Genomic DNA, 57,671 nt, shown 5'->3' on the forward strand with positions numbered 1-57,671 from the left:
TGGTTCAACTAATAATTAGTGGGGGATGCCTCCCCCACTAATTAAAGTTTCACTTTATATTGCCAAGCACTTCCCTTGATTATATGATGAAATTAAGCGTTTGGGAAGGAGGGATAACGTTGGCAAAAGTACAAATTAAAGTAAATGATAATGGCTCTTTTCGCGTTACAGGGGACGTGGAATTAGTCGACTCACAAGGGAATGTATTCCCAGCAAAACCGGCATTTTCTTTATGCCGTTGTGGCTTATCAAAAAATATGCCTTATTGCGACGCTTCGCATAAAGGTAAATTCGAGTCCGTTGTTAGAGCACCAGAGGCAGAATAATTTTACATGTGACATGCACATTTTTTTGTGCATGTTTTTTCTTTTTAGCAACTCCGTTATATCCCTTCTCCTTACAACATTTCTAATACTTTTATTTCCATTCCAGCCTGCATATATTTTCACACAATTCTTCACATTCGAATATTTTTTACTAGCCTTTTATTTTTTTTGTGCTATAATTTGAGCAAACAGCATCCTTCGGGGTCGGGTGAAATTCCCAACCGGCGGTGATGAAGTGAAAACTTCTAAGTCCGTGACCCGTTTTCAACTCGAAAACGGTGGATCTAGTGAAACTCTAGGGCCGACAGTATAGTCTGGATGGGAGAAGGATATGTTTCTAGTTTTTTATATAGTGAATACACTTTTATTTCAGTATGCATATTTTTAAAGATTCATTTTGATTCTTTATATATGTTTAATTTTCTATACTTATTTTTTATACTGAAATAAAAAGAGACAACTAGCGTTTAAAAATTCGATATTTTGCTAGGTTTTTTCCTTATGCAGAAATATCAATTATCGTTAGGTTTCTTTCCTATGCTTTCGTATTCAAACTATATTTCTAGAAATCACGTCTCCCAAACCCCAAGGATATTAAATCCTTGGGGTTTTTTGATTTTTTTAGGAGAGGTGAAGAAAATGACAGATCAAGAATATATGAGGATTGCCCTGCTGTTAGCAGAAGGAACATCAGGACAAACAAGTCCAAATCCTATGGTTGGTGCTGTTGTTGTAAAAGATGGAAACATCGTTGGTATGGGGGCTCATTTACGAGCTGGTGAAGAACACGCAGAAGTTCATGCCCTTCAAATGGCTGGTCAGAACGCCAAAGACGCTACCGTTTATGTAACACTGGAACCGTGTAGCCACTTTGGAAAAACACCACCTTGTTGTGAATTGCTCATCGAAAAAGGAGTTAAGCGTGTTGTAATTGCTACTCTCGATTGTAATCCGCTCGTTTCTGGTAATGGAAAAAGAAGATTAGAGGAAGCTAGAATTGAAGTAACTACCGGTGTTCTTGAAGCAGAAGCAGTTTTATTAAATCGCTACTTTTTTCACTACATGAAAACGAAACGCCCTTTTGTAACAATAAAAACAGCGATGAGCTTAGATGGAAAAACAGCAACTGTAACTGGTGAAAGTAAGTGGATTACAGGTGAAGAAGCACGTGCTGATGTTCACCAATATCGCCATACACATGATGCAATTCTTGTTGGAGTAAATACAGTTATAGCTGATAACCCACATTTAACAACAAGAATTCCAAATGGTGGGAAACACCCTATTCGCGTTGTTTTAGATACCCATTTACGAACACCACCATCTTCTCATGTCATAACAGATGGTTTAGCACCGACATGGATTATTGTCGGTAAGGATGTAAAGAAAGAGAAGATATCTTCTTATGAATCTAAAAATATAGCTATATTCCAAATGGAAACGAAGCATATAGAAATTGAGGACCTTCTTTCCTTTCTTGGAGAAAAACAAATTCTTTCTCTATTCGTTGAAGGTGGCCAATCGATTCATGCAAGTTTCTTAAAAACAAACAATTTTAATGAAATTGTAACCTATATAAGCCCGAAATTAATTGGTGGGAAAGATGCTCCTACTTTATTTGGAGGAAATGGTTTTTCAAAATTACAAGATGCGCTTTCCTTGAAAATTCAAGAGATGAAACAAATTGGTGATGATATAAAAATTGTTGCGAATGCCCGAAACGAGGTGACGGAATGTTTACAGGAATTGTAGACGAATTAGGAACGATAGCAAACATGCAACAAAGCGGAGAAGCGATGAAATTAACGATTCATGCAAAGAAAATTTTATCAGATATTCACTTAGGTGATAGTATCGCGGTGAACGGTATTTGCTTAACTGTAACAAGCTTTACAACTAATTCATTTACAGTTGATGCAATGCCTGAAACGATGCAGTCGACATCACTTCGCATGCTTAAACCCCACTCTAAAGTAAATTTAGAGCGAGCAATGGCTGCAAACGGACGATTCGGTGGACATTTCGTTTCAGGACATATTGATGGCATCGGAACGATTTTAAATAAAAAACAACATTACAATGCCGTCTATTACAAAATAGCAATTTCTGATGAACTGCTGCGCTATTGTTTGCATAAAGGATCCATTGCTGTTGATGGAACGAGTTTAACGATATTTGATATAGACGAATCTTCCATAACGATTTCACTCATCCCGCACACAGTAAGCGAATCTGTCATTGGAGAAAAAAATGCCGGAGATATCGTAAACATTGAGTGTGACATGATTGGTAAATATATCGAACGCTTTATTACTAAACCTACAAAACGAGTAGGTTCAATGACTGAAAGCTTTTTACAAGAAAATGGATTTCTATAAGGGGGAAGCACAATGTTTCATCGTATTGAAGAAGCTCTAGAAGATTTAAAACAAGGTAAAGTCGTTATCGTATGTGATGATGAAAACCGAGAAAATGAAGGCGATTTTATTGCTTTAGCAGAGTACATTACACCAGAAACAATTAATTTTATGATTACACATGGCCGTGGTCTCGTTTGTGTACCGATTACAGCAGGGTACGCAGAACGTCTACAATTAGAACCAATGGTATCTCATAATACAGATTCACATCATACTGCGTTTACAGTGAGCATTGACCATGTTTCTACAACAACAGGGATTAGCGCTCACGAACGTGCAACTACGATACAAGAATTGTTAAACCCCGCATCAAAAGGCGCTGATTTCAATCGACCTGGACATATCTTTCCATTAATTGCGAAAGAAGGCGGTGTCCTGCGTCGTGCAGGTCATACAGAAGCTGCTGTTGATTTAGCGAAGCTATGCGGTGCCGAACCAGCTGGAGTTATTTGCGAGATTATAAATGAGGACGGCACGATGGCACGTGTAACTGATTTAATAGAATGCGCAAAACAATTTGATATAAAAATGATTACAATAGAAGATTTAATTGCTTACCGCCGCCATCATGAAACACTTGTGACGAGAGAGGTGGAAATTACATTACCTACAGATTTCGGTACTTTCCACGCAATTGGCTATTCTAACTCATTAGATACGAAAGAACATATCGCACTTGTAAAAGGTGATATTTCAATAGGTGAACCGGTACTTGTGCGTGTTCATTCTGAATGCTTAACAGGAGATGTATTCGGTTCACATCGCTGCGATTGCGGACCACAACTCCATGCAGCACTTGCTCAAATTGAGCGTGAAGGAAAAGGTGTTCTTCTTTATATGAGACAAGAAGGAAGAGGCATTGGGCTTCTTAATAAGCTTCGTGCTTATAAATTACAAGAAGAAGGATTCGATACTGTAGAAGCAAATGAAGAACTCGGCTTCCCTGCTGATCTTCGTGATTACGGTATCGGTGCACAAATATTAAAAGATTTAGGTTTACAAAGTTTACGATTATTAACGAATAACCCAAGAAAAATTGCTGGCTTACAAGGTTACGATTTAGAAGTAGTCGAGCGTGTACCGTTGCAAATGCCAGCAAAAGAAGAGAATAAATCGTATTTACAAACGAAAGTAAACAAATTAGGACACTTACTAAACTTATAATTAAAGGAGAGATTTATTATGGTATTCGAAGGTCATTTAGTTGGTACAGGATTAAAAGTTGGAGTTGTTGTTGGACGTTTTAACGAATTTATTACAAGTAAGTTACTTGGCGGCGCTTTAGACGGATTAAAGCGTCACGGTGTAGAAGAAAATGATATTGATGTTGCTTGGGTTCCTGGTGCATTTGAAATTCCTTTAATCGCTAAAAAGATGGCTAGTAGCGGAAAGTATGATGCGGTTATTACATTAGGTACTGTAATCCGAGGTGCTACAACTCACTACGATTACGTTTGTAATGAAGTAGCAAAAGGTGTTGCGTCTTTATCACTACAAATGGACATCCCAGTTATTTTCGGCGTATTAACGACAGAAACAATTGAACAAGCGATTGAACGCGCAGGTACGAAAGCTGGTAATAAAGGATATGAATCAGCTGTTGCTGCAATTGAAATGGCTCACTTATCAAAACAATGGGCATAAAAAAAGAGGCTGCGGCCTCTTTTTATTTTTTCACCTTTTTTTGTACATCTTTTATTAATTCATTCATCGTTTTTCCTTCTGTTTTTATATGAAGAGCTTGTGCTGTTCTCCATACATTCTCTCTTTTTTTCGCTTCTTCTATAATAATAATTTCTTTTCTAACTTCCTTTAAATCTTTTCCTTCCGTTTTCAATCCAAAATGTTCAGCTTTCGTTCGAAAGTGTTGTTCGATTCTTTGTTGCATCTCTTTTTGTTCAGGATTTTCAGCAGCCTTAACTGGATCAGAACTTATTGCTTTTATTAAAATTAAACAAGTCATAATCGCTAATATGTATTTGTACATGTAAAATCCTCCAACCCAATATAAATTACATATTTACTATGTACAACTAAGGCTTGGAAAATTCGTCCACAAAAATTCTTTTTTTCGTTCAAAAACCAATAGTAACAGGCGTCCGCAACTATTTATTACATTTTATTTACAAAAAAAGCAAACCCTTTTACAAGTTTGCTTTTTCATCTATCTTATAATGCACACTCTTCAATCTCAAATCCTAAATCTGCAATCATACCCCAGTCTGCAGTCGGCTCTTGTCCAGCTGTCGTTAAGTAGTCCCCGACAAAAATAGAATTTGCTGCAAATAAACCGATTGGCTGTACAGAACGTAAATTGATTTCACGTCCTCCTGAAATACGAATTTCTTTTGTTGGATTTACAAAACGCATCATTGCCAGTACTTTTAAACATTCTACTGGCGTTAACTCTTTTTGCCCTTCAAGAGGTGTTCCCTTTACAGCAACAAGGAAATTACAAGGGATAGAATCTGCATCTATACGTTGTAATTCAAATGCAATTTCAGCACGCTCTTCAATTGTTTCTCCCATGCCAAAAATCGCTCCAGAGCATGGAGAAATGCCCGCTTGTTTCGCTTTTTGAACTGTATCAACACGATCATCATACGTATGAGTTGAACAAATACTATCGTAATTATTTTCATGTGTATTTAAGTTGTGGTTATAACGATGCACGCCCGCTTCCGCTAAACGTCCTGCTTGATCTTCATTTAAGAAACCTAAACAACAACAAATCTTCAAATCTGTCGTTTCACGAATTTCCTTAACTGCTCCAATTACGTGATTTACCTCTTTATCCGTCGGACGACGACCAGATGCTACAATACAATATGTACCTGCTTTACGGCGTATTGCTTCATGTGCCCCTTCTACAATCTTCTCCTGCGTTAACCATGCATATTTATCAATCGGCGCTTCTGAAATAATAGACTGTGAGCAATATCCACAATCTTCAGGACATAATCCAGATTTCGTATTAATAATCATATTCAATTTTACTTTCTTACCAAAGTGATGATGGCGAATAATGTAAGCTGCATTCATAATTTCTAAAACTTCTGTATCATCAGCTTCTAATATCGCTATTGCATCTTCTTTCGTAATCATCTTCTCTTCCACTACGTCGTATGCAAGTTTTTTCCAATCCCTTTTTGTTTGTACTTGTTTCATTTCATCTCTTCCCCTCTTTTGTTATATGCATAAATAAAGCATGATACGTTGCCATTATCCCTTCATTTCCCGTGAAGTCTCTTTCGTATATGCGCAGCATCGCACGAAAGAGTGAGGGACTTTGACAATATGATCCTTCATTGCTATTAGTCGCTCCTACTTTTCGAATAGAATGCAGAAACTCCTTAACTTCTGTAAAACTCTCTATGTAACATGTTTCAGAAACATGCACATCCCCTGTTTCTATCTTGCATATATGAAGCAACTGATCTTTTGAATAAAAACGTTGACCAATCGATGTTTCATTTTTTATATTTCTTTCTTCTTTCGCACGTTGGAACGAAGTATGCAATTCTTGAAATGTTTCATGTCCAAACGTTGAAAAGAGTAATATCCCATCTATAGACAAATGATGAAATAAATTTCTTAACACTTGTTGTAAATTATTTAACCATTGAAATGTAGCATTTGAAATAATGACATCATATGATTCTTCTAATCGTAATCGCTCAATATCTTCACAGTGAAACGTTACATTTTTTACATTTTGTCTAGTTTGCGCAATCGCAATCATACTTTCAGCAAAATCAACTGCTGTAATATGTGCTTTCGGAAATAACTTTGATAATTGCTCTGTTACATACCCCGTCCCGCACCCCAGTTCTAAAATACGTATCGATGCCGTTTCACTATATCGTTCCTTTAAGATTGAAAGTAATGAATGTGCCATCTTTTTTTGTACATTTGCATATCGATCGTAAGATACGGCTGCCCCATTAAACCGTTTTTGTAGTAACGTTTTGTTGATCATGTCGTATCCCCTCTACAAATTGAATTATCTCATTTACACAATATTCAAAATTCTTTACACATAACGCATGCCCTGCTTCACTTACTACTTTCAGCTCGCTACTGCTATTCTCCGTCATACTACGTGCCGCAGACAATGGGCATATTACATCCTGTTCTCCGTGAATAAGTAGTATAGGTACTTTAATTTCTTTTAGTTCTTCTCTCATATCTGTTTCTATTAAATAATCCAAACCTAGTTGTAAAGACTGAATAGAATCACCTTTAAAACGGTCTACAATGTCTTCAAAGTTTTTATTCTCTTTTAGCTCATCTTTCGTAAACATATTTTCATAAAACCGCTTGAGCGTATCTTCTTTCCTTCTCGCCAAATTCCTTTTCAGCCGCTCTACATGCAAAGCATTCCATCCGTTACTGTAATCGCTCGTATTTGTAAATTTAGCAGTACCACCAATTAATACGATGCCTTTTGCCTTAATCTTTTTATAAGCTTCAACTGCTGCTAACGCTCCTAGTGACCATCCAACTAAAATTACGTTGTCATTATGCGCTACATCTATAATTCGTTCCGCAAATTCACTTCGTTCGTTCACATTACGCCAATCTATGCATTGAACAGAATATCCTTTAAAATACGGAAGTACTAAATCCCAAATATTCTCTTCCATTCCCCATCCGGGGATAAAAATAATCTTTAGCTCTTTCATACGAAAATCTCCTCTTCTTTCGCAATGTGAATAATTCGGTCAATAGCCCATTTTAAATCAGCTATTGTATGTTGCGATGTAACTGCAAAGCGAATTCGAGAACTATGAACCGGCACAGTTGGCGGACGAATTGCAATGGCCGCAATCCCTGCCTCTTGCAACCTTTTACTAAACCGTAAAGCATGTTCATTTGAACCGACTACAATCGGTACAATATGAGTTGAGCTATTCCCAATATCAAAACCAGCATCCCTTAATTTAGTTCTGAAGTATTCTCCATTTGCTATAAGGTTCTCTCTTCTTTCGTTATCTTCTTTTACAATTTCAATTGCTTTTTGCACCGCTCCTAACGTACTTGGTGGTAAAGCTGTAGTAAAAATAAAGCTTCTCATCATATTTTGTAAATACTCTATATAAATTTCATCACCTGTCAAATACGCACCATAACACCCTAAAGCCTTGCTAAACGTCCCCATATGTATATCAATTTTTTGAGCAAGATTTTTTTCTATATGAGATAACCCAGCTCCGCCGATTCCATATATTCCACTCGCATGTGCTTCATCGACTATAATGATTGCCCCGTATTTCTCTTTCAGCTGTACTAAATCTCTCAAATACGCAGTATCACCATCCATACTAAAAATGGTATCAGTTACGATTAATTTCCGCTTTTCAGGTGACGCTGTTTTCAACAGCTTCTCTAAATGATCCAAATCATTATGACGATATCTTTTATGCTCTGCCCCGCTTAATATGATTCCATCAACAATACTTGCGTGATTTAACTTATCACTAAAAACAATATCGTGCCGAGAGGCTAAAGAAGATATGGCACCTATATTTGCCGTATACCCACTATTTACAATTAAAGCTCTTTCAGTACCTTTCCAGTCACATATGCTTTTCTCAACCTCTTCATATAATGGATGATTTCCTACAACAAGGCGGGAGGCAGTCGCTCCAGTTCCATATCTTTTTGTACAGGCAATAGCAGCTTCTTTTAACCTTTCATCTCCAGCTAACCCTAAATAATTATTTGACGCTAAATTTAACATCCTCTTTTTATCTCGAATAAGCCAAGTCTCTTCTGCCTGCTCTGTTACATATAAATTACGATACTGCCCTTGCTCATGTAATTGTTGTAATTTAGATTGAAGGTGCGCCCGCCACGTTTGATTCATTTTGGATAAACTCCTCTAATTTTGAAATCATAATATGTTCTTTTGCAGATTCTAATACTTCTTCTTTCGTAAACTCACCTTCAAAGAATGGTAATAATCCTAAAACTGGTACCCCGCTCAGCTCTTCAATCATCTCTTTATTTTCTTGCACTCTTTCCATTTCACATTCTTTGCAACCTGATAAAATGACACCCGCTACGGTTAAGCCATGCGCCTTTGCGTAAGCAATCGTTAACACTGTATGATTTACTGTTCCTAATGTAGGACGAGCTACTACAATAAGAGGCAACTGTAATTCTGTTGCAAAATCTATTACTAAAGCATCTTCTGTATATGGGACAGCAAGCCCACCTGCTCCTTCTACAAATAAGCTATTAAACTCTTTTAATAGTTCATTATAGTAATCAGTAATTTCTTTTAACTTTACTACTCTTCCAGCTCTTTTCATGGCAAGTCTCGGAGCAAGTGGTTCTTCAATAGAATAAGGGCAAATTTCATTTTCTTGTGTCGGTACACCTGATAGTACTTTTAACCTTGCCGCATCTCCCTCAGGGTTTGATGCAACATGCCCACTTTGTAACGGTTTATATACCCCTACGTTATATCCTAATTCTCTAAATACACCTGCTATAGCACCTGCAACTACTGTTTTTCCAACTTCAGTATCAGTTGCTGTTATGAAAAAACCACTCATTATTCTCCCTCCGTAACATCTGAGATTGCCTTGTATAAGATGCGTAACATATCATCAATCTCATCAATTGTAGAAGCAAGTGGCGGCATAAATACAATCGTGTTACCTAGCGGTCGTAAAATCATACCCAGCTCTCTTGAGCGTTTACATACTTGAACACCGACTCTTTCTGTCCAGTCAAACGCTTCTTTCGTTTCCTTATTCTTCACAAGCTCAATACCAACCATTAATCCGCACTGACGAATATCACCTACATGTTTATAGGCAAAGAGCTTTTCTAATTGCGCTGTCACATAATCCGTTTTACGTGCCACTTCTTCTATTAAATTTGTTTTTTCATATAGTTCTAGATTCGCGATTGCTACGGCACACCCTAACGGATTACCTGTGTAGCTATGTCCATGGAAAAATGTTTTTTGTTCTTCATATTCTCCTAAGAAGGCATTATATATTTCATCTGTCGTTACCGTAACTGCAATTGGTAAATATCCACCTGTTAAACCTTTCCCAGCAGTTAAAATGTCTGGCGTCACATTTTCATGTTCACACGCAAACATTTTCCCTGTACGCCCAAATCCAGTCGCTACCTCATCTGTAATAAATAATACATTGTACTTTGTACATAAATCGCGCAGTCCTTTTAAATATCCTTTTGGCATTGTAATCATTCCGCCAGCACCTTGCATTAATGGCTCTACAATGATGGCAGCTACTTCTTCATGCTTTTCTTTCAACAATTCTTCCATTTCTTCTAAATGGCTTTTTACAATTTCCTCCTTATTATTTCCGTAAGGAGAACGATATGTATATGGATACGGCATTTTAATCGCATCAAATAAGAGCGAACTATACACTTGGTGAAACAAGTCTATTGCTCCTACTGAAACAGCTCCAATTGTATCACCGTGATATGCTTCTTTTAATGTAACGAATCTTTGTTTCTTTGGTTTCCCTTTATGCTGCCAATATTGGAAAGCCATCTTAATTGCAATTTCAACAGCGGTAGAACCTGAATCAGAGTAGAATACCTTCTTCAATCCATCTGGTACAACCTCAATAATTTTTTCTGCTAATAAAATAGATGGAACGTTAGCAAGTCCTAACATAGTAGAATGAGCAATTTTATTTAATTGCTCACGAATTGCTTCATCTAATTCCGGTACTTGATGTCCGTGAACATTTAACCATATAGATGAAACACCATCCCAATACTCATTACCATTTACATCGTATAGTTTTCTTCCCTCTCCACGTTCAATAATGACAGGATCTTCTTCTAAATAATCTTTCATTTGTGTAAATGGGTGCCATACATAAGCTTTATTTTTCTCTGCTAATTCTTCATATGTATAAGATGATTTTTCAATCGTTTTACTGTTTATTGTCACAATTGCCACCCCTAATGTTAACTTGTTTATAAATATAGTTAACATTAAATCCGAATGACTGTCAATTATTTTAAAATCAAATAGTTCTTAAAAAAGAACAACTTATCATACGATAAGTTGTTCTACTTTCCATGCTGTATCTTTCCAATTTCTAAAATAATTTCTTCATCTTTTTTTCCCTCTGTATCAATTCCAAGTTGCTTAGCGTGCTCAATTAATAAATCATGACGCTTCTCAAACCTAGCGGTATTCACTTCTTTCGTAACCTCTTCTTTTGTTTTCCCCTCAGTAGAAACTCCTAGTTTCTCTGCTGCTTTTTCCATTGATTTCTTCTCTTCTATTTCTTTTACTTTCTTCACTTCTGACTGTTGTATTTGCTTTTGTTTCAACTGCTCTGATTCAGCCACAAAAGCTGTGTAAATTCCAGCACTTCCTCCAATAACTAATAAAGTGGTAAAAAGAATTATTTTTTTCTTCACTCTTTCCTCCCCCTTTCAAATTCATTATAACGTACATTTTTACAGCGTTAAAAACAATTCTCCTTTATTTCCCTAAAAAAATATTTAATATTTTTATTGACATGTAAGATGAAAATATGATAAAAATTTAACTAACATCATATGAATCGGCGTTGATAGGATTTAGTAGTATTTCGATTTCTGATTTCAGAGAGCTGGTGGTCGGTGCGAACCAGTACAGAGCGAATTATGAATTACCCCCTGGAGCTTCTTTTACGAAACGTAAGGAGTAGTGAAAGACGGTTATAGACCGTTATGTCTAAAGAGTGGTGGAACGAAACTGTTTCACAATTTAGGGTGGTACCGCGAATTTTTCGTCCCTGCATATATTGCAGGGGCGTTTTTATTTTATTAACGCATATCATACGACCCTTTATTTTGTGATACATTCATTTCACAAGCTAGGGTGGTACCGCGATTTCTTCGTCCCTGCATAATTATATGCAGGGGCGTTTTTTTATCCAATCATTTCCGTATCATATAGAAGGACTAACAATTACCGGTAATTTGTCACAAAATTCTAAATTTTAGAAGGAAATATACAATATTGGCGAATTTTATATAAAAAAGAGCTATTTTACATTACTTAGGAGGGGAAAACAATGGTTTCAAAAATTGAGTCTGTTCTTTTAACAACTTTTATCTTTTTCTGCATTGGCTTTAGTGTTATTCAATTAGAAGTTTCACCACACATCCCAATTTTATTTGGTATCGTTCTTTTATTAGCATTTGGATTCTTGAAGAGAATCTCTTGGTCTACTATGGAGAAAGGGATGATCAGTAGTATTTCAGCTGGTATTCCATCTATATTTATTTTCTTACTTGTAGGCGTATTAATTAGCGTTTGGATCGCAGCTGGAACTATTCCAACTTTAATGGTATACGGCTTCCAACTTGTATCTCCAAAAATTTTCGTTCCAACTGTTTTTGTTGTTTGTGCAATTGTTGGAACGAGTATCGGTAGTGCATTTACAACTGCTGCAACTGTAGGACTTGCCTTTATGGGAATGGGTACTGCCCTTGGATACGATCCAGCTCTTATTGCTGGTGCAATTATTTCTGGTGCATTCTTCGGAGATAAAATGTCTCCTTTATCTGATACAACAAACTTAGCGCCAGCTGTAACGGGTGTAGATTTATTTGAACATATTCGTAACATGCTTTGGACAACAGTTCCAGCTTTCATTATTGCTTTTATCGCATTTTTCATTTTAGGAAGCGGTACTGGTGGAGACGTTGACTTCACAAACTTTATTAGCACATTAGAGAAAAATGCAACAATTTCTATCGTTACACTGATTCCTATTTTATTACTGTTCCTATTCGCATTTAAAAAGGTACCCGCAGTTCCAACATTACTTGCAGGAATTGTGGTAGGAATTATTATTCTCTTTATTTTTAAACCTAGCACTTCTTTAGCTGATTTAATGAAAATTATGCAAGACGGTTACGTTTCTAAAACTGGTATCAAAGATATTGATAGCTTATTATCTCGCGGTGGCCTGCAAAGTATGATGATGTCGATTGCCCTTATTTTCCTAGCTCTTTGTATGGGAGGATTATTACAAGGAATGGGTATTATAGCGCAGCTGATGAATATTATCTCTAGCTTCGTAAAAAATAGCACACGCTTAATTATTTCTACTGCTTCAACTGCAATTGGTGTAAACTTCTTACTTGGTGAACAGTACTTATCAATTGTTTTAACAGGACAAGCATTTGCTAATAAATACGATGAAGTCGGTTTAGAACGTCGTAATTTATCACGAGTATTAGAAGATGCAGGTACAGTTATTAACCCGCTCGTACCATGGGGTGTAAGTGGCGTATTCTTAACAAACGTCCTTAGCGTTCCAACATTCGATTACCTTCCATACGCAATCTTCTGTTTAGCTTGTCCAGTCGTAACGATTATCGTCGGCTTTACTGGATTTGGCCTGTCATGGAAGAAAGAAAAAGCAGTACCAGTTTCATAATATAACAAAAAGGATTACCAAATCGGTAATCCTTTTTATATTTCTCGACTATCTATTCGCTTTCTTTCTTCTAAATAACAGAAGGAATCCCGCTCCAACAAACGCAAGACCAGCTCCAATTGTAGAAGCAATACTTGCACCTGTTTTTGGTAAATCATGTTCATCTTTTTCAGCTTCTTTATTTTCACTTACAGTTGTTGTTGTTTCTTTTGTATTTTGATCATCTGTTGTAGTTTGTCCAGATCCAGTATTGTTTCCATCTTGCTTTGGTTCATTACCATTATTACCTTCTTCTGTTGGTGGTGTTGGGTTTTCTCCATTACCTGTTGGCGGTGTCGTTGGATTTTCTCCACCACCTGTTGGCGGTGTCGTCGGATTTTCTCCATCACCTTTCGGCGGTGTCGTTGGATTTTCTCCATCACCTTTCGGCGGTGTCGTTGGATTTCCTTCACCAGTTTCTTTATCATCATTCTTCTTCGTTATATCAATTGCATATTTAGCAAATTCATTTTCAGATGGTCCAACATATGAAATCTTTCCATCTGCCTTTATATACTTTTGTGCATTTGGTGAAGAATCAAATGTTGTATTTAATTTATCTGCAACAATCGGTTTAAACGTCCAATTTTTATCTGCTTCCGGATTAATAACTGGTGTTTCTTGCATATACTTCACAATAATTTGACGTGTTTCATCTTGTGATTGGTATACAACTTCCCCTTTACTTACACCTGGGAACGTTTGGCTACTTCCACGATAGTTATTTGTAGCGACGATGAACTCTTGCTTGTCAGCTACTGGCTTACCTTCATATGTCATATTTACAATACGATTAGCATTTGCATTTACAACTTTTCCATCTTTATCGTATTTCGCCGGTTGTGTTACATCAATTTCGTATTTTAAGCCATCTAAAATATCAAAGTTATATGTAGGATAGCCTATATTTACTAACGGCTGTTCTTCTGTTTTCTTTGGATCAATTTTATTAAACTGACCTGCAGACATTTCAAGCCATTCTTTCACTTGTGCCCCATTTACTTTTACAGCATATAACGTATTTGGATATACATATAAATCTGCAACGTTTTTAATCGCTAACGTTCCAGCTGGAATATCAGTATAATATGTTGCACCGTTTCGGCCACCTGCTTTAAATGGTGCACCTGCAGATAAAACCGGAATATCTTTAATCTTTTCGTATTCTGGTTTTTTAAGTTCTTGTTCTACATACCATTTTTGCGCATTTGTCACAATTTGTACGGAAGGATCATCTTGTACTAATGAAAAATAACTATTAATTGGTGCTTTCGTTTCACCTACATGTGTATTTACATATTCGATTGTCTTTTCATGTTCATCTTTAATTTCATTAACTAATTTTTGATCAGATGCTACTAATGGATTACCTTTACTATCAGCAATCGGACGAAGTTGCGGCTTAGACTGATCTTTTTGCACTTCCCATTTTCCGTTTACCTTTTTCAATTGCATATCAATAATACCTAAGTTACTACCAAAAACACCCGGCATTACAACTGGAACACCATTAAATACATCCTTCACTTCAGTATGTGAATGTCCCATTAATACTGCATTTACGCCAGGAACTTCTGTTGCTAAATAAAACGCTGCATTTTCCATTCCTTCGTTGTATCCACTCTTATCAACACCGGAATGAGCTAGTGCAACGATAACATCTACATCGTTTTTCATTTTATCTACCATTATTTTAGCTGTTTTAACGATGTCTTTCGCCTTTACCTTTCCTTCTAAGTTCGCTTTATCCCAGTTCATAATTTGTGGTGGAACAAATCCCATTACACCAATTTTCACTATTTGTTTTTGGCCTGCTTCATCCACTACTTCTTTCTCTAAAATATGATATGGTTTAAAATAATTTTCATCGTTCTCTTCCTTATCATCATGGTCAACTTTATAGACATTCGAGTTAATAACCGGAATTTTTGTTTTACTAGTCACTTCCTTTAAATAATCTAAACCGTAGTTAAATTCATGATTCCCAAGAGAGATGACGTCATACTTCATTAAATTCATTACACGATATAATGGATGTGTATAACTAGGATCCACACGATTCTTCGGATCTTTTATTTTATTCGCTACGTAATCCCCAAGCGGCGTCCCTTGTAATGCATCCCCATCATCAAATAGGACAGAGTTTTTCACTTCTTCACGTGCTTTATTAACGAGTGTTGCAGTTTGCACAAGACCTACTTTATTATCTGTTTTCGTTTGATAATAATCGTAATTCATTAAGTTAACGTGAATATCCGATGTTTCTAGAATTCGTAACTTAACCGTACTCTCCCCAGTGTTCTCCTCTGCATGAGCTGTTGTTGGCATTACTTGCGGTGCTATAACACCAATCGCAAGAGTTGCTCCAGCTAGCATTTTTTTTGACTTTTTCACAAAAAATCCCCCTTATACAATTACCAGAAATAATGAAATGAATCCCTATCTGTCTCTAACCACATACCTTTTTTCTTCTATTAGAGACACAATTTTCATTTCACCCTGCGCTAACGAGTAGTCCCCTTAAACGCTCGATTGATGAAGACTAACAATTAATAGGAAATAAAGCTCCCACTAATTAAAATTTCACCTTATCTGACATTATCATATATAAAGTTCTTTCCTATCGTCAATATTTTTTGACAAACTTCAACAAATTTTCTGTAAAGTTATTATAAACTTTTCATAAACATATAATATGCCCTTACATTGCTAATACTGCTGAATATGATACAATTACCAATTACAAGGAGGATGAATTTATGAAAAAAGTCATCTTAACAATTGTTTGTCTCCTCCTTCTGATCATTTCTTATTCTTATTTTGAAAAGAACGATGAGACAAAACAAAATGAATCTGAAGAAAAAACAGAAAAAACATCTGCCCCAAATTGGATTGATAAGCAAACAAACGAATCTTTTTATCATCTTGTATTAGGTGATTCACTCGCTAAAGGATATGGATCGACACAAGGTGGATTTGCTGAATTAGCTTCTAAGCAAATAGAAGCACAAATTCATAAACCAATTACAGTAGAAAACCTTGGGATAAACGGTCTTACAACAGATCGTCTCGCTAAAAAAGTTCAATCAGAAGATGTAAAGGAAAAAATTAGAGCAGCAAATATAATTACAATTAATATTGGAGGAAATAATTTATTTCGTTTAAATCGTGATGTTGGTGTTATAGATGGTATTAAAATATTAAATAAAGAAAAAGCCCATTTTGAAGCGGATATAAAAAGTATAGTAAAGACAGTTCGAGATCAAAATCCGGACGCTTTACTCATTCTCTCAGAACTCTATAACCCGTTACAACTCGATGACTCCATCGCAAGTTATGCAGATATGTTTTTAGATGGCTGGAATGAATCTGTTTATTCCATTTCCAAAGCAAATCAACCATCTATCGTTTTACCAATTCGCAAATTAATATCGAATGATAAAAAAGAGTTATTATTTGACCAAGTACACCCAAATGATAACGGCTATGCAATTATTGCCAATACATTTACAAAGCAAGTGTTATCCTACAAATATTAAAGCGACCATGAAACAATTCTATTTTTATAACATGTCTTTTTTGTTACAATGATAGTGGAAGGGGGCCTTTATATGGAATCACGCGAGTGGGAACGTATTGTTGATCATCTTCTTTCGCTAGTGCCTCTTTTTTATCGCAAATTTATGCTTCCTGGAGAATTTTCTTCTCAAAGACATATGCCGCCATCACATACACAAGTATTACTGCTTTTGCATGAAAACGGCACATTAGCAGTTTCCGAAATCGGCAAGCGGCTAGCGATTTCACGGCCTAACATGACACCTCTATTAAACAAACTTATTCAAGAAGAACTAATAGAGCGTCATTATAGCGAAAAAGATCGACGGGTCATTTTAATTTCTCTAACAGCTGAAGGGAAATTATTAGTAAATCAGTATCAGCAATTCATTTTAGACAAACTAAAAGAAAATTTCCAAACATTATCTGAGGAAGAGCGCGAAAAGCTCATTCATTCTCTTCAAACCATTCAAAATTTAATTTTGAAAACAAACGTATAAAGCTGCTTCTAAATAGAAGCAGCTTTATGATTCGTAATAATTACCATAGTACACATTGGAATATGGCCATGTTGTTAAATATGGTTTTTTTTCCTGTGTAGGCTGTTGTTGTGGTATTTGTGGTATTTGTGGTATTTGTGATAATTGTTGTTGCCGATATAATTCGTATTGTCTACTCGTATCATAAACCGGATAATAATTTACATATGGATATACTTGAGGTACGTAATAATAATACATTATCCTCTCCTCCTTTTTCTTAAACATATTCAAAGGAGAAAATGAATGTGACATTGTTTATAATTGTACAAGTGGTTCTCTCACTCGTTTCTTCCTTTTCTTCAAGCGTAACTTACGGTTCTTTTCGTATAAATAATGCACAACGAAATACGAAATGAGACCAAACACAACTCCTAAAATCGTCATTCCAATTAATACATACACTTCACTTTGTAATAAGCTCTTTAATATCGTAAAAATGTGACTTGAAAACAAGTCCGCTATCGTAAATGGTTCATGATGAATTTTCTGTACATGGAATGGATAAATCATTTTTCCTAGCGCATACGCAAGCGGAAATAAAAATACTGGGAGAAACGATATTTTCCCAATAATATTGCCAATAACTGCCGCAGGAAAAGATCCCTTTGCTAACCTGACGATTGGATAAAATATTACATATACGAGCGATGCCGTATAAATGACTAACATTTCTAAGCCGAATCCTATAGCAAACCCTAACGATACTTTCTTTGCGCCTTCTGGCGATCGAAGCAACTTATAATATTGAAACTTTAATATTCTCCACATCCGCTGAAAAAACGAATATGTTTTCTTAGTTGTTTTCACCCTCATCATCTCTTTAACTATATTTTTATAAGTAGTATGTCCTTACACACTCTGAAAAACAAATTTAGTTTTCTCTTTTATTATAAATGATATCGAAATGGTTAACCAAATATACATCCGACATTTTAATATAAAAAAACCTCCCTTTTAGGAAGGCTCTTCTACATTTTTAAATAAACTTACTAATAACGCTTTTTGAGCATGCAATCGATTACCAGCTTGCTCAAAGACGATAGACTGTGGTCCATCTATAATTTCTCCTGTTACTTCTTCTTCACGATGGGCAGGTAAACAGTGTAAGAAACGATATGTTTGCTTCGCATGCTTAACAAGTTCGTTATTGATTTGGTAAGGTTGAAATAAAGAATATTTCTCTTCTTCGTCCTCTTGCCCCATGCTCATCCAAACGTCAGTATAAATGAAATCTGCTTCATTCACCGCTAATTCAGGATCATGCAAAACTTCAATTTCAGCTCCTGTTTCCTTGGCAATCGCTAACGCTTTTTTTACAATCTCTTCATTCGGTTCATATCCTACAGGCGTTGCAACAGTCATATGCATTCCGACTTTTGCACTCGCTAGCAACAATGAATGACATACATTATTTCCGTCACCTACGTAAGCCAATTTTATTCCTTTAAATGTATTTATTTCTTCATATATCGTCATGAGGTCTGCCAATGCTTGACAAGGATGATGATCATCCGTTAAACCGTTAATAACAGGAATACTTGATTCCTTCGCAAGCTCTTCTACATCAGCGTGTGAGAATGTACGTATCATGATCCCGTCAAGATACTGCGATAATACTTTCGCAGTATCTGAAACGGTTTCTCCTCTCCCCATTTGCATCTCTTTCCCACTTAAAAACATACCATGTCCCCCGAGCTGTACCATTCCCGCTTCAAAAGATACGCGAGTACGAGTTGAATGCTTATCAAAAATAAGCCCTAATATTTTGCCTTGTAATAAAGGCTCTTGCTTATTCTTTTTTAAATATATAGCGAACTCAATTAAAGAAATAATTTCTTCTTTCGTTAATTCTTCTAGTGTTAAAAGATCTTTCGTATTTAATTTCGGTACTTGTACAGTTGACATGAAACTTCCCCCTTATATGATTGATACGTGTTTTGTACAAACTACTTTTTTTATTATATATACTGCCTGTTCTAACTCTTCATTCGTGACAATGAGTGGCGGTAATAGTCTTATAACATTAGGGCCTGCTTGTAATACGAGAAGTCCTTCTTTTTCTAGTTGTTCTATAAAACTTGCAACTTCATGCTTACACTCAATCCCAATCATAAGCCCCTTACCACGTATATTTTGAATACATTCGACATGTTGTAATTCCTCTTGCAACTTCTCTAATACGTACTCGCCCTTTTCTTGTACTTCTTTTAAAAACGATGGTTTTTTACTTACTTGCAATACTTCTTTCGCTGCAGCCATCGCGATGTAATTCCCACCAAAAGTTGAACCGTGTGATCCTGCAGTAAACGACGTTTCGAGCTCTTTCCGACCAATCATTGCTCCGACAGGAACCCCATTCCCAAGTGCCTTTGCAACGGTAACGATATCAGGCTCTATTCCCACTTGTTCATAAGCGAATAGTGTTCCAGTTCTTCCAATCCCCGTTTGTACTTCGTCTATAATAAATAAGGAACCGAACTTCTTACATAATGTTTCAATCTCTTTCAAAAAAGATAGATCAGCAGGTATTACTCCTCCTTCTCCTTGAACTACTTCTACCATTACCGCCGCAACCTCTTCATTCATTACTTCCTCTAATGCTTTAATATTGTTAAAAGGGATATGTAAAAAAGATGGAAGTAATGGACCAAATCCTTCTTTTACCTTATCTTGGCCCGTTGCACTCATCGTTCCAAATGTTCTACCGTGAAAAGACTGCTGGCATGTTACGACGAGAGATTTTCCAGTATGCTTCCGCGCTAACTTTAAAGCTGCTTCATTTGCCTCTGCCCCGCTATTACAGAAAAACACATAATCTAATGCTCTATTTTCTGTTAATAATGACGCAACTTCTTCTTGTAAGCTGTTTGTAAACAGGTTAGATATATGCCATATATCATCAAGTTGCTCTTGTACACCTTTGAGAACAGTAGGGTGACAATGCCCTAAATTACATACGCCAATTCCTGATGTGAAATCTAAATATTGCTTACCGTTATTATCAATAACTTTCGTTCCAGTTCCCTTTACAAACTCAATAGTTCTTCTGCCATACGTTTGAAAAAGATGACTTGTCATACAATACTCACACCTTTCGTTACCGTCGTTCCAATACACTCTCCTGTAACCTCAGTAAAATCTTTTGTACCATTCACAATACTTATCTTTTGCACTCCCATTTTTAATGATGCTAGTGCCGCCTGTACTTTCGGAATCATCCCACCTGTAATAACACCTGTTTCTATAAAAGTAACAATTTCAGATTTATCCGTTTCCTTTACCAAATTCCCTTCATGTAATATTCCATCTACATCCGTAATAAAAATGAGCTCTTTTGCCCCTAACGCGGCCGCTATCCCAGCTGCAGCATTGTCCGCATTTATGTTATAAATTTCATTACCATTTACCCCGATTGGAGCAATAACAGGAATATAATTCATATTCATTAGCCCTTTTAGTAAGGACGTTTCGACATAACTTACTTCTCCCACATATCCTATCTCCTCGCTGACAGGTTCAACTTGAAGTAAATTGCCGTCACACCCTGAACAACCTACCGCAAGTAAATTATGCTTTTGTAAATTCATTACGAGTTTTTTATTCGTACTTCCGCATAGCACCATTTGAACAACATCCATAACTTCTTTTGGTGTCACTCGTAATCCATCTCTTTTTTCTACTTTGATGTTGCAATCTTTTAATTTAGCATCAATTTCTGGGCCGCCACCATGGACAATCACTACTTTATACTTCTGCTGTAATTTCTTTATACAATCAAAAAACACATCATTTAATTGAGCCAACATGCTACCGCCGCATTTCACTACAATATATTCGCTCATCTTCCCTCTCCTTATGTACGATAACAAGCGTTTATTTTTACATATTCATAGCTTAAGTCACAGCCCCAAGCTGATCCTTTCTCTTCACCTAAATGTAAATACACATTAATGACTATTTCATCTTCTTGTAATCTCTCTTTCATTTCTTCTTCAGCAAATGTTTGAGGCTCACTATTTTTTAATACCGATATAGATTGAAGAGTAATGTCAATTGTATTTGGATTAATAGCTACTTCACTTTGTCCAATACTGCTAATAATTCGTCCCCAGTTTGGGTCTTCACCATGTATTGCTGTTTTCACAAGACTCGAACCGACTATTTGCTTTGCAATTTTTTTTGCCTCTTCATTCGTTTGAGCTCCTAGCACATTTACTTCTATTAACTTCGTAGCTCCTTCACCATCTTGCGCAATTTTTTTCGCTAAATCTTCACATACTTGCTGTAAAGCACATACGAAAGTTTCCCAATCTGTATGTTCCATATTTATCGGTCTTGTTTCTGATAATCCACTTGCCATAACGATGACCATATCATTCGTAGAAGTATCTCCATCTACCGTAATTTGATTAAATGTATGATTCGTAATTTGGGATAACACTGTTTGCAATACGTCATGCTCTATATGAGCATCTGTCGTAATAAAACTAAGCATCGTTGCCATATTCGGATGAATCATCCCTGAACCTTTTGCAACACCCGCAATCGCCACTTTCTTCCCATCAATAATCATTTCATAGCAAGTTTCTTTCGTTATAAGATCCGTCGTTAAAATTGCTTCAGAAAAACAATATGCTTCACTTTCTTCCTTCGTCGGTATAAGAGTTGCAACTCCCTTTCGGATTATATCCATCGGCAGTGGAACACCAATTACACCTGTTGAAGCTACTGCAACGTAATTTTCTTTCATCCCAAAATGTTCCGCCCCTAATGCGCGCATCTCGTATGCGTCTTGTAATCCTTTCATTCCAGTACAAGCATTTGCATTTCCACTATTGACGATAATAGCTTGTAATTTCCCTTCTGCCGTTATACTATCCTTCGTTACTTGCAAAGGAGCTGCTTGTATTTGATTCGTTGTATACACAGCGGCACATGATGCTGGTACATCACAAACGATTGCCCCTAAATCCTTTTTCTCCTTTTTTAAACCATTTGCAGTACCAATTGCCGAAAAGCCTTTCGGCGTTACAATTGAACCATTTTCTAATTTTGTAATAGACGCTACTTTAATCATCATGTCCCCCTTATAGATAAAGCGGCATATGTTGTAAACCTGTTGTCTCTTCTAGTCCCGCTATTATGTTTGCATTTTGAATCGCTTGCCCAGCCGCGCCTTTCATCATATTGTCTATAACAGAAACGACCGTAACTCTTTCTGTTCTTTCATCGTAAGCTATGCCAATATCACAATAATTTGAGCCTCTCACTTCCTTTGGACTTGGAAATTTCCCTTGCATACAAATTCGGATGAAAGGCGATTGTTCATACGTTTCTTCATACAATTTTTGAAGTTGCTTTATTTCCATCTTTTGTTTTACTTTTGCATAAAGTGTAATCATGATTCCTCGTGATATCGGTATTAAATGTGTGCTAAATGTAATTGGCTGTAATTCACTATTCCATTCTGTAAGCATTTGCTCAATCTCTGGAACGTGCTGATGCTGGTTTACTTTATAAATATGTAAGTTATCGTATAGCTCAGGAAAATGAGTCATTGTTGTTGGTGTTTTACCTGCTCCTGATACCCCTGATTTCGCATCAATAATAATCGAATCTTCTTCAATCATGCCGCTACGTACTAACGGCGCTATCGCTAACAATGTGGCTGTAGCAAAACATCCTGGGTTTGCAATTAAATTTGCCTTTTGAATCTCATTCCTTTTCCATTCACTTAATCCATACACTGCTTTTCTTAGAATTTCTTCTTTCGCTGCTGGCCTTTTATACCACAGTTCATATGACGAAGGATCTATCATACGAAAGTCTCCAGATAGGTCAATTACTTTTAAACCTTCTGCTAATAACTTGGGAGTTAACTCCGCCGATACTCCTGCTGGTGTTGCTAGAAATACGATTTCTGCTTCTTTTCCTATCGTCTCCACATCAATTTCTTGTAACGTATGAAAAAGGACATTTCGAAGATGCGGATATACATTTGTTATACACTCACCAACTTGTGAAAAAGAATGGAGAGATGCTATCGAAAAATATGGATGTTGTTCTAATAAACGAATTAACTCAATGCCCCCATATCCAGTGGCTCCAATAATTGCGACTTTCATAAGTTCCTCCTCATATCGATTCTTTAAATTAAGTATGATTATAATATTGTATATTTATAGAGTCAATTAAATATTTATAAATTTTTAAATCTAAAAAAACTTAATTTTACTAGAAAAATAATATACTTAACCGAATTTTTATACAAAAACAGTGCATAGTAGTTTTTTTATTTCACTTCAAGTACAATAAAACAATACATACGTACATACAGGCGAGGAAAAATATGAACGAAAAATTAATTGAGAAAATGATTATAAAAAGTTTTCAGCAATATCAATGCAGTCCAATATCAAAAGAAGATCAGGAAATGCTAGTGAAACATATTCAAACGGTGACTCATTCAAATATTGAAATTGATTTATACGAGGAAATTGAGGATATTGTTTATGATTATGTAACTGGAAAACAATAAAAAATAGGAGATTTCCATATGGAAATCTCCTATTTTTTACTTAATGATTTACCTGCTACACGTTCAAATAAACCTGGGAATAAAGCATAAAGTTTCGGGCCAATTCCCATCCACTTCGGTAAGTTTACTTCACGTTTTTTCGTGTGTATCGACTTTACGATTTGTTCTGCTACGTATGTTGGTTTTAACATGTAACGTCCCATATTCTTTACATATGTACCAGATTGATCCGCTATTTCAAAAAAGTTTGTATCTATCGGACCTGGATTAATTGCTGTAACATAAATATCTGTATTCGCTAATTCCATGCGTAAACTATTCGTAAATCCTAATACGGCATGTTTCGTTGCTGCATAAGCACTCGATTTCGGAGTTGCAATTTTTCCAGCAAGTGAAGCAATATTAATAATATGTCCTTCATTCTTGTTTACCATATAAGGTAGTACCTCTTTCGTACATGCTACTAATCCAAATACATTTACTTGGAACATATCTTTTACTTCACCCATTGACGCATCTTCAAACGTTTTAAAAATACCAAATCCCGCATTGTTTACTAATATATCAATACGTCCCACTTCTTGTAATACCTTTGAAAAAACAGACTGTACTTCCATCTCTTCACTTACATCTAATACATAATAATAGCAAGGCGTATTATAAGTTTCTTTAATTTTGTCTACTAACGCTTGTAGTTTCTCTTCTGTTCGAGCCATTAATACTGGAGTCGCTCCCTGTGCTGCAACTTGCATTGCAACTTGCTCACCAATCCCACTAGAAGCACCTGTAATGACGATTACTTTATTTTGTAAACGTCCTGTCATTGCTGTCACCTACTTTGCATAATAAATCAATTGTTGCGATGACTCATCAATCATCACTTGTTGATTATATGCTAAATAGTCCAATTGTCCAACCGTTTCTGAAATAGTAAGTGGTAATTGTTCTTTATATAATACTGGAAATAATTTTACACATACTTCAAATGCTGTCATTGGTTTTTCCTTTAATAACTCAAGCACTTTAAAAGCACGTGTTTCTTGCTTTTGTAATCTCGTTTCAATAAGTTGTTTCACATTTAGAACATCTTCCCCATGCCCTGATAAAATGCGTGAAATATTCATTTCGCTTAAACGCTGTAATGTTTGATTATATTGTAGTAATGGGCGTGCCCGTTCTGTTTGCCCTTCATATGGTGGTTCTAGTATTGGATTCGAAGAAATATGACTAATGAGAGCATCTCCACCAATTAATATTCCATCAGATTCTCTATATAAAGAAATATGAGTAGAAGCATGACCTGGTGTTTCAAGCACTGTAAATCCAGGCAAAGAATTAATACGATCTCCTTCTCTCACAGTATGCGTTAACGATCTATTACAAGAATATTTAAGTGTCCTCGTCGTCAATAACGACTCGTCTTTCAAAAATGCTACTGGCACACCAAACTGTAAGGCCGTCTCTCTAAAAAATTCATGATACCGCTTTAAAAACTCTGGATTTTGTGTGATCCAAGGCTCATTCCAAGGATGTCCAATAATATTCGTCTTCTCAGAAAATATATTTAAAAGTCCACAATGATCTGCATGATGATGCGTAATGACTACTGTTTCAATATCTTCTATCGTATGTCCTAATGCACCTAATTGACTTTCTAACGCATTTCTTGCCTCTTCTGTATTCGTCCCTGTATCAATTAATGTTAATGTCTCCCCCTCAACTAAAAACACATTCACAGTTTCTACTGCAAATGGTACAGGAATCTCCATTCGGTGAATCGCCGTCATGCTTAGCCCCCCTGTCTCTTTCCGGTTCAAAAATGAATACTTCTTCAGTTTACAACTTCTATATATATTTGTCATTATTTTCAGATAAAAAGAGGTGTTTCCTATAAAAAAACGAATGTATGTACATTTATAAGAATTTCTAACCAAAATTAAAGGAGGAACATCATGTCTATTCAAAACATTTCCTTTCTCGGTGCAGGCTCTATTGCTGAAGCTATTATTGGTGGCTTGTTACATGCAAATGTTGTTAAAGGTGAACAAATTACTGTAAGTAATCGTTCTAACGAGACAAGATTACAAGAGCTACATAAAAAATACGGTGTCAAAGGTACTCATAATAAAAAAGAATTACTTACTGATGCAAATATTCTTTTTCTAGCAATGAAACCAAAGGATGTTGCAGAGGCGCTTACCCCTTTTAAAGAATACATAAATAATAACGTGCTTATTATTTCATTACTAGCAGGTGTTTCTACTCACTCAATTAGAAAACTACTTCAAAAAGACGTTCCAATTATTCGTGCAATGCCAAATACATCCGCAACCATTTTAAAATCAGCTACCGCTATCTCCCCTTCGAAACATGCAACAGCGGAACATATTCGCACTGCAACATCTTTATTTGAAACAATTGGTCTCGTCTCTGTTGTAGAGGAAGAAGATATGCATGCTGTCACTGCATTATCCGGAAGTGGACCTGCTTATATTTATTACGTAGTGGAAGCTATGGAAGAAGCTGCAAAAAAAATTGGTTTAAAAGAAGATATTGCAAAATCACTTATTCTTCAAACGATGATTGGTGCTGCTGAAATGCTAAAAGCAAGTGACAAACACCCTTCTATTTTGCGAAAGGAAATTACTTCTCCTGGCGGAACTACCGAAGCAGGTATTGAAGTATTACAAGAACATAAATTTCAACAAGCACTTATTTCTTGTATTACACAGGCAACGGAACGATCACATAATCTTGGAAAAACATTAGAACAACTAACAAAAGAAAAATAGAAAAAGGAGCTCAAGTTTATTTGAGCTCCTTTTTCTATAATTACACTTAGTTATTGTTCTTCCCAAAAATCTCTTCTTGCAGGCGACGACCAGTCGGCGTTGCTGCAAGTCCACCTTCCGCTGTTTCACGAAGTGCTACTGGCATCGTTTGTCCGATTCTAAACATTGCCTCAATTACTTCATCACATGGAATTGTACTCGTTACACCAGCTAATGCTAAATCTGCTGAAATCATCGCATTTGCAGCTCCTGCTGCATTACGTTTTACACAAGGTACTTCTACAAGTCCTGCAACAGGATCACACACTAAACCAAGCATGTTCTTTAATGAAATTGCCATCGCTGTAGCTGCTTGATCTTGTGTTCCACCAGCCATCTCAACTGCAGCTGCAGCCGCCATTCCACTTGCTGAACCAACTTCAGCTTGGCATCCTCCTGCCGCACCAGAAATACAAGCGTTATTCGCAACAACCATACCGAAAGCTCCTGCTGTAAATAAGAATTCAATCATTTCTTCACGTGTAGGCTGCAATTTTTCTCTTAGCGCAAATAGTACACCTGGCACTGTTCCAGCAGACCCTGCTGTTGGTGTTGCACAAATAATTCCCATCGCTGCGTTTACTTCATTTGTTGCAACAGCTTTGCTTACTGCATCCAAAATCGTATCTCCAGATAAGCCTTTTCCACTCTTCATATACGCTTGAACTTTTACAGCATCTCCACCAGTTAAACCAGTTGGTGATTTCACGCCGCGAATACCACGTTCTACTGCTTGTTCCATCACGACTAAGTTCTTTTCCATACCAGCAATTACTTCTTCACGTGAAATACTTCTTGTTTCCATTTCACATTGAATCATAATTTCTGCGATTTTTACATTTTGTTCTTTAGCTTGCGCCACTAGTTCCGCTGCGTTCCGAAACATGGTGTGTCCCCCCTGCAATTAATCCATAATAGTTACTTGACAAATATTTTGTTGCGCTTTTATTTCTTCAATTACTTCATCTGCTAATAATTCATCTGTTTCAATAACCATAAGCGCTCTTCTTCCTTTTTCTTTACGAGAAACACTCATTGTACTAATGTTAATCTCGTTTGTAGCAAGGATTGAAGCTACTGCTGCAATAGCACCAAAGCGATCGTTATTTACAATAAGTAGTGCTGGACTTGTGCCTGATAATTGAAGATCGAATCCGTTTAATTCTACAACTTCAATTTTACCGCCACCAATTGAGCAAGCAACCACTTCAATTTCTTCTTCACCTTTATACAAACGAATTTTCGCTGTATTTGGGTGAGGTGCATTGGCATCTTCTTCAATGAATTCCACTTCAATTCCGCGCTCTTTTGCTATTTCTAGCGCCTCTGGAATACGTAAGTCATCTGTTTCAAATCCTAATATTCCACCGATTAGTGCTACATCCGTACCATGCCCTCGATACGTCTTTGCAAATGATCCATATAACGAAATGCTTACTCTTTCTGGTTCATGACGAAACAGCTGGCGAGCAACTTGCCCCATTCTTGCCGCGCCTGCTGTATGTGAACTTGATGGTCCAATCATAACTGGACCGATAATATCAAATACTGAGCGATACTTCATCATAACTCCCCCTAAACCTCTATGCAAAAATTTATTCTACTATTCTATTAACCTGCTACATCTGTCGCTTTTCCAGTTGTACCACGAATTTGTTCTGCTGTATGAATTGGATAATTTTCAAATAAAAGTAATCCAATATAACCTGAAATAATACCAGTTATAATAATACATAAGAATCTTAGCATTATTTTCATTAAAAAATGATATAAGATAATCCACAATAAAGTCTGGTAGCAATCCAAAGTTTAACACAGAAGCCATTGCAAGGATAGCATAAACAAGCGATATCTTTCCTATTATAATTCTCATGTTACTCTCTCATGGTTTAGTCAACTTCACTTGTTACGATAATAACTAAAAAGCATGTGACTTATCATAAATTATAATCTGCCCTCATTATAGCTTGTTTTTTATAAAACGCTTACTTTTGTTGAATTTTAAAAGTTCTGAATAAAAGTCCATTCCTGCTATTTGTATCACTTGTATGTCATCTGACTTATATAACAGTTTTTCTAAATAATCATTATTTCGTATTTTTATCGTATATATTCAAACCATTCTAATTTTCTGTATCATCCAAGTATAAATATAAAATAATAACAGTTTTATTTTTAAATTTTTTTAGACATAAAAAAATGGTAACCTATCGTTACCATTTTTTACAAAATTATTATTTTTCTACTGGGAATGATTTCAAATCTGTCGCTATTTCTGCATTAGAAAACAACTCTCTTGCCTCTTTCAATAATTCCTTATATGTATCTCCTTGATAGCGAGAACTAATGTGAGTTAAGATTAATCGCTTCGCATTTGCCTGAAGTGCAATGCTCGCAGCTTGCTTAGATGTGGAATGAAAATAATCATGCGCTTGTTGCTCATCTTCTGCTGCGAAAGTCGCTTCATGGACAAGTACATCTGCATCTTGCGCAAGCTCCCTACTCGCTTCGCAATATCGCGTATCACCTAAGATAGTAATAATTCTTCCTTTTTGAGGTGGGCCGATAAACTCATTTCCATTTAATATCGTGCCATCCTCTAATTCAACTACTTCTCCATCCTTTAAACGTTTAAAGATTGGACCTGGTTTCACACCCATCTCAAGCAACTTATCAACTAAAAGAGCACCTTGTATATCTTTCTCTACAATACGATATCCAAAACATTCTATACCGTGTGACAATCTTTTCGTTTCTACATAAAATTCATTATCTTCAAATACGGTACCTTCTTCTGTTATCTCCACAACTTCAAGTGGATATTTCACATGTGTCGTACTTACCGATAATGCCACTTCAATAAATTGTTTAATTCCTTTCGGTCCATACACCGTTAAAGGCGTAGTTCCTCCTTGAAATGAACGGCTACCTAATAAACCAGGCAATCCAAAAATATGATCGCCATGTAAATGCGTAATAAATATTTTTTCAATGCGGCGCGGACGTACAGATGTATGTAATATTTGATGTTGCGTGGCCTCGCCACAATCAAATAACCAAGTTTGTCCTCGTTCTTCTAACAATTGTAAAGCAATTGCTGAAACGTTCCTTCCTTTTGAAGGAACACCTGCACCAGTTCCTAAAAATACAAATTCCACTTTCTTTCCTCCAGCTCTAAATATACTCTATCTCTCATCTTACGGAATGTTATTTCAAATGGCAAATTGAATTTACATAACCAATCATCTAGACAACTATATAACACGAACATTATACTTAAAAAATTTAGCAATCGTTCGTGTTTTGTGTTAAAATGATTATACTACATTTTAAGGGAGCGTTTTATTATGAAAGAAGTATTTCGTTTACAAACTGATTTTTCATCTTCATTTGATCGCTGGGTAAGTTCTTTCGTGTCTGATCACCCAGCACAATTAGAATGGACAACTTTAAAGGAATTAATCCATGAATATACAACATCACATACAAATGATACGTTACCAGCATATATTTCTTCAGCTTTAACATATTACGCCCAACGCGTTTCAACTACAAACAGTTCAGAGATTGTTATTTTTGAAAACCCTACAATCTCGTAATCTATAATAAAAAAGCACTGGTTACAGTGCTTTTTTATTTATACTTATTTAGCAAATGATTATATTCCGTCCAAAAGTCTGTATACATACTTTGATCAAACTCATCTAAAATTACCTTTTCACTTGATTTATTGAATAATTCTTTTGCTTGTAGCGCAAAAGAAACAATTTGTTTTCTATATTCATTTCCATTTACTTCTATATGAAGCCCTTCATAGTATATAGCCTCTTGATCAGTAGAAATAACTTTGACAAAATCCTTTAAAACCACATTTTCACCTATATGGTTTATAGTCCAATGAATTGAAATTTGGCATCCTAACATGAGCATAGTGCCACATCCGTGCAAAATAAGCCCCTCTTCATTTTCAATATCACAAATATATTCTTTATCTAAAGTTCGTAACAGAGCTAAAGCTGATTCACTTATTCCCCATTCCTCATCCATACCTGTCTACGTAATAATCGTTCCAGCCACATTTAAATAAAGGGAAACTTTAATCAGTGGGGGGCACCGTCCCCACTGATTATTAGTTGAACCAATCGGGCTTTTACGGGCAGTTTGATCTCTCCCACCTAACTCCTTTGCTCTAGCCGAATTTTGAGGTGGGAGTCTTACTGCCCGTTAATGCGGGATATATTTCTCCATGAGAACATAAATCTTCCTGCTCATTAAACAACCACTTTTGATTCTCAATATTTATAATAAAATTTTGTGGTACCATTACAAATTCCCCTCTTATAAAAATATTTATTTTCCACATTATTTATAATTAATATCATGCATTTCATCCCATATATCTATTATAAATCCATTTAATATTTTAAAAACACAGATAAAAAAGATATTGACACTACGATTTTACAGTGCTAACATTCAACATGTAATTGAATATGGTCTCTGTTAGGTGAGGCTCCTGTATAGAGAAACGCTGCTGCCCAAAAATGTCGAGAGACGCCAATGGGTCAACAGGAAAGGTCGGAATGAAGGCCTTTCTTAACGTAGCTGGTTTCAGTACCTATGCTATACAGTGCTAAAACTCAACGAGGGAGAGGTGCATATATTTTGTCACACACAAAAACTGTTTTTATTTATGTCTACTAACAGTCTTTGTTGTGGACTCTTTTAACTGCGAATTCAGACCTTTACTCGTTTTGAGTAAAGGTCTTTTTACGTATCTATGCACCTTACTATGAAACAAACATAGCATATTCAGAAACTACTAAATTGTACGGAGGTGAGGAACAGTTGGCAATTGATGATTCGGCCCAGATACCCATACGTTTTACATTCATATTTCATCATGTAGGTAGGAAAGAAACTGTTCCTCACCATTTCAAATAGTTAGGTAACAGATTGTTTCCTCCTTCATGACAGAGGAGGAACTACCAATGTTTAATTTACAAAGACAAGAAACAAAGCATGCTTATGAGCAAGATAGCATGAAAACAAATAACGAATTGTTAGTGGAGGTTGCAACACAAGATGTAAGCTCTGCATTAAAACTTTTAGAAACAACACAAGATGGATTATCTAAACAAGAAGCGTCTCGTAGACTTTCTTTATATGGTCCGAACGAAATAGCTCATAATAAAATGGCGCCGTGGTACATTCAATTTCTGTCGGCATTTAAAAATCCATTTATTTTCGTTTTATTAGCTCTTGGAGCACTCTCCTTTTTCACAGATGACATACAAGGAACAATTGTCGTATCTGCAATGGTACTACTTAGTGCAACGATTCGGTTTTCCCAAGAATTTCGTTCTCAAAAAGCTGCCGATAAGTTAAAAGCTATGGTTCGAACAACTGCGAGTGTATTTAGAATAAATGGATTTGTACATGAAATAAAAAATGTAACGAATTTAAATCGAAATTACACAACAGAAATTCCAATTGAGGAACTTGTACCTGGCGATATTATTTCCCTTTCAGCAGGTGATATCGTTCCAGCTGATGTGCGTATTGTATCCGCTAAAGATTTATTTGTTAATCAATCTTCTTTAACAGGGGAAGCACTTCCTGTAGAAAAATACGAACACTGCTACCATACAGAAAATAAGCATATCTTACCGAAAAACATGAAAAAAAATTACAATCCACTCGATATGGAAAACCTTTGTTTCATGGGAACAAATATTGTAAGTGGTAGCGCAAAAGCTGTTGTCATCTCAACAAGTACCGATACGTATTTCGGCTCTTTAGCAAATAAGGTAATCGGAAAGCGTGTAGAAACAAGCTTTGATAAAGGTGTAAACAAAGTAAGCTGGCTCTTAATTACATTCATGCTTATTATGGCGCCTATTGTCCTTCTCATTAATGGATTCACAAAAGGAGATTGGCAAGAAGCTTTCTTCTTCGCTATTGCAGTTGCTGTTGGTCTTACACCAGAAATGTTACCAATGATTGTAACTGCTAATTTAGCTAAAGGTGCCGTTAACATGTCTAAACAAAAAGTAATTGTAAAACAACTAAATTCTATTCAAAACTTAGGTGCTATGAACATTCTTTGTACAGATAAAACCGGAACTTTAACAGAAGATAAAGTTGTCCTTGTTCGTCACTTAGATCCTAGTGGAAATGAATGTAATCGCGTCTTGCAATTTGCCTATTTAAATAGTTTCTATCAAACTGGATTGAAAAACTTAATAGATAAAGCTGTTATTAAGCATACAGAGGAAAACAATACATTTGATCCATCAGCTTTTCAAAAGCTAGATGAAATTCCATTCGATTTCGCCCGCCGGCGTATGTCAGTCATCGTAAAGGATAGTTCAGGTGAACATACAATGGTTTGTAAAGGTGCCGTAGAAGAAATTTTATCAATTTGTAACTACACTGAAGTGGATAAAAAAATAGTTACACTCACTGAGGAAACACGCTCAAATGTCAAAAAACTAAGCGAGACATTGAATAGTGAAGGTATGCGGGTTATTGCTGTGGCTTATAAAAAAGATAGAAAAATAAATGATAAAGAGTACGCAGTAAAAGACGAAACTGATATGATTCTCGCTGGATATATCGGCTTTTTAGATCCACCGAAACCATCTGCAGCAGCTGCAATTCAAGCATTACAAAAGCATGGTGTACAAGTGAAAATTTTAACTGGCGATAACGAAATTGTTACAAGAAAGGTTTGTAAAGAAGTTGGATTAAATATCGGCGAACCCATCCTCGGTTACGAGATTGATTCTTTACCAGATAAAGCATTAGCAAAACTTGCTGAAGAAACGACTGTATTTGCGAAGCTAAATCCAATGCAAAAATCTCGCATTATACGCGCACTACAAGGAAATGGACACACTGTAGGTTATATGGGAGATGGCATTAACGATGCTGTAGCATTACGTGAAGCTGATGTCGGAATATCCGTTGATACTGCTACTGATATTGCAAAAGAAGCTTCCGATATTATTCTACTCGAAAAAAGTTTAACTATATTAGAAGCCGGGATTTTAGAAGGGCGTACTACATTCGGAAATATTTTAAAATATATTAAGATGACAGCTAGCTCTAACTTCGGTAATGTGTTTAGCGTGTTAGTAGCAAGTGCTTTCATTCCCTTTTTACCGATGCTTGCCATTCATCTTTTAATTCAAAACTTACTTTATGATATTTCACAACTTTCTATTCCATGGGACAAAATGGATAAAGAGTTTCTAGAAAAGCCACGAAAATGGGATACTGCAAACTTACGAAACTTCATTATTTGTATCGGCCCAATTAGTTCTATATTTGATATTATCACATACGTAGTCATGTGGAATGTATTTGGCGCAAATACACCGAGCGAACAATCATTATTCCAGTCCGGTTGGTTTGTCGTTGGATTGTTAACACAAACTTTAATTGTTCACATGATAAGAACACAGAAGATTCCATTTATTCAAAGCACTGCATCAACACCAGTCGTTTTATTAACTGCTCTTATTATGGCAATCGGGATTTATATTCCATTCTCACCACTTGGTGCAGCCGTTGGTTTACAAGCATTGCCACTTAGCTATTTCCCTTGGTTAGTAGGAATACTATTAGGCTACGCTGTCTTAACACAATTCCTGAAAAAGCTTTATATTCAAAAGTTTCATAGCTGGTTGTAAAAATAAGAATGAGTGGGTATCCCCCGCTCATTCTAAAAAACATAATAGATACTTATATATGGAGGTGACCATGATGGTATGGTACGACATTGTATTCAGATTAGTTATCGCAATTATTGTAGGTGCTTGCATCGGAATGGAAAGGCAATGGAGACACCGAATGGCCGGGCTGCGGACAAATGCTCTCGTATCACTTGGTGCCTGTATATTTGTTTTATTATCCGTCATGCTTGATCATGATGCTAGCCCATCCCGCATTGCTGCTCAAGTTGTTAGTGGTATTGGTTTTTTAGGGGGTGGCGTTATTATCCGCGATGGTTTTAGTATTAGAGGGCTAAATACGGCAGCTACTTTATGGTGTGCAGCTGCTGTCGGTACTCTTACAGGCGCCGGTTTCCTCGTTACAGCTATATTAGGTGCAGCCGGCGTGTTACTAGCAAATATACTTCTTCGCCCAATTGCTCTTTTTATGAATAAAAAATCAAAAGAAGAATCACCTGAACAAACGAACTACTTACTTTCCCTTACTTGTTCAGAAGAAAATGAAGCACATATTCGTTTTTTACTTATGCATATGGTAAGTACAGAAGGGCTCAGTTTAAAAGAGTTGTATAGTGAAGATGTAGATTCTAATCAAAAAGTTTGTATACAGGCTACATTACATTGCAAGTCAAATGCAGCTATCTTAATTGAAAAAATAGTAAGTAGAATGCTATTAGAATCTGGCGTTACTGGAGCTGGATGGAAGACTTCTTTAGATTTAGAAGCGAGTTAAATAGGAAAGGTGTCATGATATTTACTACTTCATGACACCTTCTACATAAACTTATTTTCTAACTTTTGTTGAAACGACTTCTCTTGCTTACGTAGTAGTTGACTACCTCGTTGTAAAAGTGGTGTTCCATACTTATCATTAATTTGATCAATGACAGCAAGTAGCGGTTCTTTTTTTGCATCCTCTTCAAATGAAAACAAATCTAATTGTTTCACCGATTCTGTCTTCCACTCTATTTCAGTAGCTGTAACACCTAGTAAACGCACGGAATCACCATCCCAATGTTGCTTCCATAAACGGGATGCTGCTTGAAAAATATCGCGTTCTTCCCAAATCGCATTTTTCAATTGCTTACTCCGTGTTACTGTTCGCCTATCATGGTATTTAATCATAATTTGAATATTATAGCTGACAAGGGTTCGCTTTTGTAACCTTTTACTCACTGACTTTGATAAACGTTCTAACATATCAAGTAATTCTTTCTCTTCATCCATATCCTTTGAAAAAGTCATCGAGTTACCGACGCTTTTATGCTGTCCCATTTGACTCGGATCCACTTCCCTATCATCCATACCTTTTGCACGCCTTTGCAAATCAACACCGTGCTTGCCAATTTTAGAGCGAATGATATGCTCGTCTCCCTTTGCCAACTGTTCAATTGTCTGTATATGAATATCATTTAATTTTTCAGCTGTTTTCTCACCAATTCCATGCATTGCTCTAACTGGACGTGGCCAAATCAGTTCTGGAATATCGCGTTTTCGAAGCACGGTAATACCAAGTGGTTTTTTCATATCTGAAGCGGTCTTTGCTAGAAATAGATTTGGAGCAATTCCGATACTACACGGAAGCTGCAACTCTGTTAATAGTGCCTGTTGAATCATCTTTGCTATTTCAAGAGGCGAACCAAGTGCGTAGCAATCTGTAATATCTAAATATCCTTCATCTATTGAGACTGGTTGTATCTTTTCTGTAAAACGAGAAAGGACTTGAAACATTTGAAATGAAGCTTCGCGATATAATGTGAAATTAGGACGCCTTACAACTAATTGCGGGCATAACCTTTTCGCTTCCCAAAGGGGCATCGTCGTACGTATTCCGTATTCTCTCGCCTCATAACTACATGTTATAATAATTCCTTTTCTCTCTTTTTCATTTCCAGCAACCGCTAATGGCTTTCCTTGTAATGATGGATCATGAGCAATTTCAACAGATGCGAAAAAGCAATTCATATCTACATGCAAAATTACACGACCATTTTTCGGATACATTTCTCGCATAGTACTCACTCCCTAATCAGAACATTCGTTCTTTCATTATATCAAATTTTGCACAATAGTTATAATAATTACTTGTTCTTTTTTATAATCCATATAAAGAGGATACACATGTGAAAGAGGCTGATTATGATGAAATTAACTATATGTTCCTTGTAGTTATATTAATCATCATAATTAATTATTTACTCCTTCCAATTTTCAACATGAATACGTTTGGATTTTTCTCTCGTCTAATATTATATACTGCCATGATTTTTCTTGTATTGGCTTATACGCCTTGTAAAAATAATCGAATCAAAATAAAAAGCGTGTAAATCACAATTGATTTACACGCTTTTTCTATTCTATTACTTCGCTACTTCTTCAATAATTGCAACAACTAATTCTGCTGTTTTTGCTAACTCTTCAACAGGAATCTTCTCGTTTGTTGTATGAATTTCTTCATAACCAACTGCCAAGTTAACTGTTGGGATACCGTGTCCTGCAATTACGTTTGCATCACTTCCGCCACCACTTTGGTGAAGAGAAGGTGTACGACCAATTTTTTCAGCTGCACGTTTTGCAACTTCTACAACGTGATCGCCATCTGCAAATTTAAATCCTGGGTACATAACGTTTACTTCAACGTCTGCATGACCACCCATTTCTTTTGCAGTTGTTTCAAATGCTTCTTTCATTTTCGCAACTTGTGCTTCCATTTTCTCATTGATTAAAGAACGAGCTTCTGCAAAGATTTGTACATGATCGCAAACGATATTCGTTTGTGTACCACCTTCAAAACGTCCAATGTTTGCAGTCGTTTCAGAGTCAATGCGACCAAGTGGCATCTTCGCAATTGCTTTCGCTGCAATAGTAATTGCAGATACACCTTTCTCCGGTGCTACACCAGCGTGAGCTGTTTTCCCGCGAATAATTGCGTTCACTTTCGCTTGTGTTGGAGCTGCAACAACGATTTCACCAACTTTTCCATCGCTATCTAATGCGTAGCCATACTTCGCTGTAATACGCTCACGATCTAAAGCTTTTGCACCAACAAGACCTGATTCTTCTCCGACTGTAATAATAAATTCAATTTTACCGTGAGGGATATTTTTCTCTTTTAAAACACGGATTGCTTCGAACATTGATGCTAATCCAGCTTTATCATCCGCGCCCAAAATTGTTGTACCATCTGATACGATATATCCATCTTTAATAGAAGGCTTAATTCCATTACCAGGAACTACTGTATCCATATGAGAAGTAAAGTAAATTGTATCAACACCATCTTTTGTTGCTGGTAAAGTACAAATTAAGTTACCTGCACCATGACCAGTTACAGCCATTGTGTCATCTTCAAATACTTCTACACCTAAATCTGTAAATTTCTTCGTTAATACTTTGCAGATTTCTGCTTCAAATTTCGTTTCAGAATCTACTTGTACTAATTCCATAAATTCATTTACTAAACGTTCTTGATTAATCATAAGACTGCGCCTCCTGCACTACCATTATGTATGTAACACTATTAATTATAACAGAATTTCGCAAAAGTTTCGAAATACAAGACAAAAAACAGATGGTTTACATGTCTAGATAACCATCTGCTTTCTATTACTCATTTAACAATACCCAGCGCATATGATCCTCCCACACGCCATTTACCATTAACATCTTCCTAGACACGCCTTCATATTGAAAGCCTATCTTCGTCACTACTTGTATAGATGCTAAATTACGAGGCATAATTGGAGCTTCTATACGATGTAACTGAAATCCCTCAAAAGCAACTTGAATTGCTTTTCTAAGCGCTTCTGTCGTATACCCTTTGTTTAACTCTGCTTTATCTAATTTATAACCGAGTACACAAGATTGATAAATGCCACGAACGATTAAATTAAATGAAATGCACCCAATTATTTTCGTATCATCACCTTTTTTAAAAATCCATAGTCTGATGATTTTCCCTTCTTCGAACTCTTTTCTATCCTTTTGCAACTTTTTCTTTTGATAATCTAGCGTAAAAAAATCATCCGGTCTATACTCTTCCCAAGCTTTTAAAAACTCACGATTTCTGTCGTAATATTGAAGAACTGTTTCAGCATACGACTCATCAATTTCCCTTAAATATAAACGATCTGTTTCGTATATTTTCATCATCGTATCTCCATTCTTCAGCTTGCCCAACTAAAAATTAACAATATACCCTTTTACTATATTCTCTACACACACTCAAATTTCCTGTTATATTTTGCAACCCCTTCCCGAATTTTGTCCTCACTCTCCCCTTGTCCATAATTTCATTTCTCGTTACAATGAAATTGTACTGATTTGCAAGGAGGTATAACGATGCATAAAAAAGCTCAAAAAATTATGGTTTATGTGATGCTAATTTCTATGCTTGTAACAACATTACTTGCTGGCGCGAGTATGTTTTGGTAAAAAGGGCGATGTGTTCGTCCTTTTTTTACTTTTTACACATGACAAAATAAACCATCTCGACATCGAGATGGTTTATTTTATATAAAACACAATCGCTACAATACTAAAGGAAAATGACATTACAAGTGCTATTACAAAACTTGTATATTGTTTCTGCTGAAATGCCCCGATAACAAAAGTGAGATTAAGTAATGCCATACATACAATCGCTACAAGATAAGAACATATATTAAAAGTTGCCAATATGAATGTAATAACAAATAGAAATCCCATAAAAAACTGCATATACGAAAGTTTTGGATTCAAGTACATATGAGCAACCCCTTTATCTAATTTTATCTTTCTATACTTTCATTAACGCACGGTTATGTACACATGTCAAGACAACTTATTACAATAGAAAAAGCCAACTTTTTCGTTGACTTTTTCATATGCAACGGCTCCTTTTTCTTTTGCCAATTGCTGAAATGATTTTTTCGATTTCACAATCCATACTTTCGTTCCAATTGGAATACGATCAAACAAATATTCCACATCGTTTTTCTTCATTCTTATACATCCTTGTGAAATATACTTTCCAATTGAACTCGGTTGGTTTGTTCCATGTATTCCATATTTACTTCCATCAGTGCCTCTTGCATTAAATCCAATCCACCTTGATCCAAGTGGATTTTTTGGCGATCCACCTGGAATATCCTTCGCAATATAATACGGATCCTTCGCTTTCATTACAACATCAAAAGTTCCTTCTGGAGTTAATTCATTCGTTTTTCCTGTCGCTACTGGAAAAACCTTTTGAATCTTTCCATCGTCAATGTAAGCTAATTTATTCGTTGCTTTATTTACAATAATAAAAGGATCTCCGGCACGTGGATTATCCCCAAGAGGCCAAATCGGCGATAAAGAAAGACATAATATGATAGAGAGAAGATACGGCATAGATAATTCCTACCTTCTATATAAGTTCTTTTATATTATCCTTTCCCTTAAAGCGACTTTTAATGAGTAAATATTGTTCCATTTCATACACAAGTTGAACAAGTTTCGCACGTATCTCAAATTCTTCGCGTGTAGCTGGCAATGGCATGTCTCTAAATAATTCCCTCATTTCTTGAAGCTGCCTTAAGGAAATAACTCCAGTACTCTCAGGGCTAATAGCATTACCAATGTTTTCAACAACATCTGCAATCATGTCAGCTTGTTCATACGTCCACGATAAAGAAGCTGCTAGTGGTATCATTCTCTCTAAAATTTCGAATTGTTGCATACGCATATTAAAATAACGATAGTAATAATCATCTTCTCGCATAAATGCATTCTCAAGTTTTTTAAACGATAAATCTCTTGCTTCATTTAACATATTCTCGGTTTCAATGAGTTCTGCTCCACTCCAACTACTTTCTCGATTTCGTAAATACACAACCATTTCAAACAAAATCGTTTTAAAATTACTCTCTATTTTATCCTGATACTCTTTTAGCTTATTTTCACTACTCGGCATATACATATTTACTAATAACGCCACGCTAATCCCTATCGTTAATATAGCAATTTCATTTCCAACTATAAGCCATGTAATTTGCTTCAATGAATATAGATGCATAACAATAACTGAACTCGTGACAATACCTTCTTGAATTTTAAGCATTACTGCAGTCGGAATAAATGTAAGTAACAATATGCTAATTGCAAGTGGTGTATAGCCGATCGTTTCAAAAATACAAAACGCGAATACCATTGATAATACACACGCTAGAAAACGATGTAACGACACTTGAAGCGATTTGCGCTTCGTATTTTGTACACATAAAATAACTAAAATACCTGCTGAACTATAAAATTCTAATCCTAATAACTGAGCAATAAAAACTGCCGCGCCTGTCCCAATTGCTGTTTTTACTGTACGGTATCCAATTTTGAACATATCATTGCTCCTATATGTATAAACGTATTTACAGCTAGTATAAAAAAAGGATGACACAATGTCATCCTTTTCTACTTATTATTCACATAACCTTTTCATATTACAATATTTTTTGTAAAAATTGTTGCGCACGTTCACTTTTCGGCGCTGCAAAAAATTCTTCTGGCGCACTATCTTCTACAAGCTTTCCTCCGTCCAAGAAAAGAACACGATCTGCCACTTCTTTTGCAAAGCCCATTTCATGTGTAACGATAGCCATCGTCATTCCAGTCGTAACTAACGATTTCATAACTTCTAACACTTCTTTCACCATCTCTGGATCTAGCGCCGATGTCGGTTCATCAAATAACATAACTTCCGGTTCCATAGCTAACGCTCTTGCAATTGCTACACGTTGCTTTTGTCCTCCCGAAAGACGATTCGGATACGTATCTTTTTTATCTACTAATCCAACCTTTTCTAAAAGTTTCTCAGCTTTCTTTTCAGCTTCTTGCTTCGTTACCCCTTTTACATTGATAGGAGCATACGTAATATTTTCTAATACAGTCATATGAGGAAATAAGTGAAAATGCTGAAAGACCATACCGACATTTTCACGAACATGCATAACATTCGTTTTCGGATTCGTTACTTCTTCCGTTCCAATCCAAATGTGACCATTCGTCGGTGCTTCTAACATATTCATACAACGTAAAAATGTTGATTTCCCTGATCCAGAAGGCCCTATAATTGCAACTACTTCCCCTTTTTCAATCGTTGTTGTGATTCCTTTTAATACTTCGTTTTTACCAAATGATTTATGAAGGTTTTCAATTTTAATCACTTTTCTTCATTCTCCCTTCAATTGCCTTCCCGACTAATGTAAGAATAATGACTAACATATAATAAATCAGTCCAACAAAAAGTAATGGTTCAAGATATTTAAACGTTTCACCGCCTACGATGTAAGCACGGCGCATTAAATCAGTCGCGCCTATTACTGTTACTACAGCTGATTCTTTCGTAAGTGTCGCAAATTCGTTCACAAGCGCTGGTAATATATTTTTTAATGCTTGAGGGAAAATAATATTTCTCATCATTTTTCCGTACGGTATCCCTAAAGCCATTGCTGCTTCTGTTTGTCCTTTATCAACTGCTTGAATACCAGCACGAATCACTTCTGACATGTATGCACCTGAATTTAAGCTAAATGCAAGTACAGCTGCTAAGAATGCTGGTATTTCATAACCAATTATTTGCGGGACGCCGAAATAAATAATCATTAATTGCAATACAAGTGGTGTACCACGAAAAATTGATGTATAAAAATCTGCTGCTATATTTAACGCTCGTATTCTAGCAATTTTACAAAGTGCTAATAATGTTCCTAAAATAAATCCTGCTAAAGCTGATACTGCTACAATTTTCAAAGTAACTTCTAAACCTTTTAGTATATACGGTATCGAAGGCGTAATCGCCGAGAAATCTAAATTCATACTGCTCATTCCCCTCACAGAAAAGTGAAAGGCAGCTTATTTTTCGCTGCCAAACCATTTCTTCACTAATTTATCCATTTCTCCATTTTCTTGCATTTTTTTAATTACTTTATTAAATTCAGCTGTTTTATCACTGTTTTTCGGAAGGGCAATTGCTGCTCCAACTTCTTCTGGTGCTTCTTTAATTTCAATTCCTTGTAAATCTTTCATTTTCTCTAAATAATTTTTAGCAACTGTGTCTTCTATAATTGCAGCGTCAAAACGACCAGCTTTAATTTCTTGTACGATTTCTGGTATACGGTCACGTCCCTCAACTTTGAAATCTACTTGTTTTTTAAATTCTGCTGCTTTCTCTTCTTGAATAGATCCTGTTTGTACTCCTACTTTTTTCCCTTTTAAATCCTCTACAGATTTAATGTTAGAATCCTTTTTAGAAACGACCATATTTTTCGCAACAAAATAAATATCTGTAAAATCAACATTATTTTTACGCTCTGCAGTTGGCGTCATGCCTGCCATTACGAAATCAACTTTTCCTGAACTAAGAGATGCTAATAAACCACCAAAATCCATATCTTTCACTTTCACTTCATACCCAAGTTCTTTTCCGATATATTTAGCAACATCAACATCAAAACCAATAATTTCATCACTTTTTGAAGCTTCCACGTATTCATATGGTTTATAATCTGCTGAAGTCCCCATTACGAGTACTTTCTTATTTCCTTTTGTTTCTTTCGATTCCCCATTACTACAAGCGCTGAATATACTTACAATTAAAATAAGTGCAAACGATATTGATAATAACTTCTTCATCTTTCTTCCCCCTAATAATGTATATTTAAAAGTTTAATAGAATATTTATTCGATGTTTGTATTGTATCAGCACTTTCATTTTTATGCAATATATAAAATAAAAATAAATAAAATCACAATGCAAACGCTGTTTGTTATGTATAAAACAATGCATAAAATAATATGACTATGCATATCTCAGAAATTAAAATAATAAATAAAAAAAGACGGCACATCCACTTGATTGTGGACGTGCCGCCTTTTTTCTTATTTTTTATAGTTCTTCACAATTCTCTTCGAAATACGATTGTAGTTTCGCAATAACTTGCATCGGTTCATGCCCTTCAATTTCATGACGCTCTACCATCGTTACAATTTTTCCATCTTTTAATAAAGCAAATGATGGAGAAGAAGGTGGGTACCCTTCGAAATATTCACGCGCTCTTGCTGTCGCTTCTTTATCTTGACCTGCAAACACCGTTACAAGGTGGTTAGGACGTTTATCATAATGTACGGAATGCGCAGCAGCAGGACGAGCAATACCACCTGCACAACCACATACAGAGTTTACCATTACAAGTGTTGTTCCATTTCTTTTAAACGCTTCTTCTACCGCTTCCGGCGTCGTCAATTCTGTATATCCAGCAGAGACAATCTCTTCACGCGCTTGGCGAACAACATCATTCATAAAAAAGTTAAAATTAATCACTCTTTTCCCTCCTCTAAAACTACCTATTTGTATCTTACCAGTTAATGTTTATGAAATACAAGTAAGTTTACTTGTATTTAAGTATAGAAAAGGTGTTAGAGCACTTGCTCTAACACCTTTTCTTTAATGACCACGATGTTTTTGCTTTGCTTTTTGTACTTTAATTAAACGTCTTCTTTCTTTTTCAGCTTCTCGCTTCTCTTTAGACTGCACTTTCTTTTCTTGTTTATGCAATTCATAAGATAAACTAATCGCCTCTTGCGCCTTAGTAAAACGTTTAACATTTGTTTCTTTTGCTACTTGTCGTATGATACGCTTTATGTTTTTAGGACGCTGTTTTTCTTTAACTTCTACACCACATTTTGCAAAATGCTGAAAGTGCTCTAAAAGTGAACCATTCACAAACATAAGCACTTCTTCATCTGACGGTTCCGTTCCAAAAATATACCTCGCTCCATACAATTTCCCTTGTTCTTTGCATGTAATAATTCCAACAAAAAATTGGCCATCATGATATACTGTCAACTCCATTGACAGCCCCTCCTTTAAAAAATTAGAAATACGGGACATCCCGGAGGGGAAGGTTACTGACATGAAATCATGCGTCTGGACTACCAACCAGAGCTGTGTTTTTGTATTTCTTTCACTATTATTATATCTTTTTTTCCATAATCTTCATATACTCAGCAATCATTTTTTTATGCGATCCTACAATATAGTCAGGTAGTTCTGTTACTGAAAAGAATTTAAGCTGAACTGCTTCTTCTTTATTCATAACAAAATCCCCTTCATATTCATCCGTATAATAGGCGGTTGTTACAGATTGAAATTCATCACCGTTTGCTAATTTTGTAAAGTAGTTCGCTCCAGAAAATACATTGATTAGTCGCAAGTTCTTCACTCTTATTCCTGTCTCTTCATATACTTCACGATAAGCTGTTTCTTCTGGTGATTCACTAAGCTCCATTAGCCCGCCAGGTAGCCCCCATTTTCCGTACGGCTCTGTCCGCTGCTGCAATAAAACATAACCATTTTCATTTATAACGAGTACAACAGCACCAACTAAAATTAAAGGGCGATGACCAACTATTTTTCGTAATTCTTCTACATATCCCACCGTATCGCCTCCTTTTTCGTTGTCCACACTATTGTATCATATGTATGAAACGACAAAATGCGTATATTTTTCATTTTTTTAACAAAATATTTATTTTATGTGATTCATCTACTGTAGCTAACATAATGGATTCAATTTCCGCACTCTTCTCTAAAAACTCTTTTGCCCACTCTTCTGTTTTTCCTATTAAAGCGAGAACGTCCTGCTGAATCCTTCCATCTTTCACTAAAATAAAAGAAACTGGAGACCTTCTCCCCGCCACTTTTAGATCACGCCGGGAAGCTGCTTCATATTCTGGATACTGAAATATAGAAACAACGCCACTCGCTTCCCATAATGCTAATTTAACCGTTTGAATATCGCTCACATTTCGCATGCGAAGTTCCGAAAATAAATATTCCGCCGTAATTCTCGCCTTTTTCAAATTGCTAAAATCAATGGAACCATTGTGTATAAGAACAATAGGTGCTGGCTCTAAAAAACGTCTCCATCTATCCCATTTCAACATTAAAATAGAGCTTACAATATGAAGTACAACTAGTATAAAAGTTGTAATCATTGAACCAAGTAATCCGACTTTTTCATCAGATAGTGCATTAGAAATATTCCCACCAAGCAATAATACTAATACAACATCTAAAAAGCGCAGCTGCGCGATGGATCTTTGCCCCATTGCTTTCGCAACTAATATTAAAAATATGTACGCTATTATAGCTCGAACAACCCATTCACCAATCGAAAGATGCCTTGCTCCTTCAAAAATATGCATATGCATCACTTTGCACTCCTTACATCCCAAACTGCTAGTCTGTTTTAGTTTGCAACGTTTATGAGCATATATGTAAAAAAGCTGGTTCGTTTAAAAACGAACCAGCTTTTTTTACTTAACTGAAAACATATATTTTTTATACGTTTTCCGTACCGATAGTATGAGCCCCATCATAATCATATTCGAGAATAAGGAACTTCCCCCGTACGATAAGAAAGGTAATGCAATACCTTTTACAGGCATTAATCCAACGATCATACCAATGTTTTGGAATATTTGAACCGTTAATATACCGATTGATCCAGCGCATAATAATGTACCAAATATATTATCAGCGGAATAACCAATAATAATTGTTCGATATAGTAGTAATAGGAACAAGAACACAACTAACGCCGCGACTATAAATCCACCTTCTTCGGCAATTGTAGCGAAAATAAAGTCAGTATGTTTCTCTGGGATATAGACGCTTCCTCCCCCAAACCCTTTACCTTCCATTCCTCCACTACCTACAGCTAAAATCGATTGCTGCGTTTGATAACCTTGATCTGCATTTTCAAATGGATTTAACCAACCTACAATACGCGACTGTTGGTGAGGTTTTAGTAAAGTAACTAAATTATTATAGAAAAAATCTTGATACTTAAAGAAAATAAATATTAAAGCAGATAGTATGGTCAACGGAATAACTGTACATAATGCTATCAATTTCTTTTGAATACCTGACATAAATAAAATACATGCAATAGCAGCAGCATATAAGAACACCATACCTGTATCCGGTTGACTATATACAACCGCCATAGGTGGCAGTGACACTAGCATAATTTTACCTACTAGCTTTAAATCTGTTTGGAATGTCCTTGCCATATACTGTGCATTATGTTTCACTGCTATACTCGCTACTACAAGTAGCAATGCAATTTTGAAAAACTCAGACGGCTGAATTTGTCCAAATACTGGGAAAACAAACCATCTTTTTGCACCTAATTTTTCAGGTGTAAAACCTGATGGTGGTAATACTTTCAAAAGAATAAGTGAAGCAAACCCGGCAATATAAAGCGGCCAAGATAATTTTTGTAACTGATCTAAATCAATGCTTGCAACAAGAAGTAACAATACAACCCCAATTATGTAGTTAACACCTTGTTTCATAGCAAAGTTTGCAGCTCCATACTGTCCCGTTTGCTGACTGCTATATATAGCAGCTATACTCGTCACACATAGTGCACACAAAATTAAAATTAATTTTACATCTAAACTTTTTAGAAACTCGGTACTTCTTTTCATGACATCCTCCTGAAACATTGTTACGGCAAAAATAAAAAACCAGGAGTCAACATTCTTCATGTTTTGACGACTGATTACACATTATCTATAAAACACTTATATAGAATAACTCTCTTTTTCATACAATACAATATATTATACTACAGTTTCATCAGTAAGATTTGCCAAAAAAATTATTCTTTTCTTATTTTATATCCATATACCATATATCAGCAATGTATTTTCGTAAATTCCTAATACATAATCGTTTATTGTAAGATTACTGGGAAAGGTATTTATACATATAGTAGGATGTAGATGAAGAAATAAGATAATAAAAAGCTCGCATAAGCGAGCTTTTTATTAATATACAGATGTATTATTTTCTGACATGTTTTCTAAAATTTCTTTAACACGTCCTAAGAACTTACCACAAATTAAACCATCAAGTACGCGGTGATCAAGTGATAAACATAAGTTAACCATGTCACGAGCACCGAACATACCGTTATCCATAATTACTGGGCGTTTTACAATTGATTCAACTTGTAAAATAGCCGCTTGTGGGTAATTAATAATACCCATAGATTGAACAGAACCGAATGATCCTGTGTTATTAATTGTAAATGTTCCACCTTGCATTTCGTCTGCTTTTAACGATTTCGTGCGTACTTTTCCTGCAAGTTCTGTAATTTCACGAGCGATACCTTTAATTGTTTTCTCGTCCGCTTGCTTAATTACTGGTACAAATAGTTCTTCCTCTGTTGCAACAGCGATAGAAAGGTTAATATCTTTCTTCTGAACAATTTTATCGCCAGCCCACATTGAATTAATTTGAGGATACTCTTTTAACGCTTGTGCCACTGCTTTTACGAAGAAAGCAAAGAACGTTAAGTTAAAGCCTTCACGCTTCTTAAAGTCACCTTTAATTGAGTTACGGTATGACACAAGGTTTGTCACATCTACTTCAATCATCATCCAAGCATGTGGTGCTTCATGTTTACTACGTAACATGTTTGCTGCGATTGCTTTACGCACACCTGTGACTGGAATTTCGATATCTCCAGGCATTGTAGGTACAGAAACTGGTTTCGCAGCTTCTACTTTTTGCGCTACTGGTGCTGCTTTTGGTGCTTCTGGGCGAGCTTCTACTACCGCCGCTACAGCTTTCTCTTTTTTCGCACCTGCTTGCGGAATATTTCCAGATTCCACTAGCTTTAAAATATCTTTACGAGTGATACGGCCATTTGCTCCCGTACCTTCTACTAAATCTAAATCAACGTTATGCTCACCCGCAAGTTTTAACACAGCTGGTGAAAAACGTGGCTTTCCATCAGTTGGTTGTTTTACTTTCGGTGCTTTTTCAGGCGTAATTGCTGCTGCCTTTGGTTCTTCTTTCGTTTTTTCCTCAACAGCTGTTGCTGCTACTTCGTCTGCGCCTTCTACTTGAATCACACAAACTACTTCACCTACAGCTAACGTATCACCTTCACCAGCTATTAACTCTTTCACAATACCAGTGAAAGAAGATGGTACTTCAGCATTTACTTTATCAGTCATTACTTCTGCAAGCGGATCATACTTGTTTACGTGATCGCCAACATTAACGAGCCATTTACTAATTGTGCCCTCTGTAACGCTCTCCCCGAGCTGAGGCATTGTAATATTTTCTACAGCCATGTATAGTCCCCCCGATTAAAATTCCGCAAGTTCACGCATTGCTTTTTCAACTTTATCTGGATTTACCATAAAGAATTTTTCCATTGTTGGTGCATATGGCATTGCTGGAACGTCTGGACCTGCAAGACGTGCGATTGGCGCATCTAGATCAAATAGACAGTTTTCAGCAATAATTGCTGCCACTTCACTCATAATGCTTCCTTCTTTATTGTCTTCTGTTACAAGAAGAACTTTACCTGTTTTAGAAGCCGCTTCAATGATTGCTTCTTTATCTAATGGATATACAGTACGTAAATCAAGAATGTGTGCAGAGATGCCATCTTGTGCTAACTTTTCAGCTGCTTGAAGAGCAAAATGAACACATAATCCGTACGTGATAACTGTAATATCATCACCTTCACGTTTTACATCTGCTTTTCCGATTGGTAATACGTAGTCATCCTCTGGCACTTCACCTTTAATTAAACGATATGCACGTTTATGTTCGAAGAATAATACTGGATCTTCATCACGAATGGCTGCTTTTAATAAGCCTTTTGCATCATATGGTGTAGAAGGGATAACGATTTTTAAACCTGGTTGGTTTGCAAACATCGCTTCTACAGATTGTGAATGATACAATGCACCGTGAACACCCCCACCAAATGGTGCACGGATTGTAACTGGACAAGTCCAATCATTATTAGAACGATAACGAATTTTTGCTGCCTCAGAAACAATTTGGTTTACTGCTGGCATGATGAAATCAGCAAACTGCATTTCAGCGATTGGACGCATACCATACATTGCTGCACCAATTGCTACCCCAGCAATTGCAGATTCTGCAAGCGGTGCATCAAGCGCACGATCTTCACCAAATTGATCATACAAACCGTGTGTCGCTTTAAATACGCCACCTTTTTTACCAACATCTTCTCCTAAAACGAATACTTTTTCATCGCGTTCCATTTCTTCGCGCATTGCTAATGTAATAGCATCAATATAAGACATTACAGCCATGAAACGTTCCCCCTATTCTGCGTATACGTGCTTCAATGCATCTTCAGGTGCTGCATACGGAGCATTTTCTGCATATTCTGTTGCTTCATTTACGATATGCATAATTTCGTCTAACATTTGTTTTTCCGATTCCTCAGTTAACACACCAGCTTCTTTTAAATAAGCCGCGAATGTTATAATTGAATCTTTTTTCTTTGCTTCTTCTACTTCTTCTTTATCACGATAAACACGATCATCATCGTCACTAGAATGTGCTGTTAAACGATATGATACTGTTTCAATTAAAGTTGGGCCTTCACCACGACGACCGCGATCTGCTGCTTCTTTTACAGCTTTATATACTGCAAGCGGATCGTTTCCGTCTATTGTATATCCAGGCATACCATAACCAATTGCACGATCTGATACGTTTTTACATGCTAATTGTTTTTCAACTGGAATAGAGATTGCATATTTGTTATTTTCACACATAAAAATAACAGGTAGTTTGTGTACACCAGCAAAGTTTGCCCCTTCATGGAAGTCACCTTGGTTTGAAGAACCTTCTCCAAATGTAACGAACGTTACTAAATCTTTCTTCTCCATTTTTCCAGCTAGTGCAATACCAACTGCATGTGGTACTTGCGTTGTTACTGGAGATGAACCTGTAACAATACGATTTTTCTTTTGACCGAAGTGACCAGGCATTTGACGACCACCAGAGTTTGGATCTCCAGCTTTTGCGAAAGCAGACAACATAAGCTCTTTAGCTGTCATACCAAATGCTAGTACAACACCCATATCACGGTAGTATGGTAATGCATAGTCTTTCTCTCTATCAAGAGCGAACGCCGCTCCAACTTGTGCAGCCTCTTGTCCTTGACAAGAAATTACGAATGGAATTTTTCCAGCACGGTTTAATAACCACATACGTTCGTCGATTTTACGTGCAAGTAACATCGTACGGAACATTTCTAATACTTGCTCATCACTTAAGCCAAGCTCTTCATGGCGCTTTTCTTTTACTTCTGCCATTTTTCATAACCTCCTAAATCCACATTTTTATGCGTGTAACGCTCTTCCATCTACAGCAAGTGCTGCTTCACCAATCGCCTCAGATAATGATGGATGCGGATGAATTGTATGTGCTACTTCCCAAGGTGTTGCATCAAGTACTCTTGCAAGACCAGCTTCAGAAATCATATCTGTTACATGTGGTCCAATCATATGAACACCAAGAATGTCATTTGTCTCTTCATCAACTACAAGTTTTACGAAACCATCTGATTCTCCGTATACAAGTGCTTTTCCGATTGCGCGGAATGAGAACTTACCTACTTTTAACTTATAGCCTTTTTCTTTCGCTTCTTGTTCTGTTAAACCGACAGAAGCAACTTCTGGACTGCTATATACGCATTTTGATACCATAGAGTAATCAATTGGTGTAACTTCTTTCCCTGCAATATGTTCTACTGCAGCAATCCCTTCATGAGAAGCAACGTGAGCAAGTTGCAAACCACCGATTACATCTCCAATTGCGTAAATATGCGATTCTTTCGTTTGATAAAACTCATTTGTTTGAATGTATCCTTTTTCCACAACGATATCTGTGTTCTCTAAGCCAATATTTTGTGTATTCGCTTGTCTTCCTACAGATACAAGCATTTTTTCAGCTTTAAATTCTTTATTCTCACCGTTATGTTCAGCTTGGATTGTTACTCCATTATCTTTTACCAATGTTTCTGGTAATACTTTTGCACCAGTTACCACTTTAATACCTTTTTTCTTGAATAGACGTTGCATTTCTTTTGAAACGTCCTGATCTTCTAGTGGTAATATCGTTTTCGCATACTCTAATACTGTAACTTCTACACCGAAGTCAGCAAGCATAGATGCCCACTCAATACCGATTACACCGCCACCAACGATAATAATCGAACTAGGAAGCGTTTCCATTTTTAGGGCATGATCTGAAGACATTACGTATTCTCCATCTAATTCTAAACCCGGTAATGAATTTGGACGAGAACCTGTTGCAACAAGTACATTTTTTGGAATTAACATTTCATTCTCTTCTCCACTTGCAAGTTCAACTGAAATTGTCCCTGGCATAGGAGAAAAAATAGACGGGCCAAGAATACGGCCAATACCTTCAAACACATCAATTTTACCTTGTTTCATTAAATGTTGAACGCCTTTATGAAGCTGCGTTACAATCTTCTCTTTACGCTCTTGTACTTTCGCAAAGTTTAGTTCTACATTGCTTGCGATAACTCCGAACTCCTCGCTTTTTTTAGCAGTTGCATATACTTCCGCACTACGTAAAAGAGCTTTACTAGGAATACATCCTTTGTGTAAACAAGTACCACCAAGATTTTCTTTTTCGACTAGTGCTGTTTTTAACCCTAATTGTGATGCACGAATTGCAGCAACATATCCACCAGTACCGCCGCCAACGATGACTAAATCATATTCTTTTGCCATTATCTCAACCCCTAGCTACCGTTTCTTTTTCACGTACAACGTATTCTTTTGGAGCTTCTTCTTCACGTAATACACGAAGTGCTCCTTCTGCTAACGCTTCTAACTCATCTTCGCCTGGATGTACGATAACATCTGCAATCCAGTCCACTCGCTCTTTAATTTCATCGACAAGAATTTTACTGTATGCCAGTCCACCAGTTAATACGATTGCATCGATTTTCCCGTGAAGTACAGCGCTAGCTCCGCCAATCTCTTTTGCAACTTGATATGCCATTGCTTTATAAATAAGAGTTGCTTCAGGATCACCTTTTTCAACCATTTGCTCTACTTTAATCGCATCATTTGTACCGATTAAACTTACAAGTCCACCTTGTCCGACAAGTTTTTTAATCATTTCATCACGGTAATACTCACCAGAGAAACACATTTCTACTAGTTGCCCTACTGGTACTGTACCAGCGCGCTCTGGACTAAATGGTCCTTCTCCGTTTAAACCGTTATTCACATCGATTACTCTTCCTTTTTTATGAGCACCAACTGTAATACCGCCACCCATATGTGTAACTAATAAATTTAAATCCTCGTATTTGTGATTTAACTGTTCAGCTACTTTACGAGCAACTGCTTTTTGATTTAATGCATGGAAGATACTTTTGCGTTCCATACCAGCAATGCCACTTATACGAGCAACCGGCTCCATCTCATCTACAACGACAGGATCTACAATGAATGCAGGAATGTTTAATCCAGAAGCAATTTCATATGCCAAAATGCCTCCAAGGTTTGAAGCGTGATGACCGCTAAAGCCATTTTTTAAATCTTCTAACATCGCATCGTTTACTGTATACGTACCGCCTTCGATTGGACGGAGTAATCCACCACGTCCACAAACAGCGTTTAATTTTGAAATGTTAATACCATGAGAATGTAGAACTTCTAAAATCGTTTCTTTTCGAAACTCATATTGGTCGATAATTCGCTTATATTTTCCAATCTGTTCTACGTCATGACGAATCGTTTCTTCTAGAACGGGTCTTTCATTATCAAAAACACCAATTTTTGTGGATGTACTACCTGGGTTAATAACAAGAATTCGATTTACAGACAATGTTGCTACCTCCACTAATAAATTCAAAAGGAAGTGGAAACCTCATAAGAGGTAACCACACCTTTTGTAAAAGTTATATATGAATGATTAGCGACGGCTAATAATATCGTGACCGTTGCGTAAGTAAGTGCTACGAGAATTTTTCAAGCTTGCAATGCGCTCTTCAGCTAGACGATCTGCCGCTACATAAGTTGCTATGCCATCGCGTTTTGAAATTTCGATTACTTTTGCAATCGTGTCATAAATAGACTCAACACGTTTTAGTGCACGTTCTCTATTGTATCCATATAATTCGTCTGCTACGTTAATCACGCCACCTGCATTAATTACATAATCTGGTGCGTATACAATACCCATTTCATGAATGATGTCACCGTGACGATCTTCTTTTAATTGGTTATTTGCAGAACCTGCGATTACTTTTGCTTTAAGTTGTGGAATAGTTTCATCATTAACTGTTGCGCCTAATGCACATGGTGCGTAAATATCGCATTCAACACCGTAAATTTCATTTGGTTCAACTGCTGATGCACCGAATTCTTCTACAGCACGTTGTACAGCTTCTTTATTAATATCTGTAACGATTAATTTTGCTCCTTCAGCGTGTAAATGTTTGCATAGGTGATATGCTACGTTACCAACGCCTTGAACAGCAATTACTTTTCCTTCTAAATTGTCAGTACCGAAAGCTTCTTTTGCAGCTGCTTTCATACCACGGTAAACACCGTATGCAGTTACTGGAGATGGGTTACCAGAAGAACCGAATGATGGTGAGATACCTGTTACAAAGTCAGTTTCTTCGTGGATAATATCCATATCATCTACTGTTGTACCAACATCTTCAGCTGTAATGTATCGTCCGTTTAGTCCTTGGATATAACGTCCTAGTGCACGGAACATTGCTTCGCTCTTATCTTTACGAGGATCACCGATAATTACTGTTTTCGCACCACCTAAGTTTAAACCAGCTGCTGCGTTTTTGTATGTCATCCCTTTTGCAAGACGCAATGCATCTTCAATCGCCGCTTCTTCAGAATCATATGTCCACATTCTTGTTCCACCAAGAGCCGGTCCAAGTGTTGTATCATGAATTGCAATAATTGCTTTTAAACCAGATTCTTTATCTTGACAAAATACTACTTGCTCATAATCATATTTTTCTAAGTATTCGAAGATTTCTAATGTCATTGTCGTTTCCCCCTAATGTTTTACCCTTTTTGGTTTATTTTGAAGCAGTCGCAACTGCCAATGCTAATGAATATACTTTTGTTTCTGCTGAATCAGCACGAGATGTTAAAACAATCGGTGCTTTTGCGCCAGCAATCATTGCTCCTACTTTTGCATCCGCAAAGTATACGAGTGATTTATATAGCACATTTCCAGCTTCAATCGTTGGGACGAGTAAAATGTCTGCCTTACCTGCTACATCACTTACTATGCCTTTATGCTCTGCTGCAATTTGTGATACTGCATTATCTAAAGCAAGTGGTCCATCAACGATACAATCTTTAATTTGTCCGCGGCGATTCATTTGTGTTAACATCGCTGCATCAATTGTCGCCTGCATCGCTGGATTCACAACTTCTACTGCTGCAATTGGTGCCACTTTTGGCAAGTCGATTCCTATTGCCCGGGCAACTTCTACAGTATTTTGTATAATAGCAGCTTTTTGTGTTACATCAGGTGCGATGTTCATCGCTGCATCTGTAACGAAAATAAGACGATCATAATTTGGAACTTCAAATGCTGCTACATGTGAAAGTACGCTACCTTTACGTAGGCCCCACTCTTTGTTTAACACAGCCTTCAAAATATTCGCTGTTGGGATGTTACCCTTCATAAGCACGTCTGCCTCACCATTTCTCACAGCTTTAACAGAAAGTTCTGCAGCCTCTGCATTAGACATTGCTGCAATCACTTCAACATGTTCTGAAGTTTGTAAACCATGTTCTTGTAGCATCCCCATTATTTTTTCTTGATTTCCATATAGACGAAATTGAGCTAGCTGTAATTTAATTGCTTTCGCTACAGCTTCAATTACTTCATGATCTTCAGCTACTGCTACAGCTACAGTTTTTTTAGGCTGTCCCGCTGCTTGATCAATTAAGTATTCTAACTTCATATTTTGTAATCAACCCTTTCCGTCGTCCCTCGTCTATTTATAAAGCAAATACCGTGCCAACTTTTAAAAGTGGTCTTACCAATAATGAAAACGCATTCAAAATGCAGTAAAATCAATACTTTGGAAAATAACAAAATATTCTGTCTTATTTTGTCGCTTTTTGTATACCATGCAATAAATTGCACGGTACGCAATTTATTGCATGCTATTTTTTGCATGGTCATACTTTTCTAGCTTATAATATAAATTTCGAACGGAAATTCCTAATGCTTTTGCAGTTTGTGTTTTATTCCCATCAAATCTCTCCAAATATTCATGAATAATATTCCCTTCAAACTCTGTTACTAAATGTTCAAGTGGCTTTTCTTCTAATTCAGGTAATAAATGAGATTGCTTTGACTCCACCTGCTCTTCATTATGTAATGGCGGTAAATGTTGTACATCAATATAGATCTCGTTATAATTCATAAAAATAATCGCTCGTCCTAAAATATTTTCAAGTTCTCTCACATTTCCTGGCCATTCGTATGATTGTAAATATAAAATAGCTGAATCAGTGAGCCCTTCTACATTACGACCATAATCTTGATTAATTTTTTGAATCAACCTGTCCGCAATTTTCGGTATATCTCCTTTACGTTGACGAAGAGATGGAATTTGAATTGGAATTTTATTTAATCGATAATATAAATCCTCCCTAAACTTCCCTTCTAGAATAGCCTTTTCTAAATTCACATGTGTCGCTGCAATTACTCGAACATTAATAGGTATCGCTTTCGTTCCACCAACTTTTACAATTTCTTTTTCCTGCAATACACGAAGGAGTTTCGCTTGTGTATTTGCAGATAACTCCCCTATTTCATCTAAAAAAATACTACCGTTATTCGCTTCCTCAAAGAACCCACGTTTCCCGCCTCTTTTCGCTCCAGAGAACGCCCCTTCCTCATAACCAAATAATTCACTTTCTAACAACGTCTCCGAAATGGCCGCACAGTTTACACGGACGAACTTATTATATTTTCGATTACTTCCATTATGGATTGCATGTGCAAACAATTCTTTACCAGTACCAGATTCACCGCGTAACAGTACTGTTGCTGGTGTATTCGCTCCTAGCTTCGCCTGTTCGATAGCTGCCGTTGTTTCATCTGAATTTCCGACAATATCATCAAATGAATATTTTGCTTCTAATGTGCGAATAATTTGCCTTGCTCTATTCAATTCATTTGTTAACTTTTGAATTTCCGACACGTCACGGATAACACCGACGCTTCCCTTCAATATTCCATCCACAATAACTGGTGCTACGTTTACAATTACATCGCGCTTTTTTTGTCCAATCTTCATATGTATTCCGCGCACTGCACGACGCGTTCGAAGTACTTTCATATGCATACTTTCGCCTTCTACAATATCAGTTGTAGCAGGCTTCCCAATAATATCTTCTTCTGTTAAACCCGTTAATTTCGTATATGCCGGGTTAATGACTAAACCTCTTCCTTTTTCATCCACAACCGAAATCGCTTCTTCAGATGAGTTAATAATTGCCTCTAATAGTGTTTGAATTTCTTTTAAGTCTGTAACTTCTTCCGCTAAATCTACAACTTCTGTTATATCTTTAAAAATTGCAAATGCCCCTTGTACCTCTCCGCCCTCTTTTAATATCGGTATACGCGTTGTAATAATTTTCTTTCCATTCTCTAATGTTAGTTCATAATTTACTTCTATTTGTTTCGTACGTATAATGCGAAGTAATTTACTAGTGGGAATGACTTCTAAAATATATTTTCCTATCGCCTCTTCTTTTTTATATCCGATAATACGCTCTGCACTTTTATTAAAAAGACGAACTTGTCCCTCTCGATCAATTACGATCATGCCGTCATGCGTAGAATTTAAAATTAATTCTCCTTGTTGCGTTTGTTCCTCTAACCGCCCAATTAACCCTTCCTTCTCATGCGCTAATCCTGTAACAATTTTTGCAATATCACCTGGTATAAGAAGAGTGTCTTTTTTCTTTTTTTCCAATAAAACTTTATGTACATCATCTTCACCTGTCATATCAAATATTACATCGATATGCATAGAAAGAAATGGAGTTACACTTTCTCCAATTGCAATCCCATATTCCTTAGCAATTTGTAATCCTTTTGCCACCGGATTTATATCAATAATCCCTATAATTTGAAATATATTCGAACTTTGTAACAGATTCAGCAGTGCGCTCCCGCCTTCACCTGCACCAACAATTAATACTTTTTGTTTCATATATTACACTTCCTCTCGAAGTAGCTCTGCAAATTTTTTCACACCTTTATCTTACTCGTTCAGCAACCTCTTGACAAACCACCTTTCCATATAACATCATT

59 protein-coding genes, 1 pseudogene, 2 riboswitches and 1 other annotated feature are annotated in these 57,671 nt (G+C 36.4%); of the genes and pseudogenes, 14 read left to right on the plus strand and 46 right to left on the minus strand.

Annotated features, from left to right (window positions below; translation table 11 throughout):
• The first annotated feature begins 119 nt into the window (after positions 1-119).
• The 5 genes from RT27_RS09220 to ribH all read left to right on the plus strand — a co-directional run bounded on the left by RT27_RS09220 (position 120) and on the right by ribH (position 4,390).
• Positions 120-326, plus strand: a complete 207-nt coding sequence (locus RT27_RS09220) for a CDGSH iron-sulfur domain-containing protein (protein WP_001151582.1) — start codon at positions 120-122, stop codon at positions 324-326.
• A gap of 190 nt (positions 327-516) precedes the next feature.
• Positions 517-660, plus strand: a riboswitch (FMN riboswitch).
• 305 nt (positions 661-965) lie between these two features.
• Positions 966-2,078 (plus strand): bifunctional diaminohydroxyphosphoribosylaminopyrimidine deaminase/5-amino-6-(5-phosphoribosylamino)uracil reductase RibD, encoded by a 1,113-nt coding sequence (ribD, locus tag RT27_RS09225; RefSeq protein WP_043935901.1) that lies wholly within the window; start codon positions 966-968, stop codon positions 2,076-2,078.
• On the plus strand, positions 2,060-2,704 hold the full coding sequence (ribE, locus tag RT27_RS09230; protein ID WP_029443259.1) for a riboflavin synthase subunit alpha: 645 nt from the start codon (positions 2,060-2,062) through the stop codon (positions 2,702-2,704). Before ribD ends, ribE begins: the two co-directional genes overlap by 19 nt.
• Positions 2,705-2,716: 12 nt before the next feature.
• Positions 2,717-3,910 (plus strand): bifunctional 3,4-dihydroxy-2-butanone 4-phosphate synthase/GTP cyclohydrolase II, encoded by a 1,194-nt coding sequence (gene ribBA / locus RT27_RS09235; protein ID WP_029443260.1) that lies wholly within the window; start codon positions 2,717-2,719, stop codon positions 3,908-3,910.
• A gap of 18 nt (positions 3,911-3,928) precedes the next feature.
• A complete protein-coding gene (gene ribH, locus RT27_RS09240) occupies positions 3,929-4,390 on the plus strand; it encodes a 6,7-dimethyl-8-ribityllumazine synthase (RefSeq protein WP_000230895.1) in 462 nt (153 codons plus the stop codon).
• Between the two features lie 22 nt (positions 4,391-4,412).
• On the opposite strand, the gene RT27_RS09245 is transcribed toward ribH, so the two are convergent.
• The 8 genes from RT27_RS09245 to RT27_RS09280 form a co-directional block, all read right to left on the minus strand.
• A complete protein-coding gene (locus RT27_RS09245) occupies positions 4,413-4,733 on the minus strand; it encodes a hypothetical protein (RefSeq protein WP_029443261.1) in 321 nt (106 codons plus the stop codon).
• A gap of 182 nt (positions 4,734-4,915) precedes the next feature.
• Entirely contained in the window at positions 4,916-5,914 is a 999-nt protein-coding gene (bioB, locus tag RT27_RS09250; RefSeq protein WP_000815858.1) for a biotin synthase, read from the minus strand.
• 1 nt (position 5,915) lies between these two features.
• Positions 5,916-6,725 (minus strand): malonyl-ACP O-methyltransferase BioC, encoded by an 810-nt coding sequence (bioC, locus tag RT27_RS09255; RefSeq protein WP_029443262.1) that lies wholly within the window; start codon positions 6,723-6,725, stop codon positions 5,916-5,918.
• Positions 6,691-7,431, minus strand: coding sequence for an alpha/beta hydrolase (locus RT27_RS09260; RefSeq protein WP_029443263.1), 741 nt, complete (start codon positions 7,429-7,431; stop codon positions 6,691-6,693). Before RT27_RS09260 ends, bioC begins: the two co-directional genes overlap by 35 nt.
• Positions 7,428-8,615: an 8-amino-7-oxononanoate synthase gene (bioF, locus tag RT27_RS09265; protein ID WP_043935902.1), complete on the minus strand. Its 1,188-nt coding sequence runs from the start codon at positions 8,613-8,615 to the stop codon at positions 7,428-7,430. Before bioF ends, RT27_RS09260 begins: the two co-directional genes overlap by 4 nt.
• Positions 8,581-9,309 (minus strand): dethiobiotin synthase, encoded by a 729-nt coding sequence (gene bioD, locus RT27_RS09270; RefSeq protein WP_029443264.1) that lies wholly within the window; start codon positions 9,307-9,309, stop codon positions 8,581-8,583. The genes bioF and bioD overlap by 35 nt, the downstream gene beginning before the upstream one ends.
• Positions 9,309-10,742: an adenosylmethionine--8-amino-7-oxononanoate transaminase gene (gene bioA / locus RT27_RS09275; RefSeq protein WP_043935903.1), complete on the minus strand. Its 1,434-nt coding sequence runs from the start codon at positions 10,740-10,742 to the stop codon at positions 9,309-9,311. Before bioA ends, bioD begins: the two co-directional genes overlap by 1 nt.
• Before the next feature lie 77 nt (positions 10,743-10,819).
• Positions 10,820-11,176, minus strand: a complete 357-nt coding sequence (locus RT27_RS09280) for a hypothetical protein (protein WP_043935904.1) — start codon at positions 11,174-11,176, stop codon at positions 10,820-10,822.
• A 143-nt stretch (positions 11,177-11,319) separates the two neighbouring features.
• Positions 11,320-11,540, plus strand: a binding site (T-box leader).
• Between the two features lie 277 nt (positions 11,541-11,817).
• Here RT27_RS09280 and nhaC point away from each other — a divergent pair.
• The gene (gene nhaC, locus RT27_RS09285; RefSeq protein ID WP_000253746.1) at positions 11,818-13,191 is read left to right on the plus strand and encodes a Na+/H+ antiporter NhaC; all 1,374 of its coding nucleotides are present in this window, start codon (positions 11,818-11,820) and stop codon (positions 13,189-13,191) included.
• 48 nt (positions 13,192-13,239) lie between these two features.
• Here the strand turns inward: nhaC and cpdB are convergent, their stop codons facing one another.
• Complete coding sequence (gene cpdB, locus RT27_RS09290) at positions 13,240-15,624, minus strand: bifunctional 2',3'-cyclic-nucleotide 2'-phosphodiesterase/3'-nucleotidase (RefSeq protein WP_043935905.1); 2,385 nt, start codon at positions 15,622-15,624, stop codon at positions 13,240-13,242.
• A 365-nt stretch (positions 15,625-15,989) separates the two neighbouring features.
• Here cpdB and RT27_RS09295 point away from each other — a divergent pair, with 365 nt between their 5' ends.
• Together RT27_RS09295 and RT27_RS09300 are read left to right on the plus strand one after the other, a co-directional pair.
• On the plus strand, positions 15,990-16,769 hold the full coding sequence (locus RT27_RS09295) for a GDSL-type esterase/lipase family protein (protein ID WP_043935906.1): 780 nt from the start codon (positions 15,990-15,992) through the stop codon (positions 16,767-16,769).
• A gap of 72 nt (positions 16,770-16,841) precedes the next feature.
• Positions 16,842-17,288, plus strand: a complete 447-nt coding sequence (locus RT27_RS09300) for a MarR family transcriptional regulator (protein ID WP_000445819.1) — start codon at positions 16,842-16,844, stop codon at positions 17,286-17,288.
• Positions 17,289-17,312: 24 nt separating this feature from the next.
• Here the strand turns inward: RT27_RS09300 and RT27_RS09305 are convergent, their stop codons facing one another.
• From RT27_RS09305 to argC, 7 genes are all read right to left on the minus strand, one after another.
• Positions 17,313-17,528 (minus strand): hypothetical protein, encoded by a 216-nt coding sequence (locus tag RT27_RS09305; RefSeq protein WP_043935907.1) that lies wholly within the window; start codon positions 17,526-17,528, stop codon positions 17,313-17,315.
• A gap of 57 nt (positions 17,529-17,585) precedes the next feature.
• A complete protein-coding gene (locus RT27_RS09310; RefSeq protein ID WP_043935909.1) occupies positions 17,586-18,146 on the minus strand; it encodes a DUF2062 domain-containing protein in 561 nt (186 codons plus the stop codon).
• A 138-nt stretch (positions 18,147-18,284) separates the two neighbouring features.
• A complete protein-coding gene (gene argF, locus RT27_RS09315; RefSeq protein WP_043935910.1) occupies positions 18,285-19,235 on the minus strand; it encodes an ornithine carbamoyltransferase in 951 nt (316 codons plus the stop codon).
• Between the two features lie 12 nt (positions 19,236-19,247).
• Positions 19,248-20,408: an acetylornithine transaminase gene (locus RT27_RS09320; protein WP_043935911.1), complete on the minus strand. Its 1,161-nt coding sequence runs from the start codon at positions 20,406-20,408 to the stop codon at positions 19,248-19,250.
• Entirely contained in the window at positions 20,405-21,172 is a 768-nt protein-coding gene (gene argB, locus RT27_RS09325) for an acetylglutamate kinase (RefSeq protein WP_029443269.1), read from the minus strand. Before argB ends, RT27_RS09320 begins: the two co-directional genes overlap by 4 nt.
• 11 nt (positions 21,173-21,183) lie before the next feature.
• Positions 21,184-22,407, minus strand: a complete 1,224-nt coding sequence (gene argJ / locus RT27_RS09330; RefSeq protein ID WP_016080351.1) for a bifunctional glutamate N-acetyltransferase/amino-acid acetyltransferase ArgJ — start codon at positions 22,405-22,407, stop codon at positions 21,184-21,186.
• Between the two features lie 10 nt (positions 22,408-22,417).
• Entirely contained in the window at positions 22,418-23,455 is a 1,038-nt protein-coding gene (gene argC, locus RT27_RS09335) for an N-acetyl-gamma-glutamyl-phosphate reductase (protein WP_016080350.1), read from the minus strand.
• 224 nt (positions 23,456-23,679) lie between these two features.
• Here argC and RT27_RS09340 point away from each other — a divergent pair, with 224 nt between their 5' ends.
• Positions 23,680-23,868, plus strand: coding sequence for a YqzH family protein (locus tag RT27_RS09340; RefSeq protein ID WP_001003222.1), 189 nt, complete (start codon positions 23,680-23,682; stop codon positions 23,866-23,868).
• Between the two features lie 29 nt (positions 23,869-23,897).
• Here the strand turns inward: RT27_RS09340 and RT27_RS09345 are convergent, their stop codons facing one another.
• Both RT27_RS09345 and RT27_RS09350 read right to left on the minus strand, forming a co-directional pair.
• Entirely contained in the window at positions 23,898-24,692 is a 795-nt protein-coding gene (locus RT27_RS09345; protein ID WP_043935912.1) for an SDR family oxidoreductase, read from the minus strand.
• A gap of 9 nt (positions 24,693-24,701) precedes the next feature.
• Complete coding sequence (locus RT27_RS09350; RefSeq protein WP_016080348.1) at positions 24,702-25,655, minus strand: MBL fold metallo-hydrolase; 954 nt, start codon at positions 25,653-25,655, stop codon at positions 24,702-24,704.
• A 165-nt stretch (positions 25,656-25,820) separates the two neighbouring features.
• Between RT27_RS09350 and proI the strand changes: the two genes are divergently transcribed.
• Positions 25,821-26,660, plus strand: a complete 840-nt coding sequence (gene proI, locus RT27_RS09355; protein ID WP_029443271.1) for a pyrroline-5-carboxylate reductase ProI — start codon at positions 25,821-25,823, stop codon at positions 26,658-26,660.
• 46 nt (positions 26,661-26,706) lie between these two features.
• Here proI and sdaAA read toward each other — a convergent pair whose 3' ends face one another.
• The 4 genes from sdaAA to rnz all read right to left on the minus strand — a co-directional run bounded on the left by sdaAA (position 26,707) and on the right by rnz (position 29,857).
• Positions 26,707-27,585, minus strand: a complete 879-nt coding sequence (sdaAA, locus tag RT27_RS09360; RefSeq protein ID WP_000489461.1) for an L-serine ammonia-lyase, iron-sulfur-dependent, subunit alpha — start codon at positions 27,583-27,585, stop codon at positions 26,707-26,709.
• 18 nt (positions 27,586-27,603) lie between these two features.
• Complete coding sequence (sdaAB, locus tag RT27_RS09365) at positions 27,604-28,263, minus strand: L-serine ammonia-lyase, iron-sulfur-dependent subunit beta (protein WP_000877449.1); 660 nt, start codon at positions 28,261-28,263, stop codon at positions 27,604-27,606.
• Between the two features lie 47 nt (positions 28,264-28,310).
• Positions 28,311-28,448, minus strand: coding sequence for a hypothetical protein (locus RT27_RS35165; protein ID WP_173927902.1), 138 nt, complete (start codon positions 28,446-28,448; stop codon positions 28,311-28,313).
• Positions 28,449-28,933: 485 nt separating this feature from the next.
• A complete protein-coding gene (gene rnz, locus RT27_RS09375) occupies positions 28,934-29,857 on the minus strand; it encodes a ribonuclease Z (RefSeq protein WP_043935913.1) in 924 nt (307 codons plus the stop codon).
• Between the two features lie 189 nt (positions 29,858-30,046).
• On the opposite strand from rnz, the gene RT27_RS09380 reads away from it, so the two are divergent.
• A complete protein-coding gene (locus RT27_RS09380; RefSeq protein ID WP_000665709.1) occupies positions 30,047-30,298 on the plus strand; it encodes a DUF3932 family protein in 252 nt (83 codons plus the stop codon).
• 34 nt (positions 30,299-30,332) lie between these two features.
• Here RT27_RS09380 and RT27_RS09385 read toward each other — a convergent pair.
• Together RT27_RS09385 and RT27_RS36085 are read right to left on the minus strand one after the other, a co-directional pair.
• Positions 30,333-30,841 (minus strand): annotated as a pseudogene (locus tag RT27_RS09385) (hypothetical protein).
• Between the two features lie 47 nt (positions 30,842-30,888).
• Positions 30,889-31,023, minus strand: coding sequence for a hypothetical protein (locus tag RT27_RS36085; RefSeq protein WP_016080344.1), 135 nt, complete (start codon positions 31,021-31,023; stop codon positions 30,889-30,891).
• 168 nt (positions 31,024-31,191) lie between these two features.
• Positions 31,192-31,359: riboswitch (M-box (ykoK) riboswitch) on the plus strand.
• Between the two features lie 331 nt (positions 31,360-31,690).
• Between RT27_RS36085 and mgtA the strand changes: the two genes are divergently transcribed.
• Both mgtA and RT27_RS09395 read left to right on the plus strand, forming a co-directional pair.
• Positions 31,691-34,396 carry a magnesium-translocating P-type ATPase gene (gene mgtA / locus RT27_RS09390; protein ID WP_043935914.1) on the plus strand — a complete coding sequence of 902 codons (2,706 nt, stop codon included), beginning with the start codon at positions 31,691-31,693 and terminating at the stop codon, positions 34,394-34,396.
• Positions 34,397-34,469: 73 nt separating this feature from the next.
• On the plus strand, positions 34,470-35,171 hold the full coding sequence (locus tag RT27_RS09395) for an MgtC/SapB family protein (protein ID WP_043935915.1): 702 nt from the start codon (positions 34,470-34,472) through the stop codon (positions 35,169-35,171).
• Positions 35,172-35,212: 41 nt separating this feature from the next.
• Here RT27_RS09395 and RT27_RS09400 read toward each other — a convergent pair whose 3' ends face one another.
• From RT27_RS09400 to RT27_RS09415, 3 genes are all read right to left on the minus strand, one after another.
• Positions 35,213-36,451, minus strand: a complete 1,239-nt coding sequence (locus RT27_RS09400) for a DNA polymerase IV (RefSeq protein WP_029443275.1) — start codon at positions 36,449-36,451, stop codon at positions 35,213-35,215.
• Between the two features lie 347 nt (positions 36,452-36,798).
• Positions 36,799-37,917: a tripeptidase T gene (locus tag RT27_RS09410; RefSeq protein WP_000609803.1), complete on the minus strand. Its 1,119-nt coding sequence runs from the start codon at positions 37,915-37,917 to the stop codon at positions 36,799-36,801.
• Between the two features lie 127 nt (positions 37,918-38,044).
• On the minus strand, positions 38,045-38,590 hold the full coding sequence (locus tag RT27_RS09415; RefSeq protein ID WP_042969071.1) for a GNAT family protein: 546 nt from the start codon (positions 38,588-38,590) through the stop codon (positions 38,045-38,047).
• A 189-nt stretch (positions 38,591-38,779) separates the two neighbouring features.
• Between RT27_RS09415 and prli42 the strand changes: the two genes are divergently transcribed.
• Positions 38,780-38,872: a stressosome-associated protein Prli42 gene (prli42, locus tag RT27_RS33100; RefSeq protein ID WP_000549037.1), complete on the plus strand. Its 93-nt coding sequence runs from the start codon at positions 38,780-38,782 to the stop codon at positions 38,870-38,872.
• A gap of 72 nt (positions 38,873-38,944) precedes the next feature.
• Here prli42 and RT27_RS09420 read toward each other — a convergent pair whose 3' ends face one another.
• The 19 genes from RT27_RS09420 to RT27_RS09510 all read right to left on the minus strand — a co-directional run bounded on the left by RT27_RS09420 (position 38,945) and on the right by RT27_RS09510 (position 57,570).
• Complete coding sequence (locus tag RT27_RS09420; RefSeq protein WP_000281167.1) at positions 38,945-39,184, minus strand: DUF3894 domain-containing protein; 240 nt, start codon at positions 39,182-39,184, stop codon at positions 38,945-38,947.
• A gap of 66 nt (positions 39,185-39,250) precedes the next feature.
• A complete protein-coding gene (locus RT27_RS09425) occupies positions 39,251-39,811 on the minus strand; it encodes a L,D-transpeptidase (RefSeq protein ID WP_043935917.1) in 561 nt (186 codons plus the stop codon).
• 16 nt (positions 39,812-39,827) lie between these two features.
• The gene (locus tag RT27_RS09430; RefSeq protein ID WP_000472671.1) at positions 39,828-40,796 is read right to left on the minus strand and encodes an aromatic acid exporter family protein; all 969 of its coding nucleotides are present in this window, start codon (positions 40,794-40,796) and stop codon (positions 39,828-39,830) included.
• Positions 40,797-40,896: 100 nt separating this feature from the next.
• Positions 40,897-41,619, minus strand: a complete 723-nt coding sequence (locus tag RT27_RS09435; RefSeq protein WP_000590208.1) for an amino acid ABC transporter ATP-binding protein — start codon at positions 41,617-41,619, stop codon at positions 40,897-40,899.
• Positions 41,612-42,271, minus strand: coding sequence for an amino acid ABC transporter permease (locus RT27_RS09440; RefSeq protein ID WP_001046915.1), 660 nt, complete (start codon positions 42,269-42,271; stop codon positions 41,612-41,614). The genes RT27_RS09435 and RT27_RS09440 overlap by 8 nt, the downstream gene beginning before the upstream one ends.
• Positions 42,272-42,307: 36 nt before the next feature.
• Entirely contained in the window at positions 42,308-43,087 is a 780-nt protein-coding gene (locus tag RT27_RS09445) for a transporter substrate-binding domain-containing protein (RefSeq protein ID WP_016080336.1), read from the minus strand.
• Between the two features lie 253 nt (positions 43,088-43,340).
• Positions 43,341-43,754 (minus strand): BrxA/BrxB family bacilliredoxin, encoded by a 414-nt coding sequence (locus RT27_RS09450; protein ID WP_001979317.1) that lies wholly within the window; start codon positions 43,752-43,754, stop codon positions 43,341-43,343.
• 144 nt (positions 43,755-43,898) lie between these two features.
• Entirely contained in the window at positions 43,899-44,306 is a 408-nt protein-coding gene (locus tag RT27_RS09455; RefSeq protein WP_016080335.1) for a YjdF family protein, read from the minus strand.
• Positions 44,307-44,427: 121 nt separating this feature from the next.
• The gene (locus RT27_RS09460) at positions 44,428-44,892 is read right to left on the minus strand and encodes an NUDIX hydrolase (RefSeq protein WP_016080334.1); all 465 of its coding nucleotides are present in this window, start codon (positions 44,890-44,892) and stop codon (positions 44,428-44,430) included.
• Between the two features lie 70 nt (positions 44,893-44,962).
• Positions 44,963-45,667 (minus strand): YetF domain-containing protein, encoded by a 705-nt coding sequence (locus tag RT27_RS09465; RefSeq protein WP_016080333.1) that lies wholly within the window; start codon positions 45,665-45,667, stop codon positions 44,963-44,965.
• A 105-nt stretch (positions 45,668-45,772) separates the two neighbouring features.
• A complete protein-coding gene (locus RT27_RS09470; protein WP_016080332.1) occupies positions 45,773-46,951 on the minus strand; it encodes an FtsW/RodA/SpoVE family cell cycle protein in 1,179 nt (392 codons plus the stop codon).
• A 342-nt stretch (positions 46,952-47,293) separates the two neighbouring features.
• Entirely contained in the window at positions 47,294-48,610 is a 1,317-nt protein-coding gene (locus tag RT27_RS09475; protein WP_016080331.1) for a dihydrolipoamide acetyltransferase family protein, read from the minus strand.
• Positions 48,611-48,625: 15 nt separating this feature from the next.
• Positions 48,626-49,609: a 3-methyl-2-oxobutanoate dehydrogenase subunit beta gene (bfmBAB, locus tag RT27_RS09480; RefSeq protein ID WP_000290071.1), complete on the minus strand. Its 984-nt coding sequence runs from the start codon at positions 49,607-49,609 to the stop codon at positions 48,626-48,628.
• Positions 49,610-49,621: 12 nt separating this feature from the next.
• Positions 49,622-50,623: a 3-methyl-2-oxobutanoate dehydrogenase subunit alpha gene (gene bfmBAA / locus RT27_RS09485; RefSeq protein WP_000852551.1), complete on the minus strand. Its 1,002-nt coding sequence runs from the start codon at positions 50,621-50,623 to the stop codon at positions 49,622-49,624.
• 27 nt (positions 50,624-50,650) lie between these two features.
• The gene (gene lpdA / locus RT27_RS09490) at positions 50,651-52,072 is read right to left on the minus strand and encodes a dihydrolipoyl dehydrogenase (RefSeq protein ID WP_001051295.1); all 1,422 of its coding nucleotides are present in this window, start codon (positions 52,070-52,072) and stop codon (positions 50,651-50,653) included.
• Between the two features lie 4 nt (positions 52,073-52,076).
• Entirely contained in the window at positions 52,077-53,180 is a 1,104-nt protein-coding gene (gene buk / locus RT27_RS09495) for a butyrate kinase (protein WP_000115781.1), read from the minus strand.
• Between the two features lie 87 nt (positions 53,181-53,267).
• Entirely contained in the window at positions 53,268-54,368 is a 1,101-nt protein-coding gene (locus tag RT27_RS09500; protein WP_000171355.1) for a leucine dehydrogenase, read from the minus strand.
• A 34-nt stretch (positions 54,369-54,402) separates the two neighbouring features.
• The gene (yqiS, locus tag RT27_RS09505) at positions 54,403-55,302 is read right to left on the minus strand and encodes a phosphate butyryltransferase (protein ID WP_000764675.1); all 900 of its coding nucleotides are present in this window, start codon (positions 55,300-55,302) and stop codon (positions 54,403-54,405) included.
• Positions 55,303-55,497: 195 nt separating this feature from the next.
• The gene (locus tag RT27_RS09510; RefSeq protein WP_043935919.1) at positions 55,498-57,570 is read right to left on the minus strand and encodes a sigma-54-dependent Fis family transcriptional regulator; all 2,073 of its coding nucleotides are present in this window, start codon (positions 57,568-57,570) and stop codon (positions 55,498-55,500) included.
• Positions 57,571-57,671 lie beyond the last annotated feature (101 nt).

The organism is Bacillus sp. L_1B0_5 (assembly GCF_000836715.1).
Lineage (GTDB): Bacteria > Bacillota > Bacilli > Bacillales > Bacillaceae_G > Bacillus_A > Bacillus_A thuringiensis_S.

Excerpts from the sequence above, each read along its gene's own strand:
- RT27_RS09260 (WP_029443263.1), bottom strand. The coding sequence starts at position 7,431 with ATGAAAGAGCTAAAGATTATTTTTATCCCCGGATGGGGAATGGAAGAG.
- mgtA (WP_043935914.1), top strand. The coding sequence starts at position 31,691 with ATGTTTAATTTACAAAGACAAGAAACAAAGCATGCTTATGAGCAAGAT.
- RT27_RS09340 (WP_001003222.1), top strand. The coding sequence starts at position 23,680 with ATGAACGAAAAATTAATTGAGAAAATGATTATAAAAAGTTTTCAGCAA.
- RT27_RS36085 (WP_016080344.1), bottom strand. The coding sequence starts at position 31,023 with ATGGTACCACAAAATTTTATTATAAATATTGAGAATCAAAAGTGGTTG.
- RT27_RS09420 (WP_000281167.1), bottom strand. The coding sequence starts at position 39,184 with ATGTACTTGAATCCAAAACTTTCGTATATGCAGTTTTTTATGGGATTT.
- nhaC (WP_000253746.1), top strand. The coding sequence starts at position 11,818 with ATGGTTTCAAAAATTGAGTCTGTTCTTTTAACAACTTTTATCTTTTTC.
- RT27_RS09395 (WP_043935915.1), top strand. The coding sequence starts at position 34,470 with ATGGTATGGTACGACATTGTATTCAGATTAGTTATCGCAATTATTGTA.
- RT27_RS35165 (WP_173927902.1), bottom strand. The coding sequence starts at position 28,448 with ATGCTAAGATTCTTATGTATTATTATAACTGGTATTATTTCAGGTTAT.
- RT27_RS09475 (WP_016080331.1), bottom strand. The coding sequence starts at position 48,610 with ATGGCTGTAGAAAATATTACAATGCCTCAGCTCGGGGAGAGCGTTACA.
- RT27_RS09470 (WP_016080332.1), bottom strand. The coding sequence starts at position 46,951 with ATGAAAAGAAGTACCGAGTTTCTAAAAAGTTTAGATGTAAAATTAATT.
- bfmBAA (WP_000852551.1), bottom strand. The coding sequence starts at position 50,623 with ATGGCAGAAGTAAAAGAAAAGCGCCATGAAGAGCTTGGCTTAAGTGAT.
- sdaAA (WP_000489461.1), bottom strand. The coding sequence starts at position 27,585 with ATGTTTCGGAACGCAGCGGAACTAGTGGCGCAAGCTAAAGAACAAAAT.
- RT27_RS09380 (WP_000665709.1), top strand. The coding sequence starts at position 30,047 with ATGAAAGAAGTATTTCGTTTACAAACTGATTTTTCATCTTCATTTGAT.
- RT27_RS09400 (WP_029443275.1), bottom strand. The coding sequence starts at position 36,451 with ATGCGAGAAATGTATCCGAAAAATGGTCGTGTAATTTTGCATGTAGAT.
- RT27_RS09320 (WP_043935911.1), bottom strand. The coding sequence starts at position 20,408 with ATGACAAGTCATCTTTTTCAAACGTATGGCAGAAGAACTATTGAGTTT.
- argJ (WP_016080351.1), bottom strand. The coding sequence starts at position 22,407 with ATGATTAAAGTAGCGTCTATTACAAAATTAGAAAATGGTTCAATTGTA.
- RT27_RS09415 (WP_042969071.1), bottom strand. The coding sequence starts at position 38,590 with ATGATGAAAATATACGAAACAGATCGTTTATATTTAAGGGAAATTGAT.
- RT27_RS09305 (WP_043935907.1), bottom strand. The coding sequence starts at position 17,528 with ATGTATTATTATTACGTACCTCAAGTATATCCATATGTAAATTATTAT.
- RT27_RS09450 (WP_001979317.1), bottom strand. The coding sequence starts at position 43,754 with ATGAATGATGTTGTTCGCCAAGCGCGTGAAGAGATTGTCTCTGCTGGA.
- ribH (WP_000230895.1), top strand. The coding sequence starts at position 3,929 with ATGGTATTCGAAGGTCATTTAGTTGGTACAGGATTAAAAGTTGGAGTT.
- RT27_RS09300 (WP_000445819.1), top strand. The coding sequence starts at position 16,842 with ATGGAATCACGCGAGTGGGAACGTATTGTTGATCATCTTCTTTCGCTA.
- RT27_RS09510 (WP_043935919.1), bottom strand. The coding sequence starts at position 57,570 with ATGAAACAAAAAGTATTAATTGTTGGTGCAGGTGAAGGCGGGAGCGCA.
- RT27_RS09295 (WP_043935906.1), top strand. The coding sequence starts at position 15,990 with ATGAAAAAAGTCATCTTAACAATTGTTTGTCTCCTCCTTCTGATCATT.
- RT27_RS09310 (WP_043935909.1), bottom strand. The coding sequence starts at position 18,146 with ATGATGAGGGTGAAAACAACTAAGAAAACATATTCGTTTTTTCAGCGG.
- lpdA (WP_001051295.1), bottom strand. The coding sequence starts at position 52,072 with ATGGCAAAAGAATATGATTTAGTCATCGTTGGCGGCGGTACTGGTGGA.
- ribBA (WP_029443260.1), top strand. The coding sequence starts at position 2,717 with ATGTTTCATCGTATTGAAGAAGCTCTAGAAGATTTAAAACAAGGTAAA.
- yqiS (WP_000764675.1), bottom strand. The coding sequence starts at position 55,302 with ATGAAGTTAGAATACTTAATTGATCAAGCAGCGGGACAGCCTAAAAAA.
- RT27_RS09445 (WP_016080336.1), bottom strand. The coding sequence starts at position 43,087 with ATGAAGAAGTTATTATCAATATCGTTTGCACTTATTTTAATTGTAAGT.
- bfmBAB (WP_000290071.1), bottom strand. The coding sequence starts at position 49,609 with ATGGCTGTAATGTCTTATATTGATGCTATTACATTAGCAATGCGCGAA.
- RT27_RS09430 (WP_000472671.1), bottom strand. The coding sequence starts at position 40,796 with ATGTTCAAAATTGGATACCGTACAGTAAAAACAGCAATTGGGACAGGC.
- RT27_RS09345 (WP_043935912.1), bottom strand. The coding sequence starts at position 24,692 with ATGACAGGACGTTTACAAAATAAAGTAATCGTCATTACAGGTGCTTCT.
- RT27_RS09350 (WP_016080348.1), bottom strand. The coding sequence starts at position 25,655 with ATGACGGCGATTCACCGAATGGAGATTCCTGTACCATTTGCAGTAGAA.
- RT27_RS09500 (WP_000171355.1), bottom strand. The coding sequence starts at position 54,368 with ATGACATTAGAAATCTTCGAATACTTAGAAAAATATGATTATGAGCAA.
- argB (WP_029443269.1), bottom strand. The coding sequence starts at position 21,172 with ATGAGCGAATATATTGTAGTGAAATGCGGCGGTAGCATGTTGGCTCAA.
- proI (WP_029443271.1), top strand. The coding sequence starts at position 25,821 with ATGTCTATTCAAAACATTTCCTTTCTCGGTGCAGGCTCTATTGCTGAA.
- bioC (WP_029443262.1), bottom strand. The coding sequence starts at position 6,725 with ATGATCAACAAAACGTTACTACAAAAACGGTTTAATGGGGCAGCCGTA.
- argC (WP_016080350.1), bottom strand. The coding sequence starts at position 23,455 with ATGAAAGTCGCAATTATTGGAGCCACTGGATATGGGGGCATTGAGTTA.
- sdaAB (WP_000877449.1), bottom strand. The coding sequence starts at position 28,263 with ATGAAGTATCGCTCAGTATTTGATATTATCGGTCCAGTTATGATTGGA.
- RT27_RS09245 (WP_029443261.1), bottom strand. The coding sequence starts at position 4,733 with ATGTACAAATACATATTAGCGATTATGACTTGTTTAATTTTAATAAAA.
- RT27_RS09465 (WP_016080333.1), bottom strand. The coding sequence starts at position 45,667 with ATGCATATGCATATTTTTGAAGGAGCAAGGCATCTTTCGATTGGTGAA.
- RT27_RS09410 (WP_000609803.1), bottom strand. The coding sequence starts at position 37,917 with ATGATTAATCAAGAACGTTTAGTAAATGAATTTATGGAATTAGTACAA.
- argF (WP_043935910.1), bottom strand. The coding sequence starts at position 19,235 with ATGTCAACTGTACAAGTACCGAAATTAAATACGAAAGATCTTTTAACA.
- bioB (WP_000815858.1), bottom strand. The coding sequence starts at position 5,914 with ATGAAACAAGTACAAACAAAAAGGGATTGGAAAAAACTTGCATACGAC.
- RT27_RS09440 (WP_001046915.1), bottom strand. The coding sequence starts at position 42,271 with ATGAATTTAGATTTCTCGGCGATTACGCCTTCGATACCGTATATACTA.
- RT27_RS09425 (WP_043935917.1), bottom strand. The coding sequence starts at position 39,811 with ATGCCGTATCTTCTCTCTATCATATTATGTCTTTCTTTATCGCCGATT.
- prli42 (WP_000549037.1), top strand. The coding sequence starts at position 38,780 with ATGCATAAAAAAGCTCAAAAAATTATGGTTTATGTGATGCTAATTTCT.
- bioF (WP_043935902.1), bottom strand. The coding sequence starts at position 8,615 with ATGAATCAAACGTGGCGGGCGCACCTTCAATCTAAATTACAACAATTA.
- bioD (WP_029443264.1), bottom strand. The coding sequence starts at position 9,309 with ATGAGTGGTTTTTTCATAACAGCAACTGATACTGAAGTTGGAAAAACA.
- bioA (WP_043935903.1), bottom strand. The coding sequence starts at position 10,742 with ATGTTAACTATATTTATAAACAAGTTAACATTAGGGGTGGCAATTGTG.
- ribE (WP_029443259.1), top strand. The coding sequence starts at position 2,060 with ATGTTTACAGGAATTGTAGACGAATTAGGAACGATAGCAAACATGCAA.
- RT27_RS09455 (WP_016080335.1), bottom strand. The coding sequence starts at position 44,306 with ATGGAGTTGACAGTATATCATGATGGCCAATTTTTTGTTGGAATTATT.
- ribD (WP_043935901.1), top strand. The coding sequence starts at position 966 with ATGACAGATCAAGAATATATGAGGATTGCCCTGCTGTTAGCAGAAGGA.